This window comes from Sphingobacterium alimentarium, assembly GCF_004342685.1.
GTDB classification, from domain to species: Bacteria; Bacteroidota; Bacteroidia; order Sphingobacteriales; family Sphingobacteriaceae; genus Sphingobacterium; species Sphingobacterium alimentarium.
Genome location: NZ_SMBZ01000007.1, coordinates 1 through 57,671, shown reverse-complemented (window position 1 = coordinate 57,671; position 57,671 = coordinate 1). Strand labels below are relative to the sequence as shown.

The 57,671-nt window shown below is 39.6% G+C and carries 52 protein-coding genes and 1 pseudogene (1 of these 53 running past the window's edge); 37 read left to right on the top strand and 16 right to left on the bottom strand.

The window, feature by feature from the left end; translation table 11 throughout:
* The 5 genes in view from EDC17_RS04310 to EDC17_RS04290 are tightly spaced (at most 44 nt apart) and all read left to right on the top strand, a layout consistent with a single transcriptional unit that may run on beyond the window.
* Positions 1 to 833, top strand: the 3' portion of a protein-coding gene (locus EDC17_RS04310) for an ABC transporter permease (protein ID WP_132776914.1). 85 nt of this gene lie to the left of the window's left edge; only the last 833 of its 918 coding nucleotides appear in the window; its start codon lies beyond the left edge, outside the window; it ends in the stop codon at positions 831 to 833.
* Positions 826 to 1,620 carry a hypothetical protein gene (locus EDC17_RS04305; RefSeq protein ID WP_132776913.1) on the top strand — a complete coding sequence of 265 codons (795 nt, stop codon included), beginning with the start codon at positions 826 to 828 and terminating at the stop codon, positions 1,618 to 1,620. Before EDC17_RS04310 ends, EDC17_RS04305 begins: the two co-directional genes overlap by 8 nt.
* A complete protein-coding gene (locus EDC17_RS04300) occupies positions 1,617 to 2,822 on the top strand; it encodes a DUF4350 domain-containing protein (protein WP_132776912.1) in 1,206 nt (401 codons plus the stop codon). The genes EDC17_RS04305 and EDC17_RS04300 overlap by 4 nt, the downstream gene beginning before the upstream one ends.
* Positions 2,819 to 3,820 carry an AAA family ATPase gene (locus EDC17_RS04295; protein ID WP_243646039.1) on the top strand — a complete coding sequence of 334 codons (1,002 nt, stop codon included), beginning with the start codon at positions 2,819 to 2,821 and terminating at the stop codon, positions 3,818 to 3,820. Before EDC17_RS04300 ends, EDC17_RS04295 begins: the two co-directional genes overlap by 4 nt.
* A 44-nt stretch (positions 3,821 to 3,864) precedes the next feature.
* A complete protein-coding gene (locus EDC17_RS04290) occupies positions 3,865 to 5,148 on the top strand; it encodes a DUF58 domain-containing protein (RefSeq protein ID WP_243646038.1) in 1,284 nt (427 codons plus the stop codon).
* A 38-nt stretch (positions 5,149 to 5,186) separates the two neighbouring features.
* Here the strand turns inward: EDC17_RS04290 and metK are convergent, their stop codons facing one another.
* Entirely contained in the window at positions 5,187 to 6,440 is a 1,254-nt protein-coding gene (metK, locus tag EDC17_RS04285) for a methionine adenosyltransferase (protein WP_132776911.1), read from the bottom strand.
* A 269-nt stretch (positions 6,441 to 6,709) separates the two neighbouring features.
* Between metK and EDC17_RS04280 the strand changes: the two genes are divergently transcribed.
* The 28 genes from EDC17_RS04280 to EDC17_RS04140 all read left to right on the top strand — a co-directional run bounded on the left by EDC17_RS04280 (position 6,710) and on the right by EDC17_RS04140 (position 35,021).
* On the top strand, positions 6,710 to 7,585 hold the full coding sequence (locus EDC17_RS04280; RefSeq protein ID WP_132776910.1) for a diacylglycerol/lipid kinase family protein: 876 nt from the start codon (positions 6,710 to 6,712) through the stop codon (positions 7,583 to 7,585).
* 15 nt (positions 7,586 to 7,600) lie between these two features.
* Positions 7,601 to 7,948, top strand: coding sequence for a translation initiation factor (locus EDC17_RS04275; RefSeq protein WP_132776909.1), 348 nt, complete (start codon positions 7,601 to 7,603; stop codon positions 7,946 to 7,948).
* Positions 7,949 to 8,347: 399 nt separating this feature from the next.
* The gene (locus EDC17_RS04270; RefSeq protein ID WP_132776908.1) at positions 8,348 to 9,178 is read left to right on the top strand and encodes a MotA/TolQ/ExbB proton channel family protein; all 831 of its coding nucleotides are present in this window, start codon (positions 8,348 to 8,350) and stop codon (positions 9,176 to 9,178) included.
* A 99-nt stretch (positions 9,179 to 9,277) separates the two neighbouring features.
* The gene (locus EDC17_RS04265) at positions 9,278 to 9,934 is read left to right on the top strand and encodes an ExbD/TolR family protein (protein WP_132776907.1); all 657 of its coding nucleotides are present in this window, start codon (positions 9,278 to 9,280) and stop codon (positions 9,932 to 9,934) included.
* Positions 9,935 to 9,948: 14 nt separating this feature from the next.
* A complete protein-coding gene (locus EDC17_RS04260) occupies positions 9,949 to 10,506 on the top strand; it encodes an ExbD/TolR family protein (protein ID WP_132776906.1) in 558 nt (185 codons plus the stop codon).
* Between the two features lie 35 nt (positions 10,507 to 10,541).
* Positions 10,542 to 11,423 (top strand): energy transducer TonB, encoded by an 882-nt coding sequence (locus EDC17_RS04255; RefSeq protein WP_132776905.1) that lies wholly within the window; start codon positions 10,542 to 10,544, stop codon positions 11,421 to 11,423.
* A gap of 287 nt (positions 11,424 to 11,710) precedes the next feature.
* Positions 11,711 to 12,616, top strand: a complete 906-nt coding sequence (locus EDC17_RS04245; RefSeq protein ID WP_132776904.1) for a PstS family phosphate ABC transporter substrate-binding protein — start codon at positions 11,711 to 11,713, stop codon at positions 12,614 to 12,616.
* A gap of 25 nt (positions 12,617 to 12,641) precedes the next feature.
* Positions 12,642 to 14,381, top strand: coding sequence for a tetratricopeptide repeat protein (locus tag EDC17_RS04240; RefSeq protein ID WP_243646037.1), 1,740 nt, complete (start codon positions 12,642 to 12,644; stop codon positions 14,379 to 14,381).
* Between the two features lie 111 nt (positions 14,382 to 14,492).
* Positions 14,493 to 14,873: an NADH-quinone oxidoreductase subunit A gene (locus EDC17_RS04235; protein WP_132776903.1), complete on the top strand. Its 381-nt coding sequence runs from the start codon at positions 14,493 to 14,495 to the stop codon at positions 14,871 to 14,873.
* 91 nt (positions 14,874 to 14,964) lie between these two features.
* Positions 14,965 to 15,519, top strand: a complete 555-nt coding sequence (locus EDC17_RS04230; protein WP_132776902.1) for an NADH-quinone oxidoreductase subunit B — start codon at positions 14,965 to 14,967, stop codon at positions 15,517 to 15,519.
* The gene (locus EDC17_RS04225; RefSeq protein ID WP_132776901.1) at positions 15,512 to 16,015 is read left to right on the top strand and encodes an NADH-quinone oxidoreductase subunit C; all 504 of its coding nucleotides are present in this window, start codon (positions 15,512 to 15,514) and stop codon (positions 16,013 to 16,015) included. The genes EDC17_RS04230 and EDC17_RS04225 overlap by 8 nt, the downstream gene beginning before the upstream one ends.
* A gap of 15 nt (positions 16,016 to 16,030) precedes the next feature.
* Entirely contained in the window at positions 16,031 to 17,266 is a 1,236-nt protein-coding gene (locus tag EDC17_RS04220; protein ID WP_207895674.1) for an NADH-quinone oxidoreductase subunit D, read from the top strand.
* Positions 17,259 to 17,783, top strand: a complete 525-nt coding sequence (locus tag EDC17_RS04215) for an NADH-quinone oxidoreductase subunit NuoE family protein (RefSeq protein ID WP_132776900.1) — start codon at positions 17,259 to 17,261, stop codon at positions 17,781 to 17,783. The genes EDC17_RS04220 and EDC17_RS04215 overlap by 8 nt, the downstream gene beginning before the upstream one ends.
* Positions 17,784 to 17,788: 5 nt before the next feature.
* A complete protein-coding gene (gene nuoF / locus EDC17_RS04210; RefSeq protein ID WP_132776899.1) occupies positions 17,789 to 19,144 on the top strand; it encodes an NADH-quinone oxidoreductase subunit NuoF in 1,356 nt (451 codons plus the stop codon).
* 20 nt (positions 19,145 to 19,164) lie between these two features.
* The gene (locus EDC17_RS04205) at positions 19,165 to 20,181 is read left to right on the top strand and encodes a 2Fe-2S iron-sulfur cluster-binding protein (protein ID WP_132776898.1); all 1,017 of its coding nucleotides are present in this window, start codon (positions 19,165 to 19,167) and stop codon (positions 20,179 to 20,181) included.
* Between the two features lie 6 nt (positions 20,182 to 20,187).
* A complete protein-coding gene (gene nuoH, locus EDC17_RS04200) occupies positions 20,188 to 21,228 on the top strand; it encodes an NADH-quinone oxidoreductase subunit NuoH (protein ID WP_132776897.1) in 1,041 nt (346 codons plus the stop codon).
* Between the two features lie 7 nt (positions 21,229 to 21,235).
* Positions 21,236 to 21,754, top strand: coding sequence for a NuoI/complex I 23 kDa subunit family protein (locus EDC17_RS04195; RefSeq protein WP_132776896.1), 519 nt, complete (start codon positions 21,236 to 21,238; stop codon positions 21,752 to 21,754).
* Between the two features lie 5 nt (positions 21,755 to 21,759).
* Positions 21,760 to 22,257, top strand: coding sequence for an NADH-quinone oxidoreductase subunit J family protein (locus EDC17_RS04190; protein ID WP_132776895.1), 498 nt, complete (start codon positions 21,760 to 21,762; stop codon positions 22,255 to 22,257).
* Positions 22,257 to 22,586, top strand: coding sequence for an NADH-quinone oxidoreductase subunit NuoK (gene nuoK, locus EDC17_RS04185; protein ID WP_132776894.1), 330 nt, complete (start codon positions 22,257 to 22,259; stop codon positions 22,584 to 22,586). Before EDC17_RS04190 ends, nuoK begins: the two co-directional genes overlap by 1 nt.
* Before the next feature lie 20 nt (positions 22,587 to 22,606).
* Complete coding sequence (gene nuoL, locus EDC17_RS04180; protein ID WP_132776893.1) at positions 22,607 to 24,526, top strand: NADH-quinone oxidoreductase subunit L; 1,920 nt, start codon at positions 22,607 to 22,609, stop codon at positions 24,524 to 24,526.
* Positions 24,527 to 24,551: 25 nt separating this feature from the next.
* Entirely contained in the window at positions 24,552 to 25,997 is a 1,446-nt protein-coding gene (locus EDC17_RS04175; RefSeq protein ID WP_132776892.1) for a complex I subunit 4 family protein, read from the top strand.
* Between the two features lie 24 nt (positions 25,998 to 26,021).
* Positions 26,022 to 27,407, top strand: a complete 1,386-nt coding sequence (locus EDC17_RS04170; protein WP_132776891.1) for an NADH-quinone oxidoreductase subunit N — start codon at positions 26,022 to 26,024, stop codon at positions 27,405 to 27,407.
* A 677-nt stretch (positions 27,408 to 28,084) separates the two neighbouring features.
* On the top strand, positions 28,085 to 28,426 hold the full coding sequence (locus EDC17_RS04165; RefSeq protein ID WP_132776890.1) for a cupin domain-containing protein: 342 nt from the start codon (positions 28,085 to 28,087) through the stop codon (positions 28,424 to 28,426).
* Between the two features lie 355 nt (positions 28,427 to 28,781).
* A complete protein-coding gene (locus tag EDC17_RS04160; RefSeq protein ID WP_132776889.1) occupies positions 28,782 to 29,219 on the top strand; it encodes an RrF2 family transcriptional regulator in 438 nt (145 codons plus the stop codon).
* A 272-nt stretch (positions 29,220 to 29,491) separates the two neighbouring features.
* Positions 29,492 to 30,178, top strand: coding sequence for an SMUG2 DNA glycosylase family protein (locus EDC17_RS04155; RefSeq protein ID WP_132776888.1), 687 nt, complete (start codon positions 29,492 to 29,494; stop codon positions 30,176 to 30,178).
* Positions 30,179 to 30,633: 455 nt separating this feature from the next.
* Positions 30,634 to 33,156, top strand: a complete 2,523-nt coding sequence (locus tag EDC17_RS04150) for a DUF5686 family protein (protein WP_132776887.1) — start codon at positions 30,634 to 30,636, stop codon at positions 33,154 to 33,156.
* A gap of 4 nt (positions 33,157 to 33,160) precedes the next feature.
* Positions 33,161 to 33,940: an enoyl-CoA hydratase-related protein gene (locus tag EDC17_RS04145; protein ID WP_132776886.1), complete on the top strand. Its 780-nt coding sequence runs from the start codon at positions 33,161 to 33,163 to the stop codon at positions 33,938 to 33,940.
* A gap of 31 nt (positions 33,941 to 33,971) precedes the next feature.
* Positions 33,972 to 35,021, top strand: coding sequence for an AI-2E family transporter (locus EDC17_RS04140; RefSeq protein ID WP_132776885.1), 1,050 nt, complete (start codon positions 33,972 to 33,974; stop codon positions 35,019 to 35,021).
* Between the two features lies 1 nt (position 35,022).
* On the opposite strand, the gene EDC17_RS04135 is transcribed toward EDC17_RS04140, so the two are convergent.
* Positions 35,023 to 35,667, bottom strand: coding sequence for a 4'-phosphopantetheinyl transferase family protein (locus EDC17_RS04135; protein ID WP_132776884.1), 645 nt, complete (start codon positions 35,665 to 35,667; stop codon positions 35,023 to 35,025).
* Positions 35,668 to 35,793: 126 nt separating this feature from the next.
* On the opposite strand from EDC17_RS04135, the gene dcd reads away from it, so the two are divergent.
* Positions 35,794 to 36,330, top strand: coding sequence for a dCTP deaminase (gene dcd, locus EDC17_RS04130; RefSeq protein WP_132776883.1), 537 nt, complete (start codon positions 35,794 to 35,796; stop codon positions 36,328 to 36,330).
* Between the two features lie 72 nt (positions 36,331 to 36,402).
* Here dcd and EDC17_RS04125 read toward each other — a convergent pair whose 3' ends face one another.
* Genes EDC17_RS04125 through uvrA form a run of 3 tightly spaced genes read right to left on the bottom strand, consistent with a single transcriptional unit; the run spans position 36,403 to position 41,367 of the window.
* The gene (locus EDC17_RS04125; RefSeq protein ID WP_132776882.1) at positions 36,403 to 36,846 is read right to left on the bottom strand and encodes an RrF2 family transcriptional regulator; all 444 of its coding nucleotides are present in this window, start codon (positions 36,844 to 36,846) and stop codon (positions 36,403 to 36,405) included.
* A 41-nt stretch (positions 36,847 to 36,887) separates the two neighbouring features.
* Positions 36,888 to 38,528: an alkaline phosphatase PafA gene (gene pafA / locus EDC17_RS04120; RefSeq protein WP_132776881.1), complete on the bottom strand. Its 1,641-nt coding sequence runs from the start codon at positions 38,526 to 38,528 to the stop codon at positions 36,888 to 36,890.
* 40 nt (positions 38,529 to 38,568) lie between these two features.
* Positions 38,569 to 41,367: an excinuclease ABC subunit UvrA gene (gene uvrA, locus EDC17_RS04115; protein ID WP_132776880.1), complete on the bottom strand. Its 2,799-nt coding sequence runs from the start codon at positions 41,365 to 41,367 to the stop codon at positions 38,569 to 38,571.
* A 215-nt stretch (positions 41,368 to 41,582) separates the two neighbouring features.
* Here uvrA and EDC17_RS04110 point away from each other — a divergent pair, with 215 nt between their 5' ends.
* Entirely contained in the window at positions 41,583 to 42,665 is a 1,083-nt protein-coding gene (locus EDC17_RS04110; RefSeq protein WP_132776879.1) for a DUF6850 family outer membrane beta-barrel protein, read from the top strand.
* A gap of 11 nt (positions 42,666 to 42,676) precedes the next feature.
* Here the strand turns inward: EDC17_RS04110 and xseB are convergent, their stop codons facing one another.
* Positions 42,677 to 42,907, bottom strand: a complete 231-nt coding sequence (gene xseB, locus EDC17_RS04105) for an exodeoxyribonuclease VII small subunit (protein WP_132776878.1) — start codon at positions 42,905 to 42,907, stop codon at positions 42,677 to 42,679.
* A gap of 4 nt (positions 42,908 to 42,911) precedes the next feature.
* Complete coding sequence (xseA, locus tag EDC17_RS04100; protein WP_132776877.1) at positions 42,912 to 44,168, bottom strand: exodeoxyribonuclease VII large subunit; 1,257 nt, start codon at positions 44,166 to 44,168, stop codon at positions 42,912 to 42,914.
* Between the two features lie 114 nt (positions 44,169 to 44,282).
* Here xseA and EDC17_RS04095 point away from each other — a divergent pair, with 114 nt between their 5' ends.
* Both EDC17_RS04095 and EDC17_RS04090 read left to right on the top strand, forming a co-directional pair.
* Positions 44,283 to 46,019 (top strand): serine hydrolase domain-containing protein, encoded by a 1,737-nt coding sequence (locus tag EDC17_RS04095; RefSeq protein WP_132776876.1) that lies wholly within the window; start codon positions 44,283 to 44,285, stop codon positions 46,017 to 46,019.
* A complete protein-coding gene (locus EDC17_RS04090) occupies positions 46,019 to 47,182 on the top strand; it encodes a dipeptidase (protein WP_132776875.1) in 1,164 nt (387 codons plus the stop codon). The genes EDC17_RS04095 and EDC17_RS04090 overlap by 1 nt, the downstream gene beginning before the upstream one ends.
* A 150-nt stretch (positions 47,183 to 47,332) precedes the next feature.
* Here EDC17_RS04090 and EDC17_RS04085 read toward each other — a convergent pair.
* The 9 genes and pseudogenes from EDC17_RS04085 to EDC17_RS04045 all read right to left on the bottom strand — a co-directional run.
* A pseudogene (locus tag EDC17_RS04085) lies at positions 47,333 to 47,668 on the bottom strand (transposase); the annotation flags it as partial.
* Positions 47,669 to 47,901: 233 nt separating this feature from the next.
* Positions 47,902 to 50,166, bottom strand: coding sequence for a multicopper oxidase family protein (locus EDC17_RS04080; RefSeq protein ID WP_132776874.1), 2,265 nt, complete (start codon positions 50,164 to 50,166; stop codon positions 47,902 to 47,904).
* Positions 50,167 to 50,232: 66 nt separating this feature from the next.
* Entirely contained in the window at positions 50,233 to 50,757 is a 525-nt protein-coding gene (locus EDC17_RS04075) for a DUF417 family protein (RefSeq protein ID WP_132776873.1), read from the bottom strand.
* A 61-nt stretch (positions 50,758 to 50,818) separates the two neighbouring features.
* Positions 50,819 to 53,320 carry a heavy metal translocating P-type ATPase gene (locus EDC17_RS04070; RefSeq protein WP_132776872.1) on the bottom strand — a complete coding sequence of 834 codons (2,502 nt, stop codon included), beginning with the start codon at positions 53,318 to 53,320 and terminating at the stop codon, positions 50,819 to 50,821.
* 7 nt (positions 53,321 to 53,327) lie between these two features.
* Entirely contained in the window at positions 53,328 to 54,176 is an 849-nt protein-coding gene (locus tag EDC17_RS04065) for a DUF3347 domain-containing protein (RefSeq protein WP_132776871.1), read from the bottom strand.
* Between the two features lie 91 nt (positions 54,177 to 54,267).
* On the bottom strand, positions 54,268 to 54,642 hold the full coding sequence (locus tag EDC17_RS04060) for a hypothetical protein (protein WP_132776870.1): 375 nt from the start codon (positions 54,640 to 54,642) through the stop codon (positions 54,268 to 54,270).
* Positions 54,643 to 54,745: 103 nt separating this feature from the next.
* Positions 54,746 to 55,168: a hypothetical protein gene (locus tag EDC17_RS04055; protein ID WP_093366310.1), complete on the bottom strand. Its 423-nt coding sequence runs from the start codon at positions 55,166 to 55,168 to the stop codon at positions 54,746 to 54,748.
* A 7-nt stretch (positions 55,169 to 55,175) separates the two neighbouring features.
* A complete protein-coding gene (locus EDC17_RS04050; RefSeq protein ID WP_243646035.1) occupies positions 55,176 to 56,309 on the bottom strand; it encodes an efflux RND transporter periplasmic adaptor subunit in 1,134 nt (377 codons plus the stop codon).
* Complete coding sequence (locus EDC17_RS04045; RefSeq protein ID WP_243646034.1) at positions 56,299 to 57,507, bottom strand: efflux RND transporter permease subunit; 1,209 nt, start codon at positions 57,505 to 57,507, stop codon at positions 56,299 to 56,301. The genes EDC17_RS04050 and EDC17_RS04045 overlap by 11 nt, the downstream gene beginning before the upstream one ends.
* Positions 57,508 to 57,671 lie beyond the last annotated feature (164 nt).

Here is a 57,671-nt window from a genome sequence, read left to right as displayed (position 1 = left end):
ATAGGCACTTAGTGGCGGTTTTATTAAAATTACTGTTGATTCCGATCAGTGCGGTGATTTTACTCGGTTATTATATATCCACCCAAATCAGCCTCAACACGGCGTACACTTCAGTGGATACTGTCCATGTATTTATGAGTTTTTTGGTTCTGGGAATAGGTATTCTATTGATCGCGCTCTTTGCATTTGGATTAGGGATTGAGTATTTCATTTTATTGCGCAATAGCAAAAGTTTAAATTTTAATTCCTCCGATATTCTGCGCCAATTTAAGGTTCATATGCCGATGTACCTCCGGTTCTTTTTAGCGATGTTGGTTGTAGGCGTGCTCATTTCTATTCCCGCAGCATTAGCCATAATGTTATCGGCGCTGATTCCTTTTATAGGCTCTTTCGCTATGGGGGTGATATTTGCCATGATTGGACTGTGGTTCTTTTCGGCATTTATGCTCTATAGAGAAGGGTATTACGATTTAATAGACTGTTTTGGATCTGCCTTCACGATGTTGAAGAAAAAGATATTAGAATATGGGCTGGCCTCTTACATTGTTTCTTTTATTTTTCAGGCTTTACTTAGTATTATTACTATTGTTCCAATGGCCATAGTTTTTCTTATTGCCTATAATTCATTAGGATACCACGATGACTTTTTTGCATCAGGAATCGGGCGCGGCATAGCGACTTTCGGAGGGCTATTTGTTGTACTCTTGGTTATTATTTATTACCTCCTTTCGGTGATTAGCTACGGAATCATTTACGAGACAGCTAAGGAATTGCAATTCGGGGAAGATGTTTTCGAGCGTATAGATAAATTAGGAAGGGAGACGCATGCGTAATTATTTATTATTGATATTGTTGGTCTTTTCCTCTTGGGCCGTCGCCAATACGCAAGATTCGGTTGTTGTCGAGGAATTAATGCCAAAAGATATGTCTTCCGATGAAAATCCTAAATATTGGGCGAAAGGGTATTACGACAGCATCCCGCGGCTGGACAAACTGGAAACTCCCTCGGCGCAGGATTTTGAGGATGTGATTGGAAGATACCAAAGTAAAGATTTTGAGTATATAGAGAGCATATCAGATAAGTTGACGCTATGGAATTCCATTATACAATGGATAAAAGATTTTCTGTCTGACTTGTTTCCTGATATCGATGCACGGCCAGGAGACTGGTTTTATAATGTGCTAGGTATAGCCGGTGCGGCTTTAGTGGTATTTCTACTATACAAATTCTTTTTCTCGGGCAAGCAGTTTATCCGAAATCCTAAAGAGGAACAAGCGGATGAAGGTGATAGTATAGCATATGTGGAGCGTCATCTGCTGGATGTAGATATTAACAACTACATTAATAGCGCAATTGCTGAAAATAACTACGCCTTAGCGATTCGATACCAGCAATTGCTGAATATTCAGTTGCTCGCAAAGCGTGATTTTATTACCTGGAATCAAAATAAGACCAACTTAGAACTCATGGACGAGATTCAATTGGCCGACCTCAAGGAGGAATTCAGAAATTGTTCTGAACTTTTCAATTATGTATGGTTTGGGGATTTTACCCTAACGAAAGGAAAATTTGAAGAGATAACTGCAGTGTTTAAGAATTTTCAAAGGAGGTGGTCATGAGTAAGGGAATGTGGTTGGGTATTATCTTATTACTGATGGTACTTGTAGGCATAGCACTGATCGATGCGAGCGCTAAGCGGCCTATCGACTGGAGGGAAAGCTACCTTTTTAAAGACAAAATTCCTTTTGGCACATATGTGTTCCGGGAGGAGCTACCTCGTGTAATGCCTCAGGATCGTCGCTTTAGGGGTTTTCACGAGAGCTATTACGAATTTTTGACCGAGAAAATCAATGCGAAAGCCAGCGAATCTTCTATCGTTGAAATAGCAGAATATATTACATTGAGTAAGGAAGATGTCAGGGAGCTGTTGAGTTATGTAGAACAGGGCGGCGAGGTGTTCTTTTCTTCCAAATTCTACCCCGAGATTTTGCTCGACACACTGGGGGTACAGATTGCTGAGTTGGATTATGCGCAATTTAGGCCGACGCCACGTACGGTTCATTACACACTAGGCAATGATACTGCGAGGATTTATTTAGATAAGGTGAAAGACTTTATGGTTTTCACAAAACTAAATCAGAAGAATACGACCATACTAGGTTATCTGAATGCCCGAGGAAAGGCTATTCCTAATTTTGTGAAAATCACCCGGGGAAAAGGTAGCATCTATTTACATAATGTACCTGCTGCTTTTGGAAATTATTATCTTCTACAGGAGAAAAGCTATAATTACGTAACGAAGCTGATCAATGTCCTTCAGCACAGAGAGGTCCAGCTCAAGGATAGAGGAGGAGCGCCAGAGGCGGCCATGACACCATTGCGTGTTATTATCCAAAAGCCTGGCTTGGCGCAGGCTTGGTATATGCTGCTAGCAGGATTATTACTTTTTATGCTGTTTCGATCCAAGCGCCAGCAGCGCCCCGTGCCAGTCATCTTGCCAGAACCAAACAAGTCTAAGGAGTTCGCACAAACTATTGGCAATCTCTATTATGAGAATGGCTCTCCGAGCAACATTATCCAAAAAAAGATAGAATACTTTCTATTTGAAATCCGAAATAATTTTCAGCTAGACACCTTGGATCTTACCGATGAACGTTTTATACGCCAGCTAGCACTAAAAGCTGGTGTCGATGTGGAAGAAGCCAAATCGCTGGTCCAATTGATCGCCTCTTATAAAAATAAGACTGTATCCTCGATGGAGGAAGTAAAATTAATAAATCAAAAAATAGAAGAATTCAAACACAAAGCCAATTTTATATGATGGAACAAGACAACTTGGAAAGATATAAGCCTGATTTTGAAAATAGGATAGACCTCAGCGGACTTCAAGCCAAATTGGATGCCGTGCGCGCGGAAGTGAAAAAGGTTATCATTGGTCAGGATAAAGTGATTAATATGTTATTGCTGGCTATCCTGGCGGGAGGACATTCTTTGATTGAGGGTCTGCCGGGCGTAGCAAAAACATTAACCGCCAAATTAATTGCCAAATCCATACGCAGTAATTTCAAAAGAATCCAATTTACTCCCGATTTGATGCCATCTGACGTTACGGGCTCGACCATACTTGATATTAAATCCAATGAGTTTGAATTTCGCAAAGGTCCGATCTTTGGTAATATCATCTTAATCGACGAAATCAACCGTGCCCCTGCGAAGACACAGTCTTCTTTGTTTGAATGTATGAGTGAGCGGCAAGTGACTGTGGATGGCACGACTTATCCTATGGCCAACCCTTTTATAGTTTTTGCTACACAAAATCCGATCGAGCACGAAGGGACCTACCGGCTTCCTGAAGCCCAATTGGATCGCTTTCTTTTCAAGATAGAAGTGAATTATCCTGATTTTGATCAAGAGCTGCTTATCTTACAAGAACATCATCTGCAGAAAGCAAAAAATAAGGAGGATCTGGTACAAGAGGTGGTATCGATTGACGAGGTTGTTCATTTTCAGCATATGGTCAAGATGGTATATGTGCACGATGATGTATTGAGATATATCGCACAGATTATTGCGCAGACGCGTACCAATCCTTATCTATATTTGGGTGCTTCGCCGAGGGCCTCAATTGCTGTTCTGGAAGCTTCCAAAGCGAATGCAGCCCTTCAAGGTCGCGATTTTGTGACACCCGAAGATGTTAAATATGTTGCAGAAGCGGTGTTGGCGCATCGTATACAATTGACTCCCGAGAAGGAGATGGAAGGTTTCACTCCCGCCTACATTGTACAGCAGCTTATTGAAAACGTCGAAATTCCGAGATAATGAGATTCTTGCGTAGATTATATATTGCTAATACATTTTTCTGTGTGCTGCTGTTTCTAGCGGCATGTTTTGCTGTGTCATTTTATATCGAGCCACTACGCTTCGTTACTGTTATTTTGCTGTGGATATGGATAGGACTTTGTTTTTGGGACTTATTGATGCTGCATCTGCCGCGCCATCAAATTAAAATCCAGCGACAGTACCCAGACAAATTGTCCAATGGCGATAATAATTCCTTTAAGATCACGCTCGTCAGTTCATTCCCAATGGCGGTTAAAGCTCGAATCTTAGAAGAGGTTCCTGTGTTGCTTCAAATGCGCAATAACGAATTTTCCCTGCGCCTATATCCACGTAAAGAACATCAAGTGGAATATAAACTTGCGCCAAAAAAACGCGGTGTATATGCTTTTGGTAAATGCAATGTCTTGATTAGCCATTTAGGTCTATTCGAGCGTAAATTTATATTGGAGGAAGAATTGGGAATTCCATGTTACCCATCATTTATTCAGATGCGAAAATATCAGCTCTTGGCGACGACGGATCGCTTGGTGGAAATGGGTGTGAAACGTATCCGAAGGATAGGCAGTACCATGGAGTTTGACCACATCAAGGAATATGTAAAAGGCGACGAATATAAACACATGAACTGGAAGGCGTCTGCAAAATATAAGCGACTCATGGTCAATCAGTATCAAGAGGAAAAATCACAGCCCATCTATTCGATCATTGACATCGGAAGAGTGATGCGCATGCCTTTCAATGAGATGACTTTGTTGGATTATGCGATCAATTCGACGCTTGTGCTTTCTAATGCCGCCATCTTGAAGCAGGACCGTGCTGGGATGCTGACTTTTGGTAAATCCTGCGAAAATCACATCGCAGCAGAGCGGAATAATAAGCAGATGAAGCTTATTTCTGAAAAATTGTACGGTATTACCACGTATTTCGAAGAATCAGAATTTGGTAATCTTTATGCTTTCCTACGTCGAAAAATAAACAAGCGCTCTTTAATCTTCCTTTACACAAACTTCGAGACTTTGGACGCGCTGAATAGACAACTTCCATTTCTCCGGATGATGGCCAAAAGCCATATTATCGTCGTGGTGGTCTTTAAGAATACTGAATTGCAGGAAATGTCCAAGAGCGAAGCCAAGAATACGGTTGAAATATACAATAAGATTATCGCCGAGAAATTAGTGTATGAGAAAAACCTAATCATTCAGGAACTGAATCGTAACGGACTACAGACAATTTATACAGCACCCGAAGATTTAAGTATTAAATCCATCAATAAATATCTTGAGATCAAAGCCCGGGGCTTAATCTAATAAAAAAGGCGAAACTGAATGGTTTCGCCTTTTTTATTTTAAAGCTGAAAAGCTTCTTTTATTTTATCCACGTAATCTAATTTTTCCCAAGTGAACAATTCCACTTCGAGAGTCTTAGTTTCACCGTTTGTATTTTCAAAAGTTTTGGTGACTTTCTTATTTGTTCTACCCATGTGACCATACGCGGCTGTTTCTGCATAGATTGGGTTGCGTAAGCCTAATCGGGTCTCGATACCATAAGGCGTCATATCGAAAAGCTCAGTGATTTTCTGTGCGATTTCGCCATCTGTAGCATTCACTTTGCTTGTGCCATAGGTATTTACATAGATTCCCATTGGATCTTTCACGCCGATAGCATACGATATTTGAACCAAAATTTCATCTGCTACGCCCGCAGCAACTAAGTTTTTCGCAATATGACGAGTGGCGTATGCTGCCGAACGGTCTACTTTGGAAGGATCTTTACCCGAAAAAGCTCCACCACCATGCGCACCCTTGCCGCCGTAAGTGTCTACGATGATTTTGCGGCCTGTCAATCCGGTATCCCCGTGAGGACCTCCGATTACAAATTTGCCGGTAGGGTTAATATGAAATTTGATATTGTCTGTGAACAAAGCCTGAAGCTCGGGCTTCAGTTGTGCTTTTACACGTGGAATCAAAATATTCTTAATGTCTTCTGTGATTTTCACCAACATATTTGGTTCGGTGTCAAACTCATCATGTTGAGTCGAAATCACTATGGTATCAATACGTTGCGGTTTGTGATCGTCGCTGTATTCTAAGGTAACTTGCGATTTTGCATCTGGACGCAAATACGTGATTTCTTTATTTTCACGTCTCAATTCTGCTAATTCGTACAACAAACGGTGCGCAAGGTCCAAAGCCAAAGGCATATAGTTTTCAGTTTCGTTGCTCGCATATCCAAACATGATACCTTGGTCACCCGCACCTTGATCTTGTCTTGTCTTACGGTCTACACCTTGGTTGATATCAGCAGATTGCTCGTGTATGGCAGACAATACCCCACAAGAATTTGCCTCAAACATATATTCAGATTTTGTATATCCAATCTTCTCAATTACCGAACGCGTGATCTTTTGCACATCTAAATAGATTGTGGATTTTACCTCACCTGCCAACACCACCTGTCCGGTCGTCACCAACGTCTCAATCGCTACACGAGAATCCGCGTCCCAAGCTAAGAAATTGTCAATTAACGCATCTGAAATTTGATCGGCTATTTTGTCAGGATGGCCTTCCGATACAGATTCGGACGTAAATAAGTATGCCATAATTATTTTTGTTTTTTTCGATATTAAAATAAAGGAGAGGTGCTATCGACAGATAGAAGTGAAAAACAAGATAGAATGGTTTTTAGCACTTTTTTTTCGTGGTTGCAATCTCCCTTTTTACTTAAGATTTGTAAAATGCAAATCAGTCCACATTTTTATTTGGTCGCAAAGTTACAACACTTTTATTATTATCACAATACGCTTGGTGGATTATATTAATTTTTATACATCGTGAAATTTAGATTATATTTACTCGGTTGATTATAGATATGGAACAGAAGAATATTCTATTTGTTATTAATCCCATTTCGGGAGGCAAGAAAAAAACTGCTTTCAATTCGAAAGTCTTGGAGGTGTTGGATTTAAAAAAGTTTAAGCCTACTTTCCAGCAGACTTCGCGAGCAGGCCATGCCTATGAATTGGGTAAGATGGCGGTGGAAGAGCAGTATGACGCGGTAGTAGCAGTGGGCGGTGATGGTACAATCAACGAGCTTGGCGCGGCATTGATTGGGTCAAATATCCCATTGGGCATTATTCCTGAGGGATCGGGCAATGGTCTTGCATTATACTTAGGCATCCCGATGAATGAAACAGCGGCCATCAAGCGCTTGAATCGCTTCGAGACAGCAGGGGTCGATTGTGGTATTGTCAATGGCAAGCCTTTTTTTAATATCGCAGGTTTGGGATTTGACGCTTCGGTATCCGATAGATTTGCAAATGATTCTATTCGCGGTCCCATTGGCTACCTACGCTCGGCAATTAATGTTATTAGTAATTATAAGCCTTGCAAATATGAACTGACTATTGATGGTCAGCATTACGAGCGTGAGGCCTTTATGATCTCGGTGGCTAATTCCCCGCAATATGGCAACAACGCTTATATCGCGCCCAATGCTTCGGTCAATGATGGGCTACTGGATGTATGTATAGTACATAAGTTCCCCTTATATATATTACCCATGATGGTATTTCATCTTTTCAATCGGTCGGCAGACCAGTCGGAATACGTGGAGATCATCCCGGGTAGGGATATTCTGATAAAGCGCGTGGACGACGGGCCTATTCACGTGGATGGAGAGCCGATAGCACTTGCGGGCAATCTACATATTCAGGTGCAGCCTAATGCGCTCAATATAATCTGTTAAGTTTTAAGTTATAGTATGGCAAAGCAAAAGAAACAACGCTTCGAAGGTATTGTGTATTCCACAGACGATTCTTACGCGTATGAGATGAACAACGAGCAAGACGTGGATACTTTACCTGTGCAGCAGCAAAAGTTAAAAATACAATTAGACAAGAAATCCCGCAAAGGAAAGGTTGTAACAATAGTGGATGGTTTTATTGGACGTGAGGAGGATTTAGAGGATTTAGCAAAGTTATTAAAGCAAAAGTGTGGTGTGGGTGGAAGTGCTAAAAATGGAGAAATCTTGGTACAAGGAGATTTTAAACTCAAGATCCATGAAATATTAAAAATCCTTGGTTATCAGGTCAAACTCGTAGGTGGATAGAATAATTTGACTGTATAACCAGTTTATTCAAAGATTGTTACATACTGAAAGGTAAGGTGGGTGTGAATATCTAGCTTCAATGTTGGTAAGTGTTTGCTTACTTATTTTTATACGGAATGCCCTGATTAATTTGGATATACAAAAAAAAATAGTTTTTATTGCATTATATTCTATAAATGGACATTCTAAAAATCACACATAAGAATAGGATTGCTGCGCTGCTCGTTCTTATAGACGTCCAAAAAAAGAATTATAAAAAACACTTGAAAAATTTGAAATTTATATCAAAATAGTATATTTGTTTTGACAGTAGTCAAAATGATGCCAACAATTTTGCATTATTTTAATAGAATTAAACATAATAATTAAACAACAGTAAAAATCTAAAACTTAGTAAAAATGGCAAACGCACCAAAAACTACTAGCCCAGCAAAACAAGAAAGTGGCAATTCAGGTAATTTATTTGCGAGTTTAGCAATCGTTATTTGTTTCGTAATTGGATACCTTATTTGGAATTATGTAATGGGTAATCCAAGCAACTTTATCGATGGCAATCGTGAGAATCAACCTCTACCAGGTAACTATGGTGGTATGGTTTACCATGCAGGTGTTGTCGTACCTGTGTTAATCGGTTTATTCTTGATGGTATGGGTTTTCTCAATCGAGCGTTTCATCGTGATTGGTAAAGCTTCAGGTACAGGTAACGTAGGTAACTTCGTAAGAAAAGTACAATCATTATTAAAAACAGGAAGCATTGACTCTGCTATTTCTGAGTGTGACAAACAAAAAGGTTCTGTTGCAAACGTAATCAAAGCGGGTTTATTGAAATACAAAGATGTAGAAGCTAACCCAGGCTTAGATGCAGAAAAATCGGCTTTAGCAATCCAAAAAGAGATTGAAGAGACTACAGCATTAGAAATGCCTATGTTAGAGAAAAACTTAAACGTACTAGCTACATTAGTGTCTATTGGTACGTTGACAGGTCTATTAGGTACGGTAACAGGTATGATCAAGGCCTTCTCTGCATTAGCGACAGGTGGCGCTCCAGATTCAGCTAAATTAGCAAACGGTATCTCTGAGGCCCTTATCAACACAGCTACAGGTATCGCTACTTCAACATTCGCGATCATCATGTACAACATCTTGACTGCTAAAATTGACAAATTAACTTATTCTATCGACGAAGCTGGTTTCTCAATCGTTCAAACTTACGCTGCGAACCACAAATAAGATGTGCTAAAAAATATTTCAACTTTTTTTATGGAAAGTGAAATTCAAAAGCATCATTAAGTAAACGAATAGAGTTGTTAATAAATAAAGGTTAAAGAAATGGGTAAAGCAAAAGTAAAAAGAGCCAGTACATCGATCGATATGACCGCGATGTGTGATGTATCTTTCTTGCTTCTAACATTCTTCGTTCTTACAGCTACAGCTAGACAACCTGAGACTCTGACTGTGGATACAGCACCTTCGTACTCTCAAGCTAAATTACCTGATGGAAATTTAGCGATTATCACAGTAGGTGATGAAGGAAAAGTATTCTTTAAAATGAGCGATCCAAATGTACGCGTAGAGACATTGCAAAGAATGGCTAGCAAATACGGAATGGAATTCTCACCAGAAGAATACGCTAAATTCAAAGGTCTAGAAGATTTTGGAGTGTCGATCAAAGCGATGAAAACTTTGTTAGCTGCAAACGATTCGGAAAGAACAGCAGAAAAGCAAAGAGGTATCCCTGTAGATTCTACACAGAATCTAACGAACGAATTGTTCTCTTGGGTAAAAGAAGCTCGTGTAGCATCAGCTAATATATTGCGTAACAAAGCGATGGAAGACGGAAAAGATCCGGATGATATCGAACTTATGACAGTAGCTATTAAAGCGGATGCGGATGAGAAGTTCCCAAGTTTGAATTTGATAATTGAGACATTACGTAATCAGAAACAAAATAAGTTCAGTTTTGTAACTGGTCTTAAAGCTGATTAATAATTAATAATTAGATGGCAGAATTAAATCAAGACTCCGGTAAAGGAGGAAAAGGAGGAAAAGTAAGATCTAAGAAAAATGGCGGTAAGGTCGATCTTACAGCCATGGTAGACTTGGCATTCTTATTGATTACTTTCTTTATGTTGACAACATCGTTGAATAAGCCGCAAGCCATGGACGTTGCGATGCCAGACAAAAACGTTGAGCAGGACAAGAATACTGACGTAGACGTGGATGAGCACCGTAGTGTGACCCTAGTATTGGGTTCTGATGACAAGCTTGTATGGTATCAAGGCGATGTTAAGAATCCTCTTCAAGGTCCAACAGTAATTGATTATAGCAATGAAGGATTACGTAGCGTATTATTGAAAATGCAAAAGCTTGTTCCACAACAAGCTGGAGGAAAAGATGTAATCGTGGTAATCCGTCCAAGCGAAAAATCAGTAACGCGTAATATCATTGACGCGTTGGATGAAATGAAGATTGTAGACATAAAACGTTATATGATATCTAACCGTATCATGGATGACGAAATTGAGCTATTGAAAAAAGAAAATCTTTATAACGACTAGTATCGTCGTAAAGGCTTTCATAAAAATATACTAATATGTTTGAAAAATTAAATATATTTAAAAGTGAGTGGCTTGACGTAGTCTTCGAAAATAGGAATAAATCTTACGGAGCTTACGAGCTACGTAAATTAGGCCCTAAAGCCACTAACACGGCGATGGCTATTGTAGCCGCAGTGGTAGCAGTATTTAGTATTCCGCAAGCTTTCAATTTAGATCTTTTCAGCAGTAATGATGGACCTAAAGAAGAAATTGCATTTACTGAAGAAGTGACTTTAGAGGATCTAGCTGAAAAGCTTCCTGAAGAAGAAGAAAAGCCTGTGGTACAGGAAGAGGCTCCTAAAATAGCCGAATCTAAGCCCGCGCTAGACGTCGTTGCTCTTCCAGAAATCAAGCCTGTTCCTAAGGAAAAGGCCGTGACTGAAGAAGTGGCCACAGTAGAAGAAGCTACAGATAAGAAAAAACTTATCGGTCCTGTAGCGATGAAAGGTATGAAAGGTGGAAGCATTACTACCGAAGGTAAATGGGGTACAAAAGATGTAGCGGGTGCTGCAACAGGTAGTACGAAAGGAGTCGAAGGTGGAACAGGTAATGCGGATGAGATCTTCCAATCCGTGGAGATCCAACCAGAACCGCCGGGTGGTTTGAACGCTTTCCGTAAATGGATCGGGGATAACTATCAATATCCACAATCAGCAATTGATGCTAACGTAAAAGGAACAGTACAAGTGACATTCGTAGTTGAGAAAGACGGTTCATTGACAGATATCAAAGTGCAACGTGACTTATCATACGGAACTGGCCAAGCTGCTATCAACTTATTGAAAAAAGCTAAAAAATGGAGCCCAGGTATCCAAAACGGTCGTCCAGTACGTGTCGCATATTCACTTCCTATTCGTTTGGATTTAACTAACATGTAATGAGTTATAATTCAGGAATGGATAACAATAAATTTAGACAGAAATCGCCAACAAAGCGATTTCTGTCTATTTTAGGCCTATGCATGTTTTTATTTTATTTCATCATAGGTTTACTGATAATCTTTTGGAAAGATTTTCCAATCGATATTGATAAGACATATAAGAATATGTTTGGTATTTTGCTAATCGTATATTCTTTTATGCGTTTTGCACGCTTGTGGCAAAATAACTTTCGTTAAAAAATGTTAAGGATTAATCCTTTGATTGTTTAGTTAATCATATTGGTAATGAATTTGTTCTATAAGATTATATATGTTGTTACTGCTGTTGTTTTCTTGACTTCATGTCAAGACGCCAAGCAAAAAAGTAATAAGGATGATATATTATCCGGAGAAGTGTCGGTATTGGTCGACGAGTCATTGCTTCCGATTATTATAGAGCAAAAAGAGGTCTTTGAGAGTTCGTATTATAACGCAAAGGTTAAATTAGTAAGCAAGCCAGAAGTACAGGCAGTAAATGATTTAATCAAAGGTGACGCTTCTATTATTATTCTTTCGCGAGAGTTGACAGAAGTTGAACGTAAATCTTTTGATGAAAGATCAGTGGTGCCAAGAATATATTCTATAGCTTACGATGCTGTAGTAATGGTAAGCAGAGCAGGTCAAGATACGACGATTAAAACATCGGATGTAATTGATTTAATGACAGGTAGAGCTGTAGCCGGCAAATCCCTTGTTATTGACAACCCAAATTCTAGTGTCATAAGATATTTTAGAGAACTGGGTAAAATAGATAAAATAGCGAATACGTATATTCAAGTGAAAGGTACAGCAGATAGCATACTGACAACTGTAGCAGAAGGGAATAATCAAATTGGGATTATGAGCTACAATCAATATTTATCTTTGCAAAGTTCTTTCACAGAAAAAGATAAAATTCGTATCTTGAGCGTGTTGAATGACACTTTGGCCACGCCGAAGTACGTCAAGCCGACTCAAGCCTCCTTATCTACGGGCGAATATCCGTTGCGCAGAGAGGTTAAGATCTTGAACTACCAGCCACATTTGGGATTAGGTATGGGATTCTCGGCTTTTCTAACTGGTGATAGAGGACAGCGTATAGTATTGAAATCAGGTTTATTACCTGCAAAGATGCCGGGAAGAGAAATTATAGTGAGAGATAAAATAAATTAGTAAATAACTAAAGAACATAAATAGAATGATGACAAAAAGCAAATTGTTTTTGAGTTTATTAGCGGCAGGAGCTGTAGTAAGCACTGCTAATGCTCAAAGTTTAAAAGATGCGAAAGCGGCTCTTGATGCAGAGCAATATGATAAAGCTAAAAGCATCTTACAAAATTTAGTTGCTAAAAAGCCAAAAGATGGAGAAAACCATTTTTACTTAGGTCAAGTGTATTTAGTGAATGAAAAATTGGATTCCGCTACATGGGCTTTTAACAATGGTATTACGAATGCTCCTAAAGAAGCATTAAATACAGTGGGTTTAGGTATCGTAGAATTAGAAAAAAATAATGTAGCAGCCGCTGAGCAAAAGTTCACTCAAGCAACATCTAGTTTAGGCAAAAAAGACTATTTACCGTTATATTATATTGGTAAAGCATACATTGATGCACCTAAGCCCGATTATGCGAAGGCGGTAGACTATTTATCACAAGCAAAAGCCAAAAATGCTAAAGATGCATTGATCCCTGTTTCATTGGGTGATGCTTACTTAGGATTGGGTGAAAATAGCCAGTCTTTTATAAATTATCGTGATGCATTAAATATAGATCCAAATTTAGTAAAAGCCAAAGTACAACAAGCATTAATCACGCGTCGTGCTTTCGCTTTTGACGAGGCGTTGAATCAGTATAACTCGATTGCTGCGGAATATCCAAATTATGGTCCGGTATATCGCGAGATAGCAGAAACAGAATTGCAAATCGCTAAACGTATGCCTGATAACACAGATGAGCAAAAAGCAGCGTACGAAGCTCAAGTAGCAAAAGCTGTAGATAGCTACAAAAAATACCTATCGGTGACAGGCGATAAATCATCTGATGCATTGGTACGTTACGCGGATTTCTTGGTATTTGGTCAAAAATATGATGAGTTAAAAACTGTAGCTCTTCAATTGGAAAATGTACCGGGTGTAGATGCTAAAGTATACCGTTACTTAGGTTTGATCGCTATCAACCAAGATAAAGATCCTGCAAAAGCAGTTGGTTACTTTGACAAATTGTTTGCAAACGCTGAAGAGAGCCGTCTTATTGCACTTGATTATTTATTCGGCGGTTTTTCTAATATCGAGGCTGGTGACAAAAACAAAGGTCTTCAGTATTTAGGAAAAGCTTTGCAAATGGATAAAGAATTGATCAATGAGGTAGATGGATACGGTAGAAATGCATTCAATGCTGAGAACTTCGAAGCGGCAGCAGCTATCTTCAATGTTCCAGCTCAACAACAAGGAGAACCTTGGTTTTACGAAGCAAACTACTTAGTAGGTGATGCAAACTTCCGTGCCGGTAACAAAAAGAAAACAGCTGGTGAAGACGGGACTCAAGAATTTAATGATGCAATCAAAGCTTTAGATGTAGTAATCAACTCTACAGACTCAGCAGCAGCAGAATTCAAAGTACCTGCGTTATATATCAAAGGTTATAGCAATTATAATTTAGATATTATCGACCCTGAGCAACCAGAATTGCATAAAGGATTGTATTTACCAGCGTTCACGCAGTTAGAGAAAGTTCTTACTGACAAACAAGCAGCTGGTGAGCAGTTGACAGAAGATGAGGTTGTGAAGTTGACTGATGTTTATAACGTAATTGGATACTACCACATCTTAAAAGAAGATTATGCTAAAGCTGCTGGTATTTTCAAAAAAGCAGTAGCGTTGACTCCTGGTGATGAGGTTGCAACACAATACTTAGAGGCGTTGAAAGATTTTATTAATTAATAATAATCAAGAATACAAATCTTCTAAAAGGGGAAACTGATTTCAGTTTCCCCTTTTATTTTTTGATAAAAGTTATATATTTGCTTTACAACTGAAAACTAAACTTATATTATGGAAAATTTACAAGGACAAAACCTTCCTGTTGATTATCTGCCCATCCTTATTCAATTAGTTGTTGCGGCGGGGTTTGGAATTACGACCATTATAGGCACACATCTGATTGGACCCAAAGTGCGTACAGCGAATAAACTAACGTCTTTTGAATCGGGAGTAGAGGTCATCGGTAATGCACGTCAACCATTTTCCATCAAATATTTTCTTGTAGCCATCCTGTTTGTCATTTTTGATGTGGAGGTTATCTTCATGTATCCATGGGCTGTAAACTTCAGGGAGTTTGGTATGGAAGGATTGATAGAGATGTTTATTTTCATGGGCTTATTGCTCTTGGGATTCATTTATGTCATTAAGAAAAAAGCACTGAATTGGGATTAAGAACCATTCTAAATAACATTCCATTATTCAATTTAAGGAATAAAAACATTAAATTGAACAACGTATAAACCGAGGAAAAGAATAACTTATTATGAGCAAGATCACCTTAGCGGAGGCGCCTCCAGGAGTGGAAGGTGCTGGATTTTTTGCCACTACTTTAGATAAAGCGATTGGATTAGCTCGAGCGAATTCCCTATGGCCTTTGCCATTTGCGACTTCGTGCTGTGGGATTGAGTTTATGGCCACTATGGGTTCTACCTATGATTTGGCGCGTTTTGGTGCGGAGCGTCCTAGTTTTTCTCCTCGTCAGGCGGATATGTTGCTGGTGATGGGTACGATAGCTAAAAAGATGGCTCCTGTATTGAAGCAGGTGTACATACAGATGGCGGAACCACGATGGGTAATTGCGGTTGGTGCTTGTGCGTCTAGTGGAGGAATATTTGACACCTATTCGGTGCTGCAGGGCATTGATGAAATCATACCCGTAGATGTATATGTACCGGGTTGTCCTCCTCGCCCTGAGGCTATTCTAGACGGCGTACTAAAATTGCAAGACATCGTCAAAAATGAATCGCTAAATAGACGCAATACACCGGAATATAAAGCGCTGTTGGAGAAGTATGGAATAGAGACTAACAATGGATAAACTAACTAATCAATATATAATAGATAATTTGCAGGGTAGGTTTGGAGATGCTGTAGATGTGATAGGCGAGCCACATGGGCTATTGACTATTCGTGCTACGGTAGATCAGATAATCGATTTATTGGTGTATCTCAAAAACGAAGAATCGCTGCGGTTTAATTATTTAACGGATATTACAGCAGTACATTATCCTAATCAGGAAAAATCTTTTGCGGTTGTATACCATCTGCATAACTTATTTCAAAACTTCCGGATACGTATAAAGGTGTTTTTGGAGACAAATAACCCAACTATTCCTTCCGCTACTGCGGTGTGGAAAGGTGCGAACTGGATGGAACGCGAGACTTATGATTTCTATGGAATCAATTTCGAAGGACACCCTGATTTGCGTAGAATCCTAAATATGGATGAGTTGGATGTCTTCCCGATGCGCAAAGAATATCCATTGGAGGATCCGAACAGAGTGGATAAGAAAGATTTTTATTTTGGCCGATAACTTGAAAGAATGTAAATGAGCAAACCTATTACCAAAATAACACCAAATAAACCGGTATACGAGGATAATGATCCGCAAGATGAATTAATTACCCTGAATCTAGGTCCTACGCATCCAGCTACGCACGGCGTATTTCAGAATGTACTACAGATCGATGGGGAGCGTATTGTGAGTGGAGTATCAACAATTGGGTATATTCATCGTGCTTTTGAAAAAATCGCGGAGCACCGTCCATTCTATCAAATTACGCCATTGACGGATCGTCTGAATTATTGTTCCTCGCCGATCAACAATATGGGCTGGCATATGACTGTAGAGAAGCTGTTGGATATTGAAATCCCGAAGCGTGTGCAGTATATGCGGGTGATTGTGATGGAATTGGCACGTATAGCCGATCACATCATCTGTAATGGTATTTTGGGTGTGGATACAGGCGCTTTCTCGGGCTTCCTTTATGTGATGCAGGAGCGGGAGTTTATCTATGAAATCTACGAAGAAATTTGCGGTGCGCGTTTGACAACGAATATTGGGCGTATTGGCGGTTTTGAACGTGATTTCAACGACACGACCTTCAAAAAGATAGAAGAATTTCTGGAGCGTTATCCGCCGGTTCTAAAAGAATTTGAGGAATTATTTGTTCGCAATAGAATATTTATAGAACGCACGGCGGGTGTGGCGGGAGTGACACCGGAAGAAGCATTAGAATATAGTTGGTCAGGACCAATTTTGCGTGCCACAGGGGTCGATTATGATGTGCGTGTGGTGTCGCCTTATTGTTCTTACGAAGAGTTTGATTTTGAAGTTCCTGTGGGGACGAATGGTGATGTTTACGATCGATTCATGGTCCGCAACGCAGAGATGTGGCAATCATTAAGCATTATACGTCAGGCTCTGGATAAAATTAAAAAAGAACCAGCAGGTGTATTTCATGCGGATGTTCCGGAATTTTATTTGCCTCCAAAAGAACAAGTATATAACAATATGGAGGCCTTGATTTACCATTTCAAAATTGTAATGGGTGAATGGGAAACTCCAAAATCAGAAGTATATCATTCGGTCGAAGGGGCTAACGGGGAATTGGGGTTTTATCTAATCCATGACGGAGGGCGTACACCTTATCGACTGCATTTCCGAAGACCATCATTTATTAATTATCAAATGTTTGCGCCGATGAGTGCAGGGATGATGATTTCGGATGTGATTATAAACATGAGTAGTTTAAATATTATAGCTGGAGAATTAGATGCTTAGTGTACAAGAAAACTTTCCTGTAGAATTTTCGGACGCACTCTTGGCCAAATTTGCTGAAGTGGTGAGTCGCTATCCTGCAGGTAAACAAAAATCTGCTTTACTGCCTATTTTGCATCTGGTACAGGCTGAATATGGTTGGTTGAGTACCGATGCTATGGATAAGGTCGCGGCATTTTTGCAGATCAAGCCTATCGAGGTCTATGAAGTAGCTACGTTTTATACCATGTATTTCCTGCGACCACAAGGGAAATATGCTTTAGAAGTTTGTCGTACTGGACCGTGCTGTTTGGTAGGGGCAGAGCGTATTATGAAGCATATTGAAGACCGTCTAGGCGTGAGAGAGGGAGAGGTCACTGCGGATGGATTATTTTCTTGGCGCGGTGTAGAGTGTTTGGCGGCTTGCGGTTATGGGCCAGTATTACAGATTGGCCCTGAATATACATTTTACGAGAATTTAACGGAGGAAAGTGTCGATCAGCTGATTGATACTTTGCGAAATAAAGCTAAAGAGGCATAATCATTATGGGACGTAAATTATTATTAGAGCATATCAATGAGCCGGGAATTAACACTTTTGCCGTATACCGTCAAAAGGGAGGTTACCGTGCTGTAGAAAAGGCTTTGAAAACAATGTCGCCCGATGATGTGGTCGAAGAAGTAAAGAAATCAGGCCTTCGTGGCCGTGGTGGTGCGGGATTTCCGACTGGCTTGAAGTGGAGTTTCTTGGCTAAACCAGAAGGTGTGCCGCGCTATTTGGTCTGTAATGCTGATGAATCAGAACCCGGTACGTTCAAAGACCGTTATTTGATGACGCACATTCCACACGCATTGATAGAAGGCATGATCGTGTCAAGCTATGCGTTGGGAGCTCATACATCGTACATCTATGTGCGTGGTGAGATGATGCCTCAAATTCGGATTTTGGAACAAGCTATCGCAGAAGCGAAAGCGGCGGGACTGTTGGGTGATAACATATTAGGCACGGGATATAATCTAGAAATATATGTACAGCCGGGTGGTGGTGCTTATATCTGTGGAGAAGAAACGGCATTGTTGGAATCTTTGGAAGGCAAGCGCGGCAATCCGCGTATCAAGCCTCCATTCCCGGCGATCGCTGGTTTGTACGGCTGCCCTACCGTGGTAAATAATGTTGAATCTATTGCAGCGACAGTGCCTATTATTAACGATGGTGGAGAAGAGTATGCTAAAATAGGAATAGAACGTAGTACCGGTACAAAATTAATTTCTGCGTCTGGGAATATCAATAAACCAGGTGTATATGAAATTGAGTTGGGTGTTTCGGTCGAAGAATTTATTTATTCGGATGAATATTGTGGCGGTATAACCAATGGCAAGAGCCTAAAAGCGTTAGTGGCAGGAGGCTCGTCTGTTCCTATTCTTCCAGCAAATCTGATCACCAAAACTGCAGCAGGGAATTCGCGTTTGATGACTTATGAATCATTAGCTGAAGGTGGTTTTCAGTCAGGCACGATGCTGGGTTCGGGCGGTTTTATTGTGTATGACGAAGATCAATGTATTGTACGTAATACGTGGAATTTTGCTCGATTCTATCATCATGAAAGCTGTGGACAATGTTCACCTTGCCGTGAAGGTACAGGATGGATGGAAAAGGTGTTGCACAAGATAGAACATGGTCATGGTACCATGGATGATATAGACTTGCTTTGGGATATACAACGCAAGATAGAAGGAAATACAATTTGTCCATTGGGTGATGCTGCGGCATGGCCTGTAGCTGCGGCAATTAGGCATTTCCGTGATGAGTTTGAGTGGCATGTATTGAATCCTCAAGAGTCACAACAACGAAATTATGGTTTGGCACATTATGCAGATCCATTGGAGCCTGTAGTTCAATAGATATTATAGAAGGAGATACGATGGCAGATGAAGTTGTAAAATTAAAAGTCACAATTGATGGTATTCCGGTGGATGTAGCGCCGGGAACGACTATATTGAATGCGGCACGTCAGATTGGAGGGGATATAGTTCCACCTGCGATGTGTTATTATTCGAAACTCGAAGGGTCAGGAGGAAAATGTCGTACCTGTTTGGTGAAAGTTTCGAAAGGATCAGAAAAAGATCCACGCCCTATGCCGAAGCTTGTCGCTTCTTGCCGCACGACGGTAATGGATGGCATGGAAGTACAAAATATTACCTCTCCAGAAGTGATCGAAGCACGTAAAGGCGTAGTGGAGATACTTTTGATTAATCATCCCTTGGATTGTCCGATTTGTGACCAAGCCGGTGAATGTAAATTGCAAGATTTGGGCTATGAGCATGGCGCAGAGGGTACACGTTATGAATTTGAGCGTCGTACGTTCGAGCGCATCGATCTGGGCGATAAGATACAGCTGCATATGAATCGTTGTATTCTGTGTTATCGCTGTGTATACGTAGCAAACCAACTTACAGAAGAGCGTGAGCACGGGATCTTAAACCGGGGTGACCATTCTGAAATTTCGACGCATATCGAAAAGGCATTGGATCATGATTTTATAGGAAATGTAATTGATGTGTGCCCTGTAGGTGCTTTAACAGACAGAACATTCCGATTCAAAAATAGAGTATGGTTTACTAAGCCTATTGACGCACATAGGGACTGCCCGACATGTTCAGGGAAAGTAACATTGTGGTACAAAGGTGAAGAGGTGCTACGTGTGACAGGACGGAAAGATGAATTTGGAGAGGTCGAAGACTTTATCTGTAATACTTGCCGGTTTGAAACCAAGAACACTTCAGATTGGGTACTAGAGCATCCTACAGTTGTAGAGAAAGAATCGGTAATCGGAGCGAATCATTATAAGCAATTTGACCCGCCTGCGGTCATAAAAGAAGATGCAGACTTGCAGCTTGCGAATGTGGCGCAATTGCATAGGACAGAACGTTTAAAATAGAACTTAATGGAAGGTGCTTTTATATTAGAGAAACTTATACTCGTGGTCGTGGTATTCACTGTTACCTTAGTAATAGCGATGTACTCGACGCTTGCAGAACGTAAAATAGCAGGTTTTATGCAAGACCGATATGGTCCAGATCGTGCGGGTATTTTCGGAATTTTACAACCCTTGTGTGATGGTGGTAAATTCTTTTTCAAAGAAGAGATTATCCCGGCAGGTGCTCATAAAACGTTATTTATCCTCGGTCCGGTCATTGCGATTATTACCGCATGTATCAGTTCCGCGGTTATTCCATGGGGCCAAGATCTGGTTATTAATGGTCGAACTGTATCCCTACAGGTTGCTGACGTCAATATTGGTGTATTGTATGTATTTGGCGTGATTGCATTAGGTGTTTATGGTATTATGTTGGGGGGATGGGCTTCTAATAATAAGTTTTCCCTCATGGGTGCCATTCGTGCGGCTTCACAGAGTATTTCGTATGAAATCGGTATGGGACTTTCGCTCATAGCCCTATTGATGGTGACGGAAACTTTGCAACTAGGAGAAATCGTGGCACAGCAATCCGGTTTTGTCAATTGGAACATTTGGGTGCAACCATTGGGATTTTTGATTTTCATTACCTGTGCTTTCGCAGAATGTAATCGTGTACCTTTTGATTTGCCTGAGTGTGAGACCGAATTGGTGGGTGGATACCATACAGAATATTCGTCGATGAAATTGGGATTATATATGTTTTCGGAATACATCAATATGTTTGTTTCATCGGCATTGATGGCGACATTGTATTTTGGAGGTTATAATTTTCCATTTATGTATGATTTGGGCTTGTCCCAAAACTGGATAACTATTATTGGTGTACTTGTCTTTTTCTTAAAAATATTTGGCTTCATCTTTTTCTTCATGTGGATTCGTTGGACATTGCCGCGCTTCCGTTATGATCAATTGATGAACTTAGGCTGGAAGATTTTGATTCCATTGGCCATTGCCAATATTGTATTGACAGGTGTAATCACATTAATTAAGGATACTTACTTTCAATAGTCGGGATATGCAATCATTAACTAATCGAAAAAAAGTCATCGAGCAAAAGCCAATGAACATATGGGAACGTATGTACTTGCCGGCTATTGCTAAGGGACTTGCTATTACCATTCGACATTTTTTCAAGAAGATACCTACAGTAAAATATCCTGAAGAAATCAGACCGTATTCCAAAAATTTCAGAGGCCAACATTCTCTAAAGCGTGATGAGCAAGGCAGAGAACGCTGCACCGCTTGTGGGCTATGTGCACTCTCATGTCCGGCTGAGGCCATCACGATGACCGCTGTTGAGCGCCAAAGAGGTGAAGAGCATCTATATAGAGAGGAAAAATACGCAGCAGTATATGAAATCAATATGTTGCGCTGCATCTTCTGTGGATTGTGTGAGGAAGCATGCCCTAAGGAAGCCATTTATTTGGATGGTCCGCATGTGACTGCGGAGTTTTTGCGCAAGGATTTTATCTACGGTAAGGATAAGTTGGTTGAGCCAAAATTTGATATTACAAAACTTAATGTAAACGGATAAGCAGGATGGGTATATTTTATTTTGTAGCATTTTTGTCGGTTTTCTTTGCATTGATGACCATCTTCACAAAGAATCCAGTACATAGTGTATTGTATTTGGTAATTACTTTTTTCACGTTCACGGTACATTACATCCTTTTGAATGCCCAGTTCTTAGCGGTTGTAAATTTTATAGTCTATATGGGGGCGATCATGGTATTGTTCTTATTCGTATTGATGCTTCTGAATCTCAATAAGGACACCGAACCGATGAAATCCACCTTGGTAAAGGTCATGGGTGCGATAGCGGGCATGTGTTTGTTAGCTACTTTCCTGGGTGCATTTCGCGTATTGGAAGGTCAAAATGAATATGTCACAGGCAATACGGATGTAGGTTTGGTGAAGAACTTAGGTAAAGTATTATTTGACGAATTTTTGCTACCGTTTGAGTTGTCGTCAATACTGTTATTGACTGCGATGATCGGAGCCATATTATTAGCTAAAAAAGAAACAAAACAAGGGTAATGGATAGTATTATTCAAAATATACAAGGCATACCGCTGAATCATTACTTAATATTCTGTAGTGTGATATTTGCCATTGGTGTGATTGGCGTATTGATTCGTCGTAATGTCATTATCATTATGATGTCGATTGAGTTGATGTTGAATTCGGTTAATTTGCTGTTGGCTGCATTTTCGGCTTACCGTGGTGACGCCAGTGGTCAGGTTTTTGTGTTTTTCGTCATGGCCTTGGCTGCCGCTGAAGTTGCCGTGGGGTTGGCAATTGTGATTATGGTCTATAGGAACACCAAATCTGTAGACATTGAATCGTTGAGTAAATTACGTTGGTAAAAGAGTAAAACCTAAATTATATGATGGAACTGATTTGGCTAATACCGTTAATACCTTTGTTAGGTTTTATAGTTAACGGGTTAGGACAATATAATTTTTCGAAATCACTTATTGGCATGGTAGGCTGTGGAACGGTATTGGGTGCATTTATATTGAGCTGCATGCTGTTTGGACAGGTCCTGGATGCGCGCTATGCGGGAGGGGATGCTTCATTTACGTATCAGCTGTTTGAATGGATATCTGTGGGTGGATTTAGTTTGAATTTTTCCTTCTTACTGGATCCGTTGAGTGCTTTAATGTTGCTTATTATTACAGGCATTGGATTCTTGATCCATTTGTATTCGTATTCGTATATGCGTGAAGACGAAGCTTTCGGACGCTTTTTTGCGTACCTGAATCTTTTCATCTTTTTCATGTTACTATTGGTATTGGGATCGAACTATCTGATCATGTTTATTGGCTGGGAAGGCGTGGGCTTATGCTCCTACCTGCTCATTGGCTTTTGGTATAAGAATTCATCGTATGCTAGCGCTGCCAAAAAGGCCTTTGTGATGAACAGAATTGGTGATTTAGGCTTTTTAATAGCCGTTTTTGCCATTATTGCTACGTTTGGAACGTTGGAATATGCCGAGGTATTCAGCAAGGCATCCGAGTTCCCAATGGGTGATGCAACATTGTTATTGATTACCTTACTGTTATTCATAGCAGCTACAGGTAAGTCGGCACAGATTCCTTTGTTCACTTGGCTACCGGATGCAATGGCAGGTCCAACACCAGTATCTGCCCTTATCCATGCGGCAACAATGGTGACTGCAGGTATTTACATGATTATTCGTTCGAATATTCTTTTCACCCTATCTCCGCTTACTATGCAAATCATCGCAGCCATAGGTGTTGCGACAGCGTTGATTGCGGCTTTCATTGCGGTGACCCAAAATGATATTAAAAAGGTGTTGGCCTATTCCACGGTTTCTCAATTGGGCTATATGTTTTTAGGATTAGGCGTAGGCGCATTTACGGGAGCGTTTTTTCACGTGATGACACATGCCTTTTTCAAGGCGCTTTTATTCTTGGGAGCAGGTTCGGTGATTCACGCTATGCATCATGAGCAAGATATGCGTAGAATGGGTGGGTTGAAAAAATATATGCCAATTACATATATTACCATGTTGCTAGGCACTATAGCTATTGCTGGTATACCTCCATTTTCGGGATTTTTCTCCAAGGATGAGATCTTAGCATTTACTTTTCATGCCAATCCATTGCTGTGGGGTTTAGGCTTTGTAGCGGCTCTTTTTACAGCTTTTTATATGTTCAGAATGCTGTTTCTGACGTTTTTTGGGAAATTCAGGGGCACCACTGACCAGGCGAATCATCTGCATGAATCGCCCATACAAATGACAGTGCCTCTAATGGTTCTTGCTGTCCTTGCGGTAGTAGGAGGGATTATTAATTTGCCTTCGGCATTAGGTGGCGGACATTGGTTGGCCAATTTCTTAAGCCCAATATTTGCGAACACCTATGCGCGCGTACCCGAAGTTCACCTGGATCATAACACAGAATATATTTTGATGGGAGTTGCTGCGGTGTCGGCCATTGTGATGGCCATAATAGCTTATCAGAAATATGTGAAAAAATCGGAGGTGCCACAAGAAGATGGTGCGGTGCAAGGCACTTTATACAAATTGTCTTACCACAAACTGTATGTTGATGAATTGTATGCTGCTCTTTTTGTGAAGCCATTGAATGCGCTGTCCAAACTACTTTATAAAGTCGTTGACAAATCCGGTATAGATGGTGTTGTAAACGGCGTGGCGAGTCTGATAAGTGCCTCCGGCCGGGGTATACGCCAATGGCAGAGTGGATATGTAGGGTTTTATATCTTTATGATGGTATTGGGGGTTGCAGCCATTTTACTGTACGGTCTTTTGAATATTTAGATAGAATTGACATAGAAGATAATCAATGAATAACCTTTTTATACTGCTATTACTACCTGTTGCTAGTGCGCTCGTGTTAGCTTTTGCACGGTCTTCTTCGACAGCGAAATGGATTGCTTTGGTGATGTCTTTTGTACAGCTTGCACTGACTATTCCATTTCTATATGCGTTTATTCCCGATGCAAGTGTCCAGTTTGAGCAATCATTTGAATGGATTTCGAGCATGAATATTTGTTTTCATGTGGGCTTGGATGGTGTAAGTTTACCCTTGGTTCTATTGACCAATGGGTTATTTCCACTCATCATCTTGTCCAGCTTTGGACGCGACTATAAACACAGCTTTTATGCGTTGGCGAGCTTTATGCAAGCGGGCTTGTTGTTGGTATTTACCGCTTTGGATGCTTTCACCTTTTATGTAGGCTGGGAAGCCGCATTAATTCCAATATACTTTATCTGTGCCCTATGGGGAGATGGAGATCGTATAAAAGTCAATTTAAAGTTCTTTATTTACACCTTCTTCGGAAGTTTGTTGATGCTAATCGCAATTCTTTATTTGGCGCAGCAAACGCCAAACAAAGATTTCGAATGGGCCTCTTTTGTAGCATTGCAGTTAGATGACGTGGATCAGCGTTGGCTGTTTTGGGCATTTTTTATTGCTTTTGCCATAAAAATTCCAATATTCCCATTTCATACTTGGCAACCTGATACTTATACTAACGCTCCTACCGTGGGCACAATGCTCTTGGCGGGGATAATGTTGAAGATGGGTACGTATGGTGTTATACGCTGGTTGATTCCCATCCTTCCTTTCGGGGCACAGGCGTATGGACCTGTAGCATTGATACTTTGTATTATAGGAATAGTATATGCTTCACTTATTGCGTTCAAGCAGCAAAATGCAAAGCGACTAATCGCATATTCCTCCATTGCGCACGTGGGTTTGATTACTGCCGGTATTTTTGCGTGGAATCAAGATGGATTGCAAGGATCATTGTTGCAAATGATTAATCACGGTATTAGCGTGTTAGGATTATTTTTGGTCTTGGATATTATCCGTTCCCGAACAAATACCTATGTATTAAACGATTGGGGCGGACTTGCGGCGCGAATGCCTAAGTTATCTGTTTTCTTCGTCATAATCATGATGGGCGCAGTAGGATTGCCGTTGACAAATGGTTTCGTCGGTGAGTTTTTATTGTTGAAATCCTTATATAGCTTAAATATTTGGTATGCTGCATTTGCGGGCTTGACCCTGATCTTAGGGGCGGTGTACATGTTGCGTTTATTCCAAAAGTCTATGTTAGGACCTTTGAATACGAATTATGCTGAAGTAAAAGATGCGGCGGGCATTGAAGTATTCGTATTGGTGATAATTAGTGCTTTAATTATTTATTTAGGGATATTTCCGAATGGCCTATTGAGACTTTCAGAGGCATCGGTAACACAATTAATTGAATCAGTAAAGTTTTAAAATAAGTCAAATACACAATCATTTATGGGAGCGATTATTCTACTGTCTCTGTTGGGAATCCTGGTTTTATATTTAGGCTTATATAATGCGAAATCATTGTTGCTACCGGTGAGCATTGCTGGCTTGGTGGGGGCATTGGTATTTGAGGTGCTGGCATGGAATTCGGGTGCGGCTCCGATCTACCATGGTATGGTCTTGTTTGATAATTTTGCGCTCGCGTTTTCCATACTGTGTATCGTGGTGACAGCGCTGGTCTTGTTGTTGAGCCAGGAATATTTTAGTGCTATCAGTAAAAATGTAGCCGAATATTATTGTTTGATGCTGTTTTCGCTAACAGGAGCTTTAATGGTGTGTGCTTATCACAACTTCGCTATGCTTTTTGTAGGCATCGAGATTATGTCTGTTGCGCTATACATTTTGGTCGGTATCAGAAAAACAGATTTTGCGTCGAATGAAGCAGCACTCAAATACTTTTTGATGGGTGCTTTTTCTACCGGGTTTTTGTTATTTGGTATCACACTCCTATATGGTGCTACAGGAACATTTGATATTACGGGTGTAAAAAATTACTTAGTCGCCAATCCAACTGCGATTTCGCCTTTATTCTATGGAGGTATTTTATTGATGATGGTCGGTCTATTATTTAAAGTAGGTGCTGCACCTTTTCATTTTTGGACTCCAGATGTCTACGATGGTGCGCCCATATTGATTACGACTTATATGAGTACGGTGGTGAAAGTCGCATCTTTTGCGGGCTTCATTAAATTATTTAGCTACGTATTCTCTCCGCTGCATGATTTCTGGACCCCCGTCCTGCTGGTTATCATCGTGATCACACTTTTTGTGGGAAATATCACGGCGTTGATGCAAACCAGCTTCAAGCGTATGTTGGCCTATTCGAGCATCTCACATGCCGGCTATATGCTGTTTGCTATTATTGCCTTAGGGGCAAATGCTAATACCAGTATTTTCACCTATGGTGTAGCCTATTCGCTTGCTTCTGTGGCCGCTTTTGCAGGGCTTATTCTTGTCAAAAGAAGCCATGGCTCAGATCAGTTTGTGGCATTCGACGGATTGGCTAAGAAAAATCCATTGCTAGCACTGGTCATTACAGTGGCTATGCTTTCTCTAGCGGGCATACCGCTGACTGCAGGTTTTATTGGTAAATTTATGTTATTCAGAACTGCCATGGCAGATTACCATATTATACTATTGGTATTGGCTGTAGTCAATGCGGCTATCGGCGTGTATTATTATCTGCGCGTAGTGGTACATATGTATTTCTATCCCATGGCCGAGCAGGAAGAAAAATTGGCTGTTCCGATGGGATTCCAAGTAGTATTGCTTATCACGCTTTTCCTTACCGTAATGATCGGTGTATATCCAAATTACATCGCATCATTGTTGTAAATAACGCGCTAAAAAACTTGGCTCTTCATGAAGGTGAAGAGCTTTTATATACAGCTTTCATGAAATATCTGTATTAGTTTAATGCTTGGATTTCATAAAGATATTGACGTGCCTACTAAAAAATTAAGGTTGTCCAATGGCGGTAATGAAAGTGAAATGTTACATTTGATTGCTATATCTTCATACTCTGAGTAGCTTTTGCTTTCTGTGTAGACGCTTAGCTAACTGATTATCTGTATCCTTAAAATGTAACCCATCACCATAAATCTTCATTATTAGATATGCCGGATGTTATTCTAACGCTTCTAGATTCTTGAGCTTAAAACTAGCTAGATTGTTTTTGTGAGATCGCTTATACTAACTACCACTGTAAATAGCTACTGATTAGTTAATCAATTGTAAAACTTGTTTTATAATAAAAGATATAAATGTCTTTTATTGTTTTGTTATTACCTTTGTTTAATGGAAAACGGACATCCAGAATTTGCAAGACATAAAAGTATTGGTTGATTCTTTTTATGAAGATGTCCAACGCGTTAACAGTAGACACATATTTTGAAGGCGAATTTGCAGATGAGGCAAAAGGGCGGGCAGGAAAAATGTCGAAAATTACGCATTTTCGAATCTAATGTAATAAGTAGTGATATTAAAAAAATTAGAATAAATAGTAATCAGCAATGAAGATAGCTTCAGTTTTAAAAGATATTACATATGGAGAGACTGCTCCGAATGTAAGTGTCCTTATAAATACAACCGATACGAAAGAGGTAAGAATTGTATTCAAAGAAACGCAGGAAATGAAACAACATACAGCTCCATATCCTATAGTGGTTTCAGTTGTAGAAGGTTCAATTGATTTTGGCGTGGGCAACAAACGATTTATTTTGGAAAAAGGAATGATGATAGCATTAGAAGCTCGCATTCCACATGATCTAATTGCATTACAAAATAGTATAGTACGTTTATCGCTTAATAAGTCTGATAATGTTGACAGACCTATCGCGTCTGCAAATACTTAATAATAAGTGAATTAATTATGAGGTGTCTGCATAAAATGTATAACTAGAACAGTCTGAGTGAAGCAATTAATGATCTACAGGAATGAGCATATATTCATGATCTTTTTGATTGCCCAGGACAAAGAATGTCTTTGTTTTCTGGCACACTCATTGGAATTCACAAGAAGAATTTATACTTGATGAAATTTATCGTTTGAAGAAATGTCGGGTCCAGATGATGAGAGAATGTTTTTGCTATTCGTCTCCGATGCACAATATAAAGGACTTGTAATTAACAGTTTTGGCGCTTATTTTAGTTATCGTGCTTCCAAACAGGTTATATTTATATATAAAAAGTCGAGACAAGAATCTATAAATGGTTTTTTTTTCAAAAACATGTGAGTACGCTTTGAGAGCGGTATTATATATCGCTAGTAAATCTCAGAATGGACAGCGCGTAGGTATAAAAGAAATTGCCGAAAATATTAATTCACCAGAGCATTTCTTGAGTAAAATATTGCAGAAATTAAGTCGTAAAGGTATCATATTGTCCGCTGAAGGACCCAATGGTGGTTTTTATATTGATACTAACGGACAAAACCGGCCTTTAGCAGATATTATCATTGTTTTACAAGGAGATGATTTATTTACTGGCTGCGGTATGGGGTTAAGTTACTGTTCGGAGAGCAACCCGTGTCCACTACACAATGAATTTAAGGAAATTCGTAAACAAATTAAGCACATGTTGCATATTACTTCTATTGGGGCCTTTAATGCCGAATTACTCAATGGAACATTAACACTTAATAAATAAGAATCATTGCAGTTGAATTAAGATTATTTTTAAGGGTTAAACTTGCGGCTATCACTGTTAGAATGTTGATTTATGCTTACTGAATTATAGGGTTATAACTTTGTTAAATTAGCAGTCTTAATTGTACATAATCTTTTAGCTCCATGACTTAGGCATGCTGTATGTATAGTTAATGTTTAGTTTAATTTTAAATCCCTGCCAATATTAATAGGTAGGTTTGTAGAATTATATTTGCAAAAATCAGCTTACCTTATAAATTTGATTTAATCTGCATGTTATCATTTGGGCAAAAAGTCATTGACTTTAATATAAAGCTACAATACAGCGATACCCTTCCTGAGGGGTTCGCTGTAATAAATCCATATCATAGTAACCCTGAAACATTGAAAGTGATGCAGGCATTTTATGATAAATTTTATAACGATAATTGCATTCGGAAATTTATTATCGGCATCAATCCCAGCCGACATGGTGCGGGTGTTACAGGTATTCCGTTTACAGATACAAAACGATTAAAATCTGCTTGTGGTATAGAAATGCAATCCGCACATACACATGAGATCTCATCGGTTTTTATGTACGATATGATAGCAGCCTTTGGTGGGGCATATTTGTTTTATAAAAGTTTCTATATAAACTCTCCTTTTCCATTAGCCATAGTTCACCAAACGAAAAATAAAGGATGGGTAAATGCGAATTATTACGATGAACCAAAGTTGTTTGAAGCTGTAAAGCCTTTTATGATTCAATCCATGAAAGAACAGATAAAACTTAGTTTGGATACTGACAAAGTTTATATTTTGGGTAAGAGAAATGCTTTTTTTATAAATCAACTTAATAAAGAAGTTAAACTTTTTGATAAGGCAATTATATTAGAGCACCCTCGCTATATCCAACAATATAAATCTAAAGAAAAGCTCTTCTATTTTGAGAAATATTTAAAAGCTTTTAGTGAATAATTAAGTCAATAAGGTGAGGTAAACGTTATTCTGATAATGAGACTTGGCAATTGACGTGGATTTTCTCTCCTAAAATAGTTTCTGTAATTGAACGCCAAATGATACCCGCGAGTACAATATTGGTAAGTTCTGTATAAGCACCTCATTATTTAAATTCTAAATGGATTAGAATATGGAAGGAGCAGTCTTAGTTATTCTGATGTAAAGGAATTGCGAAGGTACGCAAAGGAAACTTCCAATGGTATTGCGATAATGACTATCCTTCACCAATCATTTACTAGCCTTGCTTATGTTAATTATTGAACTTGCTTAATTGCCAAAATCAAATAGCTGCTGTAAAGGATTTATCTGCTGCCGTTGTACCCCTTAATCTTAATGTATTTATACGGAAAATTTATTATAATAATTTTGAACTTTGGGGACAAATTGTATCTTTATGATTGACCTGGCTGTGTATGAAAAGAGAGTTGAACTACCTGATACGTGTTATATTTTCGGTGTTAATATTGCTAATTTCAGTGCTTACTGTAAATTCGCAAACTCGTATCCAAGGTAAGGTCATCGATTCCAATACCCGAGAAGCAATTATTGGGGCCACCATAAAATGTGAGGATAACCAAGTAGGGATTTCCACTGATCAAAAGGGTCGATTTTCCTTTGAGGTCGACAAACCTAGCCGTGAAATTGTGGTAACGGCGATTGGTTATATTCCGCAACGCATTGTAATTGATTCGGTGTCGTCTTTGATAGAGGTCATGCTAAAGCAGGATAATTTTCATATTGAGGCCGTAGAAATAAATAAGAAAAAGAAGTACACCAACCGAAATCCTGCGACGGAACTTATCGATCTGGTCATTCGACACAAATCCCAGAATAAACTAAAAAAGAAAGATAGTCTATATTATGAGCAGTATGAGAAGCTCAAATTCGGTATTGTGGACCCTAAAAGTGTTTTCGGGACAGGCACGAACAATCTAAGTTTTTTTTATAACAATGTAGATCGTTCTGTGCTCGAGGGCAAAGATGTATTGAGCATCTATATGCAGGAGTCCTTGTCCGATAATTATGTACAACAGAATCCCTCAAAGACGAAGAAAATCATAAAGGTCGAGGAAAAAACAGAGTTCGATGCGAAATATGTGAACAATTCGAATATTCAATCATTTATGGGTTACATGTTTCAGCCTGTCGACTTATATGAGGAGAGTATTTATTTTATCAATAAACAATTCTTAAGCCCTATTGCTGCCAATGCGAAGACTTTTTATAAATATTATGTGAAAGATACGATTCGTACGGAACGCGATATATACGTCAGACTTCTCTTTGAGCCCCGTAATCCTACCGATTTGTTGTTCAAAGGCGAACTTGCTATCTCGATGGATGGACGTTATGCTGTCAAGGGCGCGCAGATGGAAATCGACGAGAAGGCGAATGTCAGCTGGGTAAATGATTTGAAGCTTCGCCTTTCGTATTTTAAAGATACATCCGGTGTCATGCTGCAGGATACGACAGAAGTAACAGTTGTATTTGGACGAGGAAGTAGGGATGCGCTATTCGGGTATAGACTGGGGGTGAACCATAAGTACGATTTAAGTCATGAAGTGCCATCCGGTATAATGGGAGGCGCTCCAACCGAAAGAATGCCACAATTAAGATCTTTCAGTCCGCAGGATCGTCCCATCCGCTTACTTATGGCTGAAGAAGCGACATATAGAAACATTGACCGCCTCAATAACATGCCTTCGGCGCGTGCAATTATGGCTTTTGGTTATCTGCTTTCCCAAGGCTATTATTCGTTAGGCAAATTCGAACTAGGGCCCTTGGAGTATGTTTTTCACCAAAATAATATCGAAGGGAATAGATTCCGCCTAGGCGGAAGAAGTACATCTGCTTTTTCTGAAAAAGTATATTTGGAGGGATACTTGGCATATGGCACGCGTGATCAGGATTTGAAATATAATTTTCGCACCGCCGTATCTTTGAATGGCAAGAATATCACCACTTTTCCTGCTCATTATATCGAAGGATCTGTACAGCATGACATTTTTGAGCCTGGTCGCGGGATAGGATTTCTGAAGGGCGATAGTTTTTTTAGAAGCTTCCGCTCGAATAAACCTACCAAGTTTTTCAATACGGATGCTTACCGTCTAGGGCATCTGATCGAATTTGGTAATCATTTTAGCGTTTCCTCCACGATGACACTACAACGTCGCAATCCAATAGGCGATCTGCAATTACCTTTATCTTCGGATTCCTCCCAATTTTTGCCTTCTCTTCATACCAGTGATTTACAATTTGTTTTGCGCTGGGCGCCTAATGAAAAATTCTATTACCGCAACTTGAGCCGTAATACCATAATCGAAAACAATCCTGTATTCAGTTTGCAGTACAATAAAGGGCTGAAAGGCGTGCTAGGAGGCGATTATAATTATGATGCATTACGATTTTCTTTTTCGCAGCGATTATTTATGAATCAATTAGGTTTTGGGGATTTGACACTTTCGGCAGGTAAGATATGGGGTACATTGCCTTATCCATTATTGGAAATGCCCAATATACAAGAGCAGCGCGATAGACATACCATTTCGTATGAACGTGTCAATTCCATGGAATTTGTTGCTGACCAGTTCTTGAAGTTGGGGTATGACCATAGATTGAATGGATTTCTGTTGAATAAAGTTCCTTTTATAAAACGCTTGAAATTGAGGGAATTGTTTGGTGCTCGTATGTTTTGGGGTGATTTGTCCGCAAAGAATAATCCCTATCTAGGCAATTCGGTCGTGTACTTTGATAAGAATCTCCATGGAGAGACCATGACCAAGGTATTGGGCAAAAATCCTTATTGGGAGGGTTATGTCGGATTAGATAATATTCTTAGAGTTTTACGGGTTCAATACTATGTGCGAATGACTTATAAAGAAGCCAAAGAGCCTGTAAAAGATAGATTTAGACTTTCATTACATTTTAGTTTTTAACAATATGAGTATGTATGAAAACATTCTGATAAGTACGCAAGGCCAAACAGCTATTGTGACTATTAATCGAGAAGACAAGCTGAATGCATTGAATATGCAGACACTGTCCGAGCTATCTGCGGCACTAGACGAGATAGCTGCAGATTCTACAGTGCGTGGTGTCATTATCACAGGTCAAGGGGCAAAAGCATTTGTCGCAGGTGCTGATATAAAAGAATTTTTGGATCAGACGGCTATGGAAGCAAGTGCTCTAAGTAGGTACGGGCAAGAGCATGTCATGAACAAAATCCACCATTTTGGAAAGCCCGTTGTGGCTGCTATTAACGGATTCGCTTTAGGAGGAGGGCTGGAGCTTGCTTTAGCCTGTCATATGCGTATTGCGGTATCAAGTGCGAAAATGGGTCTACCTGAAGTATCTTTGGGTATTATTCCGGGGTATGGCGGTACACAGCGATTGACACATTTGATAGGCCGGGGTAAGGCCTTGGAAATGATTCTAACTGCGGATATGATTACAGCATCGGAAGCCAAGGAGTTTGGGTTAATCAACCATTTCGTAGAAACCTATGAAGAGTTGATGGAAAAAACGCTAGCGATTCTAGAACGTACCTATACACGGTCTTCCACCGCTCTAGCCGCAGCCATAGAGGCTGTGAATGTCGGATTGGAAGATTCATCACGAGGATATGAGGCCGAGATACATTTATTTGGCAAATGTTTTGGCTCAGCGGACATGAAAGAGGGGGTCGCAGCATTTTTAGAGAAGCGCAAACCAAACTTCTAGTATTTTGTTGTTATTCATAAAATGAGATTGTATGAATAACCCAGTTTTCTCGCAAAAAGAGCGAAATATTATCATTCTTATTATCGTTCTTGCCCTTGGTGGAATTCTTCTGTATGCCATGAAGGGTATATTTGGTGCTTTTTTGGGCACCTTTGTTATGTATGCCCTATTTCGAAATCTCAATATCTTTTTGATTGAGCGCTGGCGCTGGCCCAGATCTTTTTCAGCGGTTTTTATCATTCTACTTTCTTTAGTAATTATTGTATTGCCTTTTGTAGGGATTGGCGCGATGCTGGTGAACAAAGCCGTGGAACTGAAAAATAATCCAGAATGGCTCACACGACTAGTCGATGCCATCAATGATTTTGTGGGGAATCTCGTTGGAAAACCTGACCTCATCAAAGAGCAAGTAGAAGCAAGTGCTGCTTATCTTGGTGGATTGTTGACGCTTGTGCTTGGCGGAGCGGCGAATGTGTTTTTGGAGGTCTCGGTCATGTATTTCATTTTGTATTTTCTTTTCATTAATTACAGAGGCTTTGAGAATAGCTTCGTGCACTATATGCCATTTGATGAAGAAAATGCGGCAGAATTCGGGGAAGAGCTCAAGAATATTACGTATTCCAATATCATAGGACAAACCTTTATCGCTATCGTGCAAGGGGCCTGCTTAGCGCTAGGGTTTTGGATATTTGGCGCCAACGACGCTTTCTTTTGGGGAGTCATCTGTGCTATCTTGTCATTTATTCCTCTGTTAGGACCTCCATTGATATTTGTTCCGGCAGCCGTGATTCTTATTTCACAAGGGATGACTTGGCAGGGTGTAGGGCTTTTGATCTGGGGGTTCGGACTGGTAATCAATATCGATAACGTTTTGCGTTTGGTTATAGCAAAGCGGATAGGAGATATACATCCTATTATTACGGTAGTTGGCGTCGTGATTGGCCTTCCGTTATTTGGATTGATGGGTTTGGTATACGGACCATTATTGCTTTCTTATTTTATTATTGCCGTAAAGATATATAAGGCAAATAAGCGATTGGCGCTGAAGAAGCAAATGTTGGAGGACGCCTTGGAGAAATAGTTTATTCTACAGCGTATCCAAGCATATAGTTCTGAAACTGTTCGTAATAAACTTCAAGCGTGGTAGAAATACCATCCTTGGTGAAATCGAGATACATCACGCCTTGGGGCTTGTATGTAAATGGTCTGATAGTCATATCCTCCAAAAAAGAAACACCTTTGTTTCCCTGCAGCTTATAAACAGCTTCTTTGGCACACCAGCAGGCGTATAGCTGTAGTATCTCAATCTCGGGATCTGGATTAATAAAGGCTAATTCTTCATCTTTTAGGAATTTATTCTTGATCCGCACCACTTTATTTTTTACAATTTCTAAGTCTATACCACATTCTCCTTGGGTGCTTAGCATGACACCTGCATATTCAAAGGAGTGCGTTAAGGATAATTTGTACGGATAATCAGGCAAGTATGGTTTACCATTGTTATCAGAAGGGCAGTGGATATACTGATCTGTCTGCAACAGGTACCGGAGCAGCACCCGTGTCGCCATCCAATGCAGCGTGCGTTTACCTTTGCTCATCTGCTGGAGTTTGAGCTTTTCTGCATCATCCAATTGCAACTTTCCCAACAATTCTTCTGCTGATTCTTCAATCTTCCAAATTGCAAATTTGGTTTTCGGATTTAATTCTCTGAGGTAAACTAGTGCCATAATCAAATGTACAAAGAAAGAAAAGATAAAAAAATATATCTCGAAGCCTTTTGATTTGCGTGGGTACAGTTAATACCTTATTTTTGAATCCTATTTGGTTTATTGCCAATGTAATAATTAATCTATATGATTTTATCCGACAAAAGAATTCTAGAAGAAATAGAAAGTGGAAGTATTGTCATCGAGCCTTTTGACAGAAAATGTCTGGGTACCAACTCGTATGACGTGCATTTGGGGAAATACTTGGCAACTTACAAAGATGAAGTCTTGGATGCAAAAAAGCACAATGAAATTGCGCATTTTGAAATCCCAGCAGAAGGTTATGTCTTAGAACCCGGAAAATTGTATCTGGGCGTAACGTTGGAATATACGGAAACACATGGGCATGTGCCATTCTTGGAAGGTAAGTCCAGTACAGGTAGACTAGGAATCGACATTCACGCTACTGCGGGAAAAGGTGACGTAGGTTTTTGCAATACGTGGACATTGGAAATATCCGTAGCACAGCCGGTAAGGGTATATGCAGGCATGCCTATCGGGCAACTGATCTATTTTGTGGTAGAAGGGGATATCGAAACCTTGTACAACAGCAAAGGAAACGCAAAATATAACAATAAGACCATCCGTCCTGTAGAAAGTATGATGTGGAAGAATGCTTTTTAAGCAATTGTTCCTAGGATAAATAATAAACAAGCCCCATGAAATTTCATGGGGCTTGTTATTTGAGCAGTATGATTAGTCATCTAGACTAAATCCTAATTCTTTTTCTTTATTAATCAAAGTAGCTACACTTGTGTCGTTCAATATTTGAAGCATGGCATTTCGGACATCGATAAACGTGTCGCGGATTCCGCAGGCGTGCTCTTCGGTACACTCGTCACACGAACGGTAAAAATTAAGGCTCACACAAGGTAACAAGGCTATAGGGCCATCAATGAGACGCATAATCTGCGAAAGAAATATATCTTCGGGAGACTTATTGAGGCTATAGCCACCACCAGCTCCTTTTTTGGAATATAATATTCCTGCATTACGCATTTCTAACAAGATTTGTTCTAGGAATTTTTTTGGAATACGTTCCTCTTCTGCAATTTTAATAATTTGCATAGGCTGTTTTCCATAGTTTCTTCCTAAGACCATCAATGCTTTGATGGCGTACTTTGTCTTTTTAGAAATCATAAGTGTGCTATTTTACACTCAAAAATACAAATTTTAATCCTTTATTGACCCAAGACTTCCAAAATAGGCTTCCCTATCGAGCCATTTGGCTCCATGATATGAAGCAAGGAAGCTAAAGTTGGAGCGATGTCCGTGCTGTACACCTCTTTATTGCTGACGCCTGGTTTGATGCCCCAGCCCATAAATACCAGTGGGATATGGGAGTCATAAGAAGACCATACGCCATGCGTGGTGCCTGTAGAGCGCGGCGTGCCACTGTACCACTGAGGTTCGGCAATAATTTGTATTACTCCGCTGTTTTTGCGGTTGTAGCCGTTGATTATTTTTTCGCGGATCGGACTTGGGATAAACATGTTTTCAGCATTCTCCATATCAACCACATAGGCGATGCCATCTTGTTTTTTCAAGTTTTTGATGATAACCTTTTTGATTGCTTGGTCATCTAGGTCCAATGAATCAATAAGCGGATTGTTAAGGTGTACTTGGTAATTCATTACACTTTTTACTAACCCTTTATGTCCGAATTTGCTTATTAATTCAGCATCCAGTTCTTTTTGAATCTGTCTCAAGAATAGGTAGCCTCCATTGCCCTTTTGGTCCGTGTAGTATAAAGGATTGTAAGATGCCGCATGATCCGAAGTTAAGAACAGCGTATAATTTCCCTTGCCTACCGAGTTGTCCAAGTATTTTAGAAAATCTGCTAAATCTCTATCCAATCTTAAATAAGTGTCTTCAATTTCTACGGCTGAGAGCGAATAACGATGACCTACATAGTCCGTAGCCGAAAGGCTAAGACACAAAAAGTCCGGAATATTAGCCGGATTCTGTCCTAATTTCTCGTTGGCTATTGTTTCTTTGGCAAAGTCAAAAGTAAAAGTGTTGCCTTGTGGGGTAGTTTTTATCATCTCCAGTCCGGCATCTTTCATTAGCTCTGAGGTTTTACGCGGAAAAGTTGGCGACTTTTCTCCCGCCCATTTGCCTTCGTAAATATTATCATCTGCTATGCTATTTACGTAGGTCTCAATCGGGTAGAGGGTATTCCAATCTTGTTTTAAGTATTTTTCGGCAAGTCGCTGACCGTTAAATTTGTTTACCCAAGAGGGTAACTTATCGGCGTAAAATGTACTGGTAATCCAATTGCCCGATTTGGCATCAAACCAATAGGCCGCATCCGCAAAGTGACCTGCCGGAAGAATTCCTCCTCTATCTTTGATGGCTATACCGATTACTTTGGATCTGAAATTAGTAGCCAGCTTGAGTTCATCGGTGATGGTGGATGCGAGCAGATTGCGGGGAGACTGTTTCCCTTCTTTGCCCGGTGCTCCAACTCCTTCTACTTGGTCATCTTGCGTACAGTACATCGGCTTACCTGTGGCTTGTACGATCCAATCATTACCCGCTATCCCGTGGATAGAAGGAACGCTCCCCGTGTACACAGTACTGTGTCCGATAGCCGTATAGGTTGGGATATATGGAATAAGTGTATTTTCGCACGAAAATCCCTCTCTCAATAGTCTTTTGAAACCATCATCTCCGTAGCGATCGGCAAAGCGGTAAAGGTAATCCCAGCGCATTTGATCTACCATGAGGCCGACCACTAATTTTGGTTTCTCTGCCTGAGCCAGTACGACGTTTGAGAAACATATGAAAGCGGCAAATGCCGTCAATAATCTACTTTTCATTTTGTGGAATTTATGCTGATTAATTATAGGGTAAGTTAGCCTATTGAAGGTGATTCTTCAAATATTGACCTGTAAAACTTTCCTTACATTTTATTAAATTCTCTGGAAGCCCTTCAAACACAATGTTACCTCCTCGCTCGCCGCCTTCAGGGCCGATATCGATAACCCAATCAGCAGATTTTATCATATCCATATTATGTTCAATTACTAATATGCTATTTCCTAGGGCTATTAATTCACTGAATGAGCGCAATAGCTTTTGTATATCGTGAAAGTGCAGTCCTGTAGTGGGTTCATCGAATATAAAAAGCGTCTTTTTACTATTATTACCTTTGATCAGAAAGGATGCTAACTTGATGCGTTGCGCCTCTCCACCCGAGAGTGTACTCGAGGATTGACCCAATTTGACATAGCCTAGACCTACATCCTGAAGAGGTTTGAGCTTAGCTATAACCTTTGGCTGATCTACGAAGAAATCTAGCGCTTCGTCAATGCTTAAATCTAATATGTCGGATACGGATTTTTCTTTATAGGTGACATCCAGCACGTGTGGTTTAAAGCGCTTTCCTCCACAGGCCTCACAAGGGAGCACAATATCCGCCATGAATTGCATTTCAATTTTCACTTCGCCGTCTCCTTGACACACATCACAGCGCCCACCTTCGACGTTGAATGAGAAGGCAGCAGGTTTAAGACCATTGGCTTTGGCAGCAGGTAATCCTGCGTATAAAGCACGGATTTCGTCCCAAGCCTTGACGTAGGTTACCGGATTGGAACGCGAGGAGCGCCCGATTGGATTTTGATCTACTAATTCTACTTGTTCAATTTGTGCGAAGTCTCCGTCCAGGGCATCAAATTGTCCAGATTGTTCACCGGAGTAATTGCCCAAAGCTTTCTGCAATGCAGGATATAGCACGCGCTTTACTAAAGAAGTTTTGCCCGACCCGGAGACGCCTGTTACGACGGTAAACACATTTAATGGAAAATCAACAGAAACTCCTTGAAGGTTATTCTCGCGCGCACCTTTGATTGTGATTTTATCGGTCCATTTTCTGCGCGTACGAGGTACCGCTATTTGTATTTCGCCACTCAGGTACTTACCCGTGAGCGAATTCCTGTCTTTTACGATTTCATTGTAATCCCCAGCAAATACCAATTCACCACCATGGATGCCTGCTTCAGGCCCAATGTCAATAAGGTAGTCCGCAGACTCCATCATTTCTTGTTCGTGCTCGACTACGATCACTGTATTGCCAATGTCGCGAAGAGACTTTAATACGCCAATAAGGCGGTTGGTGTCTTTGGGGTGAAGACCAATACTAGGTTCGTCGAGGACATATATGGAGCCAACCAATGAACTCCCTAATGAGGTCGCCAAATTAATACGTTGAGACTCACCGCCAGAAAGCGTGTTGCTTAATCTATTCAACGTGAGATAGCTTAGACCCACATCACATAAGAATTGGATGCGGTTGGTGATTTCTGTCAATAGCCTCTTGGCAATAATCTGCTCGTTGCGGTCTAATTCTAGTCCTTGGAAAAACTCCAATAGCTTATCAATTGGCAAAAGCACTAAATCAAGGATGGATTTTCCTGCTATCTTGACGTAAGCAGCGTCATTTCGCAGGCGTGTGCCTTTACAGTCCGGACAATCTGTTTTGCCGCGGTATCTGGATAACATTACGCGGTATTGTATCTTGTATGTTTGTTCTTCCAGGTCTTTGAAAAATTCATTTAACCCTTTGAAATACTTATTACCTGTCCATAATAATTCCTTCTGGGCAGGAGTCAGGTCGGCATAGGAGCGGTGTATCGGAAAATCGAACTTGATGGCCGTACGCACGAACGCATCTAACCATTGTCCCATCTTTTCGCCTCTCCATGGAGCGATAGCGCCATCATATACCGATTTACTTTTATCGGGAATGACTAAATCGGGATCAATGCCAATGATTTTTCCATATCCTTCACATCGTTTACAGGCTCCATACGGATTGTTAAAGCTGAAGAAATTGGGGGAAGGCTCTTCAAAAGTAATACCATCCAACTCAAATTTTTCAGAGAAATGGTATGTTTCGCCATTAATATCTACATAGCATTCACCCTTGCCCTCAAAATAAGCGGTTTGAATGGAGTCCGCTAATCGAGACGTTGTTTCATCCTCGCCGTCTAAGCGTATCCTGTCGATTACGATACGTACATCACCAGTGGTGTAGGTTTTGTTACTTATGGATTTGTCTTCCAAGATAGTTTCAATTTTTTGAATACTATCTTCGAATAAAATCCGTGCAAAACCTTTTTGAAGCAATAGGGATAGTTCTTCTTTTAATTTCCGGCTGTTGGTAGAAATTAACGGACTATATATTGTCACGGTGCTATCCGCATCGTGTGTGATAATCTGGCTGACGATATTGGATACCGAATCTTTGGTTACGATTTGCCCCGAAATTGGTGAATAAGTCTTCCCGATACGTGCAAAAAGTAATTTTAAATAATCATATATTTCTGTGGAGGTACCGACCGTAGAGCGAGGATTGGAAGTGATTACTTTCTGCTCAATAGCGATCGCGGGAGCAATACCTTTGATATAGTCTACTTCCGGCTTATTCATCCGTCCCATAAATTGTCTGGCATAGGATGAAAGGCTTTCAACGTAGCGTCGCTGCCCTTCTGCATACAAGGTGTCAAAGGCAAGGGAAGATTTTCCTGATCCTGACATACCCGTGATGACTACTAATTTATTCTTAGGAATCTCGACATCAATATTCTTCAGATTATTAACACGAGCGCCTTTGATTAAGATATATGATTTGGGATTAAAATCCTTCTTTTTTTGCATAACTGACAAAGTTAATCATTTCTAATAAGTTGAAAGTTAAATCAAAGTAAATGATTGGATATATTTATAGTAGAACAAAAAACCAGATGATAATTGTTCATCTGGTTTAGTTTTATTTTTTGACCGCTATCTAGGTAGCGATTCGGGTCTGTTCATTCGATATTTAGTAGCAGTAGCAGCTTTCAAAAATGCTGCAATAGATTGAATTTCCTCTTTTGTCAAATTTAACTCCTTTAATAGGGGGTCTGTTCTTGGATACAATAGGATCTGCATGTTGCTCTGGAGTTTTTGGATTGTTCATTACCATCCCGCTATTTTTGAATTTTAAGGAATCAACATTTGGTGTTAAGGCTATATTAGGTAATGGTCGTGAAAGCCTTGGCATTGATTATAAAAGTGATAATTATGCATCGAGTTTATTATATCCAGACCGTATTCATTATTTGAATATGGGATATGGTTTTAATAACATTAAGGATACAACGAGCACACGAAAATACAGTACTATTCTAGGAGCAGAATTATCTGCACACACTCACATTGGCAGTGCAGTTTTAGATATTTCATCATCCTTCGAACGCAAGGATGAGAATAACTCCAATGATATTAGAAGTTCAAAAATATATAATATACGTAGTAAATATATTGAAGATACATATAATCTACATGTATTGTTGCAGGCTCCAAAAGCATATAGTCATCAATTAATTACAGTTAAAGGGCAGTATGTCAATGGATATGATGGTCATGTTGAGTTTACTCCAGACTTATCAAGGATTAATTATTCAGTACAGTTTTTAGAGGCTAATATGGGTTATTTGTATACAAGGAATCAACACAAGCCATGGAATTATGATTTGGGAGTAGTTGCCAAGTACTTCTATATAGATAGAAATGATTTTGCAAGTACATTGTCGGTTTCCAATACCTATTTACGTATTGCTCCTACATTTAGACTTCGTTATGATCGTTTCCATATGGATAATATCCAATTATCATTCAATCCTGCTTATCAAAAAAATCTAAATAATAATCTAGAGTATTCAACGAATTCTTTGAATAACTTTATTCAAGGGGTGGTTTTTTGGGATTATGATTATTATAGTACCAACGCATATCAATTAAATTGGTCTGCAAAGTGGACCACTAAAAGAATAAGTTCACAATACTGGACGGGGATAAGGCTCACGTACGATTACCATAAAAACTTAGATAATAGCAATAGTGAGGCATTAAGTAGCTTTAAGTCAAATGCATCATTACAACACTTTACTATAGGTCTATTTATAAACCTATAGTAGGTGTTAGTTTATTCTTCTTCTGAGGATAAGTCCTCTTCCACTTCGGAGGATAGGTTGCGCAGTAATCTATGGACTTCCTCTTCAGAGGCTATCAGCTTAGCTTTGCAAATGCTGATTAATTTGGAGGCACGTTTAATTTTGGCCGCCAGATCATCCACATTTACTTCTCCAGTTTCGATGTCAGCAACGATTTGTTGTAGTTCTTTGAATGCGTCTATATAGGTGTATTGGATTTCCATTTCTTTATTGTGTTGATGTTACCGTACTTTTTACTTTTCCGTCGAGTAGTAGCGTCTCGATGGTGTCTCCTTCTTTGACCTCGGCTAGAGATTGTAAGGCTTTGCCATTGATGCGAGTTACTGAAAATCCCCTTTTTAGCAATTGTATCGGGTCCGCCATATTGATTAGTCGTGATATATTGTCTAGTTCGCCATATTTGTCTTTGAAAAAATGTTGGCTAGATAGCTGCAGCCTTTGATTCAAAATCCTGATGCTATGGTTTTCCTGCTGAAGCCGATTTTTACTCTCCCAAGAGAGAGACTGGGCAAAAGCTTGCAATTTTGAGTTTTCAACCAAAAACTTATTTTTTGAAAGCACAACCAATTGCTCTTGAAGTCTATCCAGTGGAATAGAAAAATTATGGAATTTCTGAATTAAAAAGTCCGCTAATTCACTCGGAGTAATGGCGTTTTTGTATGACACCATTTCACTCACTGTTTCGTTGGTGGAGTGTCCAATGCCCGTGAGCACAGGTAAGGGAAAGATGGCAATGGCTTTGGCTAAATTATAATTATTATAAGATGATAGCCCCACCTCGCCACCACCGCCACGGATGATGGCTACTGCATCATAGGCTTCAGCCCGTTCGGCTATGACAGCTAATTGTTTGATAATCGAGGGAATGGACTTGTCGCCCTGCAACAGTGCAGGATACAGCGTAGTTTCAATCTTGTAGCCCCATGGATTCTGATTGATTATTTTGTAAAAATCGGAAAGCCCCTTGCTCGTTTCTACCGAAATAATGGCCAATCTTTTGGGAATGAGTGGAAAAGGAAGTCTTTTATTGGCTTCAAATAAGCCTTCTTGATGCAGCCGTAATATACTTTCTTTCTTCTCTCTTTCTAGTTCACCCAACACAAAAGTAGGGTCGATATCCACTATCCTTAGGCTCAAGCCATGCAAAGGGTCGTAAGAAATTCCCGCCTGAAAAAGAATAGTAATGCCATCGCGAAGGGGCTCATGCAGCAGTTTGATAAAAGAGTTGTTTATGCGTTCGAAATCTGATTTCCAAATGATGGAACGGATCTCGGCTACAATCTTACCTTCTTTTTTCTCAACCAATTCAGGATAGCAATGACCAGAATGTTTGTAGTGATTCAATTTATTCATTTCCGCCTTGATCCAATACAGATTTTTGTAGCGATCGGCTAACGTACGCTGAATACTTTTGGTAACCTCCAAAAGCGAGAAAATGGTCTTATTCGCAACTTTTTCTGGCATATTTCAAATATAAGTTAATAAAAATAACGATAAAAACGAAATGAAGATGTTACTTAAGAATTTGCCGTTTTGTGCGTTTTATTAGTACATTTACGTTAGAAACCTTGTTATAAAATGAAAATAAAATCTAAATCCTACAGTCTTTTATTCGCATTTGTATTGTTCGCGTGTAGCGCTCAGGCACAGTACAAACAGACTATGGCTAACAAAACTCAGCTGCTATCCAATAAAGATAAAACCATCCCTTTTGGGCGGCTAGATGAATTGAAAATCGCGGTAGCTGTACCTTCCACGGTTAAGTATCGTGCATTCATTGAGCAATTGGAGCGATATGCTGAAGTGAAAGTTCTAGATTTAAATCAACTGAATGAGCAAGGTAAGCTTAGTAATACGATTATTGTAGCAGGAACGGCATCTGACTTAGCCATCATGAATGTGGCTTTGCTCAATCAAGCGGCATCCAACAATAAAGATGTGATATTATGTAAATTCCTGGATAGCGATATCAGCAAGGTGCAACATTCGGCTCAGCTAGGAGGTAAAGTCTCTGAATTGGTTTACCCGGAATTCTCAGAATCGGCACAACGTAATTTGGCCATGAGTTTGTTTGGTGGGTTAGCCATCACAGAAGGCAATTCCACACTTAGAACCACACAGACTCGCTTGCAATACACGTATGGTGTAGGCTCGGGGCTGAATTTAGCCAAAATGTCTCAAAAGATTGATGCCATTGCTGCCGAAGCTATCCGCGAGGAAGCGACACCAGGTTTGGTGGTTATGGCAATTAAAGATGGACAGATTATCTTCGAAAAAGCCTATGGGCATCACACTTACGAAGCCAAACAAAAGACAACGGTAAAGGATATCTTCGATCTAGCTTCGATAAGCAAAATCGCAGGAACTACTCCTGTAATCATGCACCTGCAAGAGAAAAATGCGATCCATTTGGATAGTACGATGGGCAGCTACCTTTGGGATGTGCGGTCGACCAACAAAAAAGATATTACCTTAAAGTCCGTATTATTGCATGAGGCAGGATTTACACCATTTATTCCTTTTTATAGAAATTTAAAACCTGGTGATGTACAACGTTTTCCATCAGCGACACATCAAGTACAATTGGCAGATAGTGCTTATTTGCGAAACAATTATTACGAAGAGGTCATGTGGCCACAAATGATGGAATCAGCAGTCAAGCCAATAGGCAATTATGTATATTCGGATATCAGTATGTATGTGATGAAGGAAGTTGCCGAACATGTCACTAGTGTACCTATGGATGAGTATGTACAGCAGCTGTTATATAGACCAATTGGAATGAAAACAGCAGGATACAATCCGCGTACCCGTTTTGATAAATCTCAAATTGTGCCGACTGAACACGACACCTCATTCCGAAAAGTTTTGCTTGAGGGATTTGTGCATGACCAAGGGGCTGCGATGGCTGCAGGTGTAGCCGGACACGCCGGGTTATTTGCTTCGGCAAATGATTTAGCTATTTATGGGCAGTTGTTGCTGAATCGTGGAGAATATGGCGGCACACGTTATTTTAAGCCCAATACGGTGGATTTGTTTACTTCCACCCAATCTAAAACGAGTCGCCGCGGTTTAGGATTTGACCGTTTTGATCCTGATCTGAAGAAAGAATACCCTTCTAAGTTGGCTAATGCCTCCGTGTATGGTCATACAGGCTATACTGGAACTTGTATCTGGATCGATCCGAAGCATCAGCTGATTTATATTTTCTTGTCCAACCGTGTACACCCACAAGTGTCTACGAAACTGTTGAATTTAAATATCCGTAGCCGCATTCAAGATGCGATATACGAAACTATTAATGAAGCGAAATAATGAATAAGGCGCTAATATTAAACTTTTTGGCATTATGTTCCTTTGTGCATATGGCCAAGGCCCAGCAAGATTATAATAAAATACACAAAGACCTATTGGTTGTCGATGGGCACAATGATGTGATTATCTCCAGTATCTTGGATGGACATGACATCAGCAACAGGCTGACTACAGGTCATACGGATATTCCTCGTCTCATCGAAGGCGGGATAGATGTTCAGGTTTTTGCGGTGTGGTCTGACGATAAGCGATGGAAAACAGGAGCTTACAGGCATGCCAATGATCAGATTGATGCCTTGGAGAAGGTTATCAAAAAGAATAAGGGCAAAATTGCTATTGCCAAAAGTGTAGCCCAGATCCATAAATTACAAAAACAAGGTAAAATCGCTGCGATTATCGGGATAGAGGGCGGTAATATGATCGAAGAAAGTATTCCCAACTTAGTCAAACTGCACAAACGCGGAGCGAAATATCTGACGCTGACGTGGAATTATAACTTGTCATGGGCGACTGCTGCCGCACTGGAAGATATAAAACCGCACGCCGAGCAACGCGGATTATCCGAAAAAGGCAAACAGATTATCCGCAAAATGAATGAATTGGGAATGATGGTGGATCTTTCGCACAGCAGTAAAAAAACATTTTACGATGTAATGGAGGTTTCTACTAAGCCTGTGTTGGTTTCGCATAGCAATGCCGCCGCTTTGACACCGCATACCCGTAATTTGGATGATGCGCAATTGGAAGCCTTGAAGAAAAATGGTGGCGTGGTAGGCGTAAACTTTTATTCAGGTTTTCTAGATACTGCTTTTGAATCGCGAGTGGAGCAGCTTTATGATAACCATTTCGGTAAGCCTACGGAGAAAATGTCCGCTTCACGAAAGTATAATAAACTTCCGAATGACCTAAAATTTCAAGCCGACGCTAAACTGGAGACATTGTTGGATCATATCGATTACTTAGTTAGCAAAGTCGGTATTGCTCATGTAGCGATCGGTTCGGACTATGATGGTATCGAATCTACGCCGCAGTACTTAGAAGATGTTTCCAAATTTCCTTTATTAACAAAAGCACTGCTCGAACGCGGATATAGTCAGGAAGATTTAGCCAAAATTATGGGCTTAAATTTTCTGCGCATCATGGAAGAAAACGAAAAGAAATAGCAAATCTAGCTAATATAAAAGAAGAGGCCGTCTCCATAATTGTGCGGCCTTTTTTAGTTTGGCAGTAATTTGTCAGTTTATAGCCACTGTGTGAGCTACAAGTTCATAATATTTCAATATTTCGTTTAAAACGATGAAAAAGCGGTATTTTTAGGCCGCTTTCTTTCTTAGATTCTGTGCAATTGCCAATAACCCCCATTCTATGGACACTAAATCTTTACCGCGGAGCATAAAGCGGCGGAAATTATGATTTTGTTTTATGTTTCCGAAGACCGGTTCCACATCACAACATCGTTTTTTTCGTTTGAGAATTCCTTCTTCGCTATTAAGAAGTTCATAGGCTATTTCTTTGTGCCGATTTAGATTTTCATTTACTTGAATAATTCTATTCCCAGCACTCTTATGACAAGCTCCATTTAATGGACAATTAGTGCAATTTGCTGCTTGATATTTTTTTACCTCTTGCTCAAATCCTGAAGCGTTTTTTATTTTAAAGTTTTCAGGAAAAAGCTGTATCGGTTGAATACTAAGCTTTTATATGGGTAATCAAAGATTACAAGGTAACGATTTGGTAACGGTGCTTATTGCTTTGCTTTTCAATGTGTTTCCGTTCGCTCATAGCAAATATACAAAATCTTATAAAGTATTTATACGGATATTCTGAATATCTTACTCTTAAAATTAAGGGAGATGAAATCTTTTGATCCATCTCCCAACTTTTAATAGGACAATGAAAGTCCAACTCCAAAACCCATATCGCTGTCGTAATGCGTTCTAATTCCCATATTCTTGTTCAATACATAACTCAATTCTGCCATATATTCTTTGTCTGTGTTTACCATAAAACCTGCTCTTATTCTTTTGGATATTGGAATATCTTCACGCATCAAAGACAATCGTACAATTCCATCGTGATAAACTTCTGCCTGAAAGTTCACCAACATTGGTAAGGTGTACATAAAACCTAAACTAAAGGCACTGCGTGTATCTTTTTCATTTTTCTGCCCGAATAAGTTCGTTTCGTGTTCATCCATTCCCATTTTTCTGTAGCGGTAATCGAAACCAACAAAAGGCATAAACCATTGCATTTTTCCGATGTATCTTCCAAAATGTGTTTCTACTTCATAGCCGTGCATATCGTTATACCCTAATCGCCATTCTGTACCCAAAGACCACCTTGCATTTTGAACCATTGCTTCGCCATCATTACCATTGGTTGCAAAATCATTTTGAACCATAATGTGTGGCATATTGCTTTCTCTTTGCAATTTATTGTAGGCTTGTTTTTTGTTAGGTAAATAAGGGTTTTGGTAATCGTCTACGGCAAAAACTCTGTTCATTCCGCCCATCATATGATATAAAATATGACAATGAAAAAACCAATCTCCTTCTTCGTTTGCTAAAAATTCTATGGTATTAGTTTCCATAGGCATTATATCCAACACATTTTTGAGTGGTGAATATTCGCCTTTACCATTGATTACCCTAAAATCAAAACCGTGCAAGTGCATCGGGTGACGCATCATTGAGTTGTTGTAAATGGTGATGCGTAATACTTCTCCTTTTTTTACAGGGATTTTATCCGTTTCTGAAAAAACTCTATTGTCCATACTCCACACATAACGGTTCATATTTCCGGTAAGGGTAAACTTTAATTCCTTTACTGGTGCATCTTTTGGAAGTGTGGTATTGTGGGGCGATTGCAACATTGCGTAGTTCAGGGTTGTAATTTCGCCTAACGCATTTGCATCGTAACGGTGGGGGTCATCATCCATATTATGTTGGCTATGGTCTTGCTTTTGTTTTGCATCACCCGTAATTTCGGGATACATTACCACATTCATATCCATTTGGTTCAGGCTCATTTTCATTCCCATATCGTCCAAATCGCCATTCATTTTCATCATATCGTTCATCATTTTCATTCCTTCAAAATATTTCAATTTTGGAAGTGGTGATATTAACTGTTTGATACCATTGCCTATAAAATAGCTTGCTGATTGTGTGCGGTCTTCAGTTGTGGCTAAAAATTCATAAGAAACGCCCTCATCGGGAATGGTTACTACGATGTCGTAGGTTTCGGAAACGGCAATGATTAATCTATCTACTTCAACAGGCTCTACATCATTGCCATCATTGGCTACTACGGTAATTTTTCCGCCAGCATATCGCAACCAAAAATAGGACGAAGCTCCACCATTTGAAATCCGTAAGCGTACTTTATCACCTGCTTTTAGTATTTTGCCGTCAATTGTTTTTAAATCGGATGTATGATTTCCGTTGATTAAAATTTTATCATAATACACATCGCTCACGTCCATTGCCAACATTCGTTTCCATTCGTTGGTTAGCTTTGTTTTGAAATGACCTTCTCTGATCGCTTCTGCGTAAGACTGGGTTGCATTTTTTTTAATGGCTGCCCAATCGTTGGCATTGTGCAACATACGGTTGATATTATCTGGATTAAGATTTGTCCATTCGCTTATGATAATCGGAACGGTTGCCAAATCATCTATTCCTTTCCTGAATGTTTTATCATCATCTCGTTTTTTCATTATAAAACTTCCATACATTCCAATCTGTTCCTGCAAACCAGAGTGTGAATGATACCAGTGTGTACCGTGTTGGATAATGGGGAAACGATAAGTAAAACTTGTACCTGCCTCAATGGGTTTCTGTGTTAACCACGGCACACCGTCTTCTTTGTTCGGCAAAAATACTCCGTGCCAATGCAGCGAAGTACTTTCTTTTAACTGATTGTGGACTACAATTTCAGCAGTATCACCTTCTGTGAAAGTAAGTGTAGGCATTGGAATTTGACCGTTCACGGCAATGGCTCTTTTCTCTTTTCCTGCGTAGTTTACCAATGTGTCTGTTACATATAAATCATAACGAACTACTTTTTGGGCGAAAAGAGAAGTTGTTGCCAATAGCAATAAAGCTATCGGCAACAGTTTTTTCTGAAAAAGGTTTTGTATATCCATTTTAAGATTTTCATATTTTTATCTTTTGTTCAATAATTGTTTTGCACTATCAGAAGCACAGATTAATCATGCTCCTAACATAATTATATCTTTGATTACAAGTCGCCCTGCTCCCGACAAATAAGGAAATCCAAATTGAGGCGTGGGAAAATCGCCACCCAAATTTGGAACATATACTTCGGGGGTGGTTAGCAAAAATGATAAGGTTACCAAAGACATTCCAAAAGTTAACACACCTCCAATAAAACCAATTTTGGCATACCAAATTCCCAATAAAGTAAGAATGCCGATCATCACAATGACTGTTCCTAAACCATAAGAAAAAATGTATGTATTGTTTTCTTTATGCCAGTCAATGTTCTTTTGAACTGTTTTGCTCTCAGGGTTTTTATATTCATTGTATTCGGGAGCTTCTTTGTCGTAAAAGAAACTCATTACCGGACTATTCGCAACAAAAGGAACTATCCCGTCTGCTTCATACTGAAACGCTTTCAGTCCACCAATCCAAGCCATCACGATAAAAATTGCTATGCGTGTAAGGTTGATGAACTGTTTTTGGCTGCTGGCAAATATTTTAATTAATTTCTCCATTTCTATTCGTTGAATTTTGATTTGTTAAACCTGCCTGTAAATTGATATTAGTATTATTTCTTTATATTTTAATGCTTCTAAGTCTAAGTGCATTTACAATTACGGAAACTGAACTAAAACTCATTGCAAGTGCTGCTATCATTGGAGAGAGCAATATTCCGAAAAACGGAAATAATACACCTGCTGCAATTGGGATTCCTAATATGTTATAGACAAGGGCGAAAAACAGGTTCTGCTTAATGTTTTTCATTACAGCATCACTTAAATTTCTGGCTTTCACAATTCCGTGTAAATCGCCTTTTACCAAAGTTATCATAGCACTTTCAATGGCTACATCTGTGCCTGTTCCCATTGCTATACCAACATCACTTTTTGCTAATGCCGGTGCATCATTAATTCCGTCTCCTGCCATTGCCACCACGTTCCCTTTTTCTTGTAGTTTCTCCACTTCTTTCAGTTTATCTTCAGGCAACATACTTGCTTTAAAATCTGTAAGTTTTAGCTCTGAAGCTACTGCTTGTGCGGTGTCGTGATTATCACCTGTCAGCATTACAACTGCTATGCCTTTTTCTTGTAATTCTTTAATGGCTTTGGCACTTGTTGCTTTTATTTTGTCACCTATAACAACATAACCAACCACCGAATTGTCTATTGCGAGATAAGAAACCGTCTTTCCTTGTTTTTGAAATGCTTTCGCTTCGTCCTCCATTTTAGAACTGATTTCGGCTTTAGCGTATTCCATCATTTTTGGATTTCCCAAAGCAACGTTCTGACTATTGATAGTAGCTTCAACACCTTTTCCTGTAACAGCATTAAAATTTTCCGAATTGATTATTTCAGTATGCTGTTCTTTTCCGTATTTAACTGTTGCTTCGGCTAATGGATGTTCGCTATTTGTGTTCAATGAAGCGATGTATTGAAGCAATTCGTTTTCGCTGAAACCATTATTGAAAGAACCGATACTTTCTACTGTTGGTTTTCCTTCCGTAATCGTTCCTGTCTTATCAATGATTAACGTGTCTATTTTGTGAAATTTTTCCAATGCTTCGGCATTTTTAATCAATACGCCATTTTGGGCACCTTTGCCTACACCTACCATTACAGACATTGGCGTTGCCAAGCCCAAAGCACACGGACAAGCAATAATTAAAACGGCTATTGCATTGACTAATGCATAAACATAAGCAGGTTCTGGTCCCCAAATTGCCCAAACTATAAAGGTGCTTACCGCAATGAGAACTACAATCGGTACAAAATATCCCGACACTCTATCGGCTAAATTTTGAATAGGGGCACGGCTTCTACTGGCATCATTTACCATTTTAATAATTTGAGAGAGCAAGGTATCGCTACCGACTTTTTCGGCTTTCATCAAAAAGGTTTGATTGCCATTTATCGTTCCACTACTTACTTTATCGTTCATAGCTTTATTCACAGGAATTGGCTCTCCCGTAATCATAGATTCGTCAATGGTTGTATCGCCTTCGATGATAACACCATCAACAGGAATTTTTTCACCAGGTTTTACTTTAAGAATATCGTTTAATTCTATTTTGTCGATGCTAACTTCCACTTCTTCGCCATCAACTATTCTTGTGGCTTTATTGGGTGCTAATTTCAACAATTCTTTTACTGCCGAATTGGTTCTACTGTGTGCACGAGCTTCTAAAAGTTGCCCCAACAAAACCAAGGTTAAAATAACGGTTGCTGCTTCAAAATAAACGTGGACTGCTCCGTGATGTGATTTAAATTGTTCGGGAAAAAAATCCGGAAAAAGTATACCCACCACACTGAACAACCAAGCTACACCTGCACCAATTCCGATAAGGGTAAACATATTAAGATTCCAGGTTTTGATGCTTCGGTAAGCTCGTTCAAAAAACATCCAGGTGGCATAAAACACAACAGGAATGGACAAGAAAAACTGCACCCAGTTCCATTGTTTTTGTCCCATCAAATCATATAAAGGATTGTTTGGAATCATTTCGCTCATTGCAATAATGAAAATTGGCAATGTAAAAACGGTTGCAATCCAAAACTTCTTTGATAATTTTTTATAGGTCTTTTCTTCTGAAGAAAGGTCGGGTTGCATCGGTACTAAATCCATTCCGCAGATAGGACAAGAGCCTGCTTCGTCTTGTACAATTTCAGGGTGCATGGGACAGGTCCATTGATCTGTGTTGGAAGTAGATAGATTTTGTTCCTCCACCAAATCCATTCCGCAGACTGGGCAATCACCAGCTTTGTCGTATGTTTTATCGCCTTCGCAATGCATAGGACAATAAAATACTCCAGTCCCTTTTCCTTTCGGTTTATCGTGCTGTTTGGGTTCTGAATGGTGATGATGTTCCCTTAAATTGTGAATGCTATATCTTCCACCATCATTTTTTAAAACTTCTTGAAATGTTTCTAAGTGAATATGTTTTTCCATTTCAATAGTAGCTTCTGCCTTTTCTAAATCAACAGTAACCTTTGATACGCCTTCTATTTTTGAAAGCGTTTCTTCTACGTGGCTACGGCAACCGTTACAGGTCATTCCGTGTATATGATAGGTATGTTTCATTGGTTTTTTATTTAATTGTTTCTACTGTGCTTCCGCAAGTCAGCATTTGTGAACCGTAATACGGATTTTTGATTGCATTTTCTTTGCTTAACCAATTTGCACCTTTGCCATCGTTTGCCATTGGGCAATGCTGATAGTAAACAGGAGTTTCAGATTTTGAAACCTTTATTAGTTCGTACATATTTTTTGACAAACTCATAAAATGGTCTCTTTGATGTCCGATATCTTTTGTGTCTGAAATATGCTCTGTATCAAATAATAGGTCTTTCATTACTTTCATCCAAATGATATGTTCATCTGTTGTCAATGTTTCCATTTTTACTGCGGAAATTGCGATGCTCAAATTCTTTGCTTTTGCAGAAGCTGTATTTCCGTCTGTTTTTACCAAAGCATCTTTTAACGCAAAATAACTTTCAAAAACAGTGTTCAGTTGGTTTGTTTCCTGTTTTTCGATTGTTGCCGTATGGTTTGAATGGTCGTGTGTTTCTGTTTTGGGTGCTGCTTTTGAAACTGGTTTATTCACTCGTTCATAGTGGCAACATTCAGGAAGTTTTGCATATACATCATTTGGCGCAAGAAACTTATCGCTGTCGTAACCTGCCAATGCAATACGTTTCAAGATTTCGTCCTGATTTGTTTTGGTTGCATCGTAAGTTAGGGTAGCTATTTTAGTGTCTTTGTTCCAATCTACACTGGCTACCTTTTTCAGATTTCCTGCTTTTTCAATAGTGCTTTCACACATTTCGCAATTTCCGTAAATTTTTACGGTTTCAGTTTTTGAGTTTTTAATTTGAGCATTACTAACTCCGAATGACAGTATTATCAATGCTGTCAATAAATATCTTAATGAATTCATTTTTGAAAATTTTAATGTTTATAAAAATACTAATTCTGAAAGCACTTATTTGCTTTCGATTGGACAGAACTATGGCTGTCAAGGCAAGAATTTAGCTTATTTTGGGAGGTTGCCAAATAGAACGAAAACCTGAAGAAATGTAGGTTTCTGTAAAGAAGAAACTCAATTTTTCAGTGTAGAAAACGCTATGTCTAAGTTCGGAAAAAACAGGTAATGCAATAGTGATGTTTATAGTTGGGCAATAGCAGGATGAATTTCCACATTGTCCGTTACAACCGTCATCGTTTTTGTCATTTTGCGAATGACTTTTTTTGCAACACTCTTTCGTGTCGCCTGTTTGTGAAGGACTTTTCTCACAACAAGACTTTTCTGTTTTTTCAGTCTTTTTTCCACAAGCATAGGTCAGCGTTGGTGTCAAAAAGAAACCAAGCATCACAATCAGCAATATGAAAATTCGTCTTGTCATAAATTCAATTACACAAAGTTACAAATTTTATGCAGTCGAGCGTTGGGAAAATTACTCACTACACTATTTCTTTTTTTGGTGATCGTGAATAGCCTCGCTTATTTCAATTCTTTTGATTAGCCTGTTTGAAATTTTGATAATTAGTTTCATTCTCAAAGTAAGCCACCTCACCGTTATCTCCGATAAGGACAATATAAGCGGTCGCCTTATCAACCTTTTCTAATGTATGAGGGTCTATTGCATATCTTACTGTACCGTCTTTTGGTATTCTTTCCTGACACATTTTACAACAACCGTAATACATTTTTCCCTCAAACGGTACTTCCAACTGCTGTTTGCCCATATAAGCATCATTAACCATACAAACCAAATTACTCGGTACGTGGTCGCCCTTTGTAGGCGTGTTGTTTTTTACCACTGACGAAGTTTGGTTATCAGAATTTGTTTCGTTATTTTTTTGATTACAACCAATAAAAAGTACCGTGGCAATAGCCACGATACTTACTAATTTTAATTTCATTTTCATATCTCAATTATTTTTTATCATTATCAGAATTATGGGGCTTGTTAGGAACTTCCGTACCCTCTTGTACTTCTTCCGAGCCCATTTTTAAAATTTTATCTCCGTCATTCAGGTCGCCAAATACTTCGATTTGCTCGGGCATTACACGACCTTTGCTTACAGGTACATTCTTAGTCTTACCGTTTTCTACACGGATTATATACACACCCATTCCGCTTTCCACTACGGCAGATTTTGGAACGAAAAATGTAGGCTCTGAATTTTGCAATGGAATGACAGCCTCTGCAATCATATACGGTTTTAACGCATTGTTTTTGTTGATAAAATCGGCTTCGATTTTCTCCGAACGCAGTTTTAAATCAAGGCTTCCCGATTTTCTGCTGACCTTTGCAACGTATTTCTCCTGCGGTTGTGAACGAACGTGAAAACGTATCGTATCGCCTAATTTGATATAAGGCGTATTGGCTTCGGGAACTGACAAGTTTAATCTCAAATTGCTGTTGTTCTCCACAACCAACAAAGGCTCTTTGTTCATTGGCGTAACAAATGCACCCAAATCAACATTTCTGCTTGTTATCGTTCCGCTAAACGGTGCTTTGATAACCAAGTAATTATTAACGTCCCTGATTTCTTTGTACGCAGATTTAGTGGCATTCAACAGTGCCTCGTCTGATAGCATTCGGGCTTTGATTTGGTCTAAAGCGTCTTTGGCAATAGCTCCCTGTGTTTGGTTCGCTTTCATTGTTCTGTCGTAGGTCGCTTTTGTGGAAAGATAGACTGCTTGTTGAGCTTCCAACTTTGCTTTGGCACTCGCTACCTGAGATTGTATTTCGGGAGCTTCAAGCACTACCAATACTTGCCCCGCCGAAACTCTGTCGCCTATATCCACACGAATACTTTTTACATAGCTGTTTACTTTTGCAAACAGTTCGGTCTGTTGGTCGGGTTTTAATTCCCCTGCCAATTTCAACATTACCAAAGGGTTTGTTTTAGAAATCTCAACGGTTTCCATTGGGTTCATCATTCCCATTCCCATACCCATTGCAGGCATACCGCCCTCTTTTTTGGGTTCTTCTTTTTTCTCGTTGTTGCAGGCTACCAAAGACAGAGCCATTGCAAATATGATGATTGACTTATAGTTCATTGTTTTGATTGTTAGAGTTAATGAAATGTGTACTGTTTTCGTCTTCAGGGTCTAATGACGGCGATACGATTGTCGCTTTGCCTTGTACCCAAGCAAATACCAATGGTAGCAATACCAATACTGAGAAAGTCGAAGCTATCAGACCTCCGATTACAGCTCTACCCAACGGAGAAACTTGGTCGCCTCCCTCGCCAAATCCGATAGCGATTGGTAACATACCTGCGGTCATTGCCAACGTAGTCATAATGATAGGACGAATACGCAAATTGGCTGCTCCCAATGCCGCTTTTACGGCGTTGCCGTCTTTCAGTCGAAGCGTTTCCGCATTACTGATTAAGAGTACCGCATTGGCAATGGAAACCCCGACAGCCATAATCACACCCATATAGGATTGCAGGTTTAAGGTCGAGCCTGTAAGGTTAAGCAATATCAATGAACCTAAAACCACAAATGGAACGGTCGTCAAAATCACAAACGAAACCCTGAACGATTGGAAGTTAGCCGCCAACATAAGGAAGATAACCACAACGGCAATCAATAATCCACTTGCAAGGTTATTCATTGTATCGTCCAATACAGGGGTCATACCTGCTACCTGAATATTTACACCTTTGGGCAATTCGCCCAAAGAAGCGATTGCCTCCTCAATGTCTTTCTGTGCCTTGCCTAAATCCGATTTGTGTACATTGGCTGTAACGGTTGTATAGCCCATTGTACCCAAGTTGTAACTTTCTCCCAAAGTTTTCGTTGGGGTAATCGTAGCTACATCGCCCAAAACAGGTCTGTCCGAATTTTTGGAAAGCGGAATATTCGCTAATTCGTCTTGGCTGTTCAGTATGTTTTGTGGCATTTGTACCTGTACATCGTAAGCAATGCCCATCATACCGCCAACCCACATATTTTTGTTAGTATATCTCGATGAAGCCAAACTCGGCGTTAGCGACCTTGCAATATCCTGTGCATCAATTCCTAATTGAGCGGCTCTCACACGGTCAATATTGATTTCAAAAGCCGGGTAGTTCATTGACTGCGGTATTTGTTGGTCACGCATATAATCTAACTCTTTCAGCTTTGCCAACAATTTGTTTGCGGTCATCGCATTCATTTTCTTCATCATTCCCGAAATGCGGATTTCAACAGGCGTATTCGCTCCCTGACTTAAAATCTTTTCGGTAAGCTCAATCGGCTCAAAAGACAATTCCTGACTTGTCCGGGCTAATTTTGGTAACTTTATAAGTTGTTGATAATGTTGTTTTTAGTTGTTTAGAAATCGTATTTTGCTGACCTAAAGTGTAAAAAATGCTTAAAATCAGGCAAATTAAGTATAGTAAAGGGTCGACATCTGTACAAGTTTATGAAATC

What these genes read in the sequence shown, in the direction of transcription:
- EDC17_RS04305 (WP_132776913.1), top strand. Translation starts at nt 826, where the DNA reads ATGCGTAATTATTTATTATTGATATTGTTGGTCTTTTCCTCTTGGGCC.
- EDC17_RS04300 (WP_132776912.1), top strand. Translation starts at nt 1,617, where the DNA reads ATGAGTAAGGGAATGTGGTTGGGTATTATCTTATTACTGATGGTACTT.
- EDC17_RS04295 (WP_243646039.1), top strand. Translation starts at nt 2,819, where the DNA reads ATGATGGAACAAGACAACTTGGAAAGATATAAGCCTGATTTTGAAAAT.
- metK (WP_132776911.1), bottom strand. Translation starts at nt 6,440, where the DNA reads ATGGCATACTTATTTACGTCCGAATCTGTATCGGAAGGCCATCCTGAC.
- EDC17_RS04280 (WP_132776910.1), top strand. Translation starts at nt 6,710, where the DNA reads ATGGAACAGAAGAATATTCTATTTGTTATTAATCCCATTTCGGGAGGC.
- EDC17_RS04275 (WP_132776909.1), top strand. Translation starts at nt 7,601, where the DNA reads ATGGCAAAGCAAAAGAAACAACGCTTCGAAGGTATTGTGTATTCCACA.
- EDC17_RS04270 (WP_132776908.1), top strand. Translation starts at nt 8,348, where the DNA reads ATGGCAAACGCACCAAAAACTACTAGCCCAGCAAAACAAGAAAGTGGC.
- EDC17_RS04265 (WP_132776907.1), top strand. Translation starts at nt 9,278, where the DNA reads ATGGGTAAAGCAAAAGTAAAAAGAGCCAGTACATCGATCGATATGACC.
- EDC17_RS04260 (WP_132776906.1), top strand. Translation starts at nt 9,949, where the DNA reads ATGGCAGAATTAAATCAAGACTCCGGTAAAGGAGGAAAAGGAGGAAAA.
- EDC17_RS04255 (WP_132776905.1), top strand. Translation starts at nt 10,542, where the DNA reads ATGTTTGAAAAATTAAATATATTTAAAAGTGAGTGGCTTGACGTAGTC.
- EDC17_RS04245 (WP_132776904.1), top strand. Translation starts at nt 11,711, where the DNA reads ATGAATTTGTTCTATAAGATTATATATGTTGTTACTGCTGTTGTTTTC.
- EDC17_RS04240 (WP_243646037.1), top strand. Translation starts at nt 12,642, where the DNA reads ATGATGACAAAAAGCAAATTGTTTTTGAGTTTATTAGCGGCAGGAGCT.
- EDC17_RS04235 (WP_132776903.1), top strand. Translation starts at nt 14,493, where the DNA reads ATGGAAAATTTACAAGGACAAAACCTTCCTGTTGATTATCTGCCCATC.
- EDC17_RS04230 (WP_132776902.1), top strand. Translation starts at nt 14,965, where the DNA reads ATGAGCAAGATCACCTTAGCGGAGGCGCCTCCAGGAGTGGAAGGTGCT.
- EDC17_RS04225 (WP_132776901.1), top strand. Translation starts at nt 15,512, where the DNA reads ATGGATAAACTAACTAATCAATATATAATAGATAATTTGCAGGGTAGG.
- EDC17_RS04220 (WP_207895674.1), top strand. Translation starts at nt 16,031, where the DNA reads ATGAGCAAACCTATTACCAAAATAACACCAAATAAACCGGTATACGAG.
- EDC17_RS04215 (WP_132776900.1), top strand. Translation starts at nt 17,259, where the DNA reads ATGCTTAGTGTACAAGAAAACTTTCCTGTAGAATTTTCGGACGCACTC.
- nuoF (WP_132776899.1), top strand. Translation starts at nt 17,789, where the DNA reads ATGGGACGTAAATTATTATTAGAGCATATCAATGAGCCGGGAATTAAC.
- EDC17_RS04205 (WP_132776898.1), top strand. Translation starts at nt 19,165, where the DNA reads ATGGCAGATGAAGTTGTAAAATTAAAAGTCACAATTGATGGTATTCCG.
- nuoH (WP_132776897.1), top strand. Translation starts at nt 20,188, where the DNA reads ATGGAAGGTGCTTTTATATTAGAGAAACTTATACTCGTGGTCGTGGTA.
- EDC17_RS04195 (WP_132776896.1), top strand. Translation starts at nt 21,236, where the DNA reads ATGCAATCATTAACTAATCGAAAAAAAGTCATCGAGCAAAAGCCAATG.
- EDC17_RS04190 (WP_132776895.1), top strand. Translation starts at nt 21,760, where the DNA reads ATGGGTATATTTTATTTTGTAGCATTTTTGTCGGTTTTCTTTGCATTG.
- nuoK (WP_132776894.1), top strand. Translation starts at nt 22,257, where the DNA reads ATGGATAGTATTATTCAAAATATACAAGGCATACCGCTGAATCATTAC.
- nuoL (WP_132776893.1), top strand. Translation starts at nt 22,607, where the DNA reads ATGATGGAACTGATTTGGCTAATACCGTTAATACCTTTGTTAGGTTTT.
- EDC17_RS04175 (WP_132776892.1), top strand. Translation starts at nt 24,552, where the DNA reads ATGAATAACCTTTTTATACTGCTATTACTACCTGTTGCTAGTGCGCTC.
- EDC17_RS04170 (WP_132776891.1), top strand. Translation starts at nt 26,022, where the DNA reads ATGGGAGCGATTATTCTACTGTCTCTGTTGGGAATCCTGGTTTTATAT.
- EDC17_RS04165 (WP_132776890.1), top strand. Translation starts at nt 28,085, where the DNA reads ATGAAGATAGCTTCAGTTTTAAAAGATATTACATATGGAGAGACTGCT.
- EDC17_RS04160 (WP_132776889.1), top strand. Translation starts at nt 28,782, where the DNA reads ATGGTTTTTTTTTCAAAAACATGTGAGTACGCTTTGAGAGCGGTATTA.
- EDC17_RS04155 (WP_132776888.1), top strand. Translation starts at nt 29,492, where the DNA reads ATGTTATCATTTGGGCAAAAAGTCATTGACTTTAATATAAAGCTACAA.
- EDC17_RS04150 (WP_132776887.1), top strand. Translation starts at nt 30,634, where the DNA reads ATGAAAAGAGAGTTGAACTACCTGATACGTGTTATATTTTCGGTGTTA.
- EDC17_RS04145 (WP_132776886.1), top strand. Translation starts at nt 33,161, where the DNA reads ATGAGTATGTATGAAAACATTCTGATAAGTACGCAAGGCCAAACAGCT.
- EDC17_RS04140 (WP_132776885.1), top strand. Translation starts at nt 33,972, where the DNA reads ATGAATAACCCAGTTTTCTCGCAAAAAGAGCGAAATATTATCATTCTT.
- EDC17_RS04135 (WP_132776884.1), bottom strand. Translation starts at nt 35,667, where the DNA reads ATGGCACTAGTTTACCTCAGAGAATTAAATCCGAAAACCAAATTTGCA.
- dcd (WP_132776883.1), top strand. Translation starts at nt 35,794, where the DNA reads ATGATTTTATCCGACAAAAGAATTCTAGAAGAAATAGAAAGTGGAAGT.
- EDC17_RS04125 (WP_132776882.1), bottom strand. Translation starts at nt 36,846, where the DNA reads ATGATTTCTAAAAAGACAAAGTACGCCATCAAAGCATTGATGGTCTTA.
- pafA (WP_132776881.1), bottom strand. Translation starts at nt 38,528, where the DNA reads ATGAAAAGTAGATTATTGACGGCATTTGCCGCTTTCATATGTTTCTCA.
- uvrA (WP_132776880.1), bottom strand. Translation starts at nt 41,367, where the DNA reads ATGCAAAAAAAGAAGGATTTTAATCCCAAATCATATATCTTAATCAAA.
- xseB (WP_132776878.1), bottom strand. Translation starts at nt 42,907, where the DNA reads ATGGAAATCCAATACACCTATATAGACGCATTCAAAGAACTACAACAA.
- xseA (WP_132776877.1), bottom strand. Translation starts at nt 44,168, where the DNA reads ATGCCAGAAAAAGTTGCGAATAAGACCATTTTCTCGCTTTTGGAGGTT.
- EDC17_RS04095 (WP_132776876.1), top strand. Translation starts at nt 44,283, where the DNA reads ATGAAAATAAAATCTAAATCCTACAGTCTTTTATTCGCATTTGTATTG.
- EDC17_RS04090 (WP_132776875.1), top strand. Translation starts at nt 46,019, where the DNA reads ATGAATAAGGCGCTAATATTAAACTTTTTGGCATTATGTTCCTTTGTG.
- EDC17_RS04080 (WP_132776874.1), bottom strand. Translation starts at nt 50,166, where the DNA reads ATGGATATACAAAACCTTTTTCAGAAAAAACTGTTGCCGATAGCTTTA.
- EDC17_RS04075 (WP_132776873.1), bottom strand. Translation starts at nt 50,757, where the DNA reads ATGGAGAAATTAATTAAAATATTTGCCAGCAGCCAAAAACAGTTCATC.
- EDC17_RS04070 (WP_132776872.1), bottom strand. Translation starts at nt 53,320, where the DNA reads ATGAAACATACCTATCATATACACGGAATGACCTGTAACGGTTGCCGT.
- EDC17_RS04065 (WP_132776871.1), bottom strand. Translation starts at nt 54,176, where the DNA reads ATGAATTCATTAAGATATTTATTGACAGCATTGATAATACTGTCATTC.
- EDC17_RS04060 (WP_132776870.1), bottom strand. Translation starts at nt 54,642, where the DNA reads ATGACAAGACGAATTTTCATATTGCTGATTGTGATGCTTGGTTTCTTT.
- EDC17_RS04055 (WP_093366310.1), bottom strand. Translation starts at nt 55,168, where the DNA reads ATGAAAATGAAATTAAAATTAGTAAGTATCGTGGCTATTGCCACGGTA.
- EDC17_RS04050 (WP_243646035.1), bottom strand. Translation starts at nt 56,309, where the DNA reads ATGAACTATAAGTCAATCATCATATTTGCAATGGCTCTGTCTTTGGTA.